We start from the raw sequence: 42,334 nt of genomic DNA, 5'->3' as shown, positions 1-42,334 counted from the left end.
CGATCCCGCGCGCGCCACCAATGCGGCGGCGCCGCCGTACGGCACGCGCGGCGAGACGGCGGTCACCGCGATCGCGGTCGGCGCGCACCAGAAGCACCTGTTCGCGAGCCTCTCGTCGCCGCTCGCCTGCGGCGAGTGCCACGCGGTGCCCACCTCGACCACGCACGCGGACGGCACCGTGCAGCTGCAGTTCGGGGCGCTGTCGCGCACCGGCGGCCGCACGCCGGCCTGGGACCACACCGCCGCCACCTGCGCGTCCACCTACTGCCACGGCTCCATCGCGGGCGCGGCCGCCCCGGCGCCGACCTGGACCTCGACGGCCGGCACCACCTGCGCCTCCTGCCACCTGCCGCAGAGCGGGAGCGGAACGTCCGCTTACTCCGGGCGCCACTTCCTGCACGTCTCCAGCCGCTCGATCTCGTGCGCGACCTGCCACGGGACCGGGTACACTGCGAGCGCCGTCGCGCCGGCCACCCACGTGGACGGCACGCGGCAGCTGCAGCCCATCGTCGGCTGGAACGCGGCCTCCCGGAGCTGTGCGCCGGGGTGCCACGGCGGCGAGACCTGGTAGCGGACCGGCGGTCGCGCTGCCGGCACGCGCCGTGCCCGAGGGCACACGTCACCCGACCCGCGCCTCCTGCGGTCGGGTGACGCGTCCCTTGCGCACGGTCAAGCCACCGGCCCGCCGACGAGGGCATTCTGGCGCCGCGCGCCGGCCCATCCGGGCGCGGCCACGGACCGAGGACCCTCCCGAATGCGCTCCGCTCGAATCACCCCGCTCGTCCTTTCCCTCGCCCTGCTCGCCGCCTGCTCGGCCCGCAAGGTGGAGGAGGCCGCCGAGGCGGGCACCACCTGCACGCGCTGCCACGGCGGCGTGGACAACCTCACCGGCGCGCCCCCGCGCGACGCCCACGGCAGCCTGACCGGCCCGAAGGTCGGTGCGCACACCGCGCACCTCGACGCCGGCGTCGCCTGCGAGACGTGCCACAAGGTGCCGTCCTCGGTGGACGACCCGGACCACATCGGCCCCGGCTCCATCAAGGTCCGGTTCGGCCAGGCCGCGAAGCTGGACGGCGCGAGCCCGACCTACGCCGCCGGCACCGGCACGCTCGGCGGCACCTGCTCGAGCACGTACTGCCACGGCAGCACGCTGTTCGCGGGCGGCACCACGCCGAACCCGTCGTGGAACCAGCCGAAGCCCAGCGCGGCGGAGCGCTGCCAGGCCTGCCACGGCAACCCGCCGCCGAGCCACAGCGCGCTCGCGACGAACTGCTTCCAGTGCCACTCCGACTCGGTGGACGCGAACCAGCAGATCAAGCCCGGCGGCAAGCACGTCGACGGCCACGTGGACATCGTGGCGCTGACCGCGTGCGCCGGCTGCCACGGCGATCCCGGCCGCACGCAGGACTCGCCGCTCGTCCGCGCCGCGCCGCCGGTGGACACGCAGGGCAACGTCACCGGCGCCCGCGTCGGCGCGCACCTCGCGCACCTGCGCGACGGCCCGCTCGCGAAGGCGTTCGCGTGCAGCCAGTGCCATGTGGTCCCGACCGACTCGGCCCACGCCTCGAACGGCGCGCCGGTGGTCACCTTCGGCCCGCTCGCGTCGCTGAACGCGAACCCGAGCTACGCGAGCGGCACCTGCAGCGGCGTCTACTGCCACGGCGGCGGCAACACGCCCATCGGCGGCGGCGGCCTGAACATCGCCCCGACCTGGACGCAGGGGAGCGGCGGCGCGACCTGCGGGAGCTGCCACGCGCTCGTGCCGCCCTCGCCGCACCCGTCGGTGGATCGCAGCGGCGCGCCGCTCGCCTCGCTGCCGCAGTGCTCGCAGTGCCACCCCGGCACCGTGAACCCGGACGGCTCGATGTTCGTCGCGAACGGCCTGCACGTGAACGGCGTGGTGGACCAGAACGTCCACCCGGCCGGCTGGCTCGCACCCGCCGGCACGCAGCAGCCCCACGGGCTGGCGGCGAACTTCCACGACCCGGCGTACCCGCGCGGCCTCGACGACTGCCGGAGCTGCCACGGCGCGGACCTGGACGGCGGGCCCGGCGCCGGCGTGTCGTGCAACGCCTGCCACGCGGCGAACGGCCAGCAGACCTGGCAGACGAGCTGCACCTTCTGCCACGGCGAGCCCAACCGCGCGCAGCTCGCGGCGGCGCCGCCGGTGGACACGCAGGGCCACGTGGCGCCGTCGGAGCGCGGCGTCGGCGCGCACCAGACGCACCTGTTCGGCAAGCAGCCCACCGGCGCCATCAGCAACGGCGTCGCCTGCGGCGCCTGCCACGACGGGCAGCCCTACGCCGACATCGCGCACGTGGACGGCGCGGTCGCGGTGGCGCTCAAGACCCCGGGCGGCGCGGCCGCCGGCACGTTCGACGCCGGCGCCGGGACCTGCGCGTCCACCTACTGCCACGGCGGCTTCCGCGCCGGGAAGGCCGCCACCCCGGCCTGGACCGCCACCTCGGTGGACTGCGCGAGCTGCCACGCGTCGCAGACCGGCACGGACTTCAGCGACGCGCACCTCGTGCACGTCGGCACGTTCAAGCTGTCCTGCGGCGTCTGCCACTCCGCCGCGTACGCGCCGGGCGCCACGCCGCCCACCGCGGACAAGGCGCTGCACGTGAACGGCCAGGTGGACGTGGCCGCCTCGGTCAACTACGACCGGACCACGCACGGCTGCGCCGTCGCCTGCCACGGCCCGGAGCGCGCCTGGTACTGATCCACCAGGACGTACCGTGAAGGTCCCGAGGCCGGGGGGTGCGCCCCCCGGCCTCGCCCTTTCGGCCCTTTTCCTTGCGCCCGCGCCCCGCACCTGTCAGGTTCCGGGCGCTGCGGGCCCCTGCCCGGCCTGCCCGGAGGCCCCTTCCCATGCGCCGCGAGCACAGCGATCAGCGGATCGCGCTCTTCATCGACTTCGAGAACCTCGTCACCCGCACCGGCCTGTCGGCCGAGACGTTCGACCTCCAGCCCGCGCTCGACACGCTGCTCGAGAAGGGCAAGGTGGTGTTCCGCCGGGCCTACGCCGACTGGACGCGCTTCTCGGCCGCCACCCCGCGCCTGCACGACAAGGGCGTCGAGCTGGTGGACGTGCCCCCCTCGACCCGCGCCGGGAAGAACGGCGCCGACATGCGCCTCGTCATCGACGCGCTCGAGCTCGCCTACCTGCGCGAGCACATCGACACGTTCGTGATCGCGTCGGGCGACTCCGACTTCTGCCCGCTCGCCTACAAGCTGCGCGAGAACGACCGCACGGTCATCGGCATGGCGGTGCGGGAGGCGACCAGCCCGCTGTTCGTGAAGGCCTGCGACGAGTTCATCTACCTGCGCCCCGGCTCCCGCCGCCGCGCCGAGGGCGGCGGCAAGGAGAAGCCGGAGAAGCCCAAGGAGAAGATCGCCGCGGTCGTCCCCGAGGTCGCGCGCGAGGCCACCGCCGCCATCCTTGGGCGAGCCGCCGGGCCGGTGAACCCGTCCGCGATCAAGGCCGCCATCGTGCGCCGCCAGCCCGACTTCGACGAGCGCGAGCACGGGTTCTCGTCCTTCAACCGGATGCTGGAGGCCATGGAGGCCGAGGGCCTGCTCCGCCGCGAGCAGGGCGCCAAGGGCCAGTGGTACGTGGTCCCCGCGGCCTAGCGTCCCGCCCGCCGCCGCGCCCCGGCGCGCTCCGCCCTAGCTTCTCGGGCAGGAGGCGCCATGGCGAAGGATCGGAACCCCGACCCGCGGCGGGCCGGCGCGCAGCCGCCCTACCCGAAGCAGCAGCAGCCCACGCCCGGCAGCGAGGCCGGGATGCGCCCGCGGCCGGACTTCGGCGAGCGGAGCTATCGCGGGCACGGCCGCCTGCAGGACCGGGTCGCCATCGTCACCGGCGCCGACAGCGGCATCGGGCGCGCCGTGGCGCTCGCGTTCGCGCGCGAGGGCGCGCACGTGGTGGTGTCGTACCTGTCCGAGCACGAGGACGCCGAGGAGACGCGGCGGGTGGTGGAGGCGGCCGGGCGCACCGCGCTGCTGGTGGCCGGCGACCTCGCCGAGGACGCGCAGTGCGCGCGCGTGGTGGCGGCCGCGATCGAGCGGTTCGGAAGGCTCGACGTGCTCGTGAACAACGCCGCGTTCCAGGGGCGCGCCGTGGAGCGCTTCGAGGACCTCGACGCGGAGCGCGTCGAGCGGACGTTCCGGACCAACGTGGTGGCGATGTTCAACCTGACCCGCCACGCCCTCCCCCACCTGAAGCCCGGCGCCGCGATCGTCAACACGACGTCGATCCAGGCCTACCACCCCAACCCGCAGATCCTCGACTACGCCGCCACCAAGGGCGCCATCCGCACGTTCACGCAGGGGCTCTCGAAGGAGCTGGCCGCGCGCGGCATCCGGGTGAACGGGGTCGCGCCCGGGCCCATCTGGACGCCGCTCATCCCGCAGTCGTTCCCGGACGAGAAGGTGGAGAAGCACGGCGAGAGCGCGCCCATGGAGCGCGCCGGCCAGCCGGCCGAGGTCGCCCCGGTGTTCGTGTTCCTCGCCTCCGACGACGCGCGGTACGTGAGCGGGGAGATCGTGGGGGTGACGGGCGGGTCGCCGCTGGCGTAGGTGCGCGCGCGCCCCGCGAACGCGGGACGGAGGTGGGACCCGCGCGCGCTTGCGGCGCCACCCCCGGCGGCGCGACAGTCGTCCTCAGCGCGATGGCGACCGAACCTCGCAGAGCGTGGACGACCCGCCTCCAGGCTGCGCCGTCGGCGGCGTTCTTCGCCGCGACCTGGGCGCTGCTCGCGATCGCCGGCGCGTCGCGGATGTTCCAGGACCCGGGCACGTTCTGGCACGTGCTCACCGGCGAGCGGATCCTGACCCACGGCCTGCCGCGCGAGGACTGGCTCACCTTCACCTTCCAGGGGAAGCCCTGGATCGCGCACCAGTGGCTGGCGGAGAGCGCGATGGCGCTGCTCCATCGCCTCGGTGGCTTCGACGCGTTGCTCGTGGTGGCGAGCGCCGCGCTGGCGCTCCTGTTCACCTGGCTGTTCGCGCGGCTGGTCGCCGGCGGGGTCCAGATCCGATGGGCGGTGCTGATCTCCTCGCTCGGCATCCTCACCAGCGCCGGGAGCATCCACGTCCGCCCGCTCCTGGTCTCGATGGTGTTCTTCGGGTGGACCTTCGCCGCGATCGCCGACGTGGAGGCCGGGCGCGCCGGCCTTCGCAGGCTGTGGTGGCTCGTCCCGCTGTTCGTGCTGTGGACGAGCTGCCACGGGGCCGTCCTGGGCGGACTGGCGACGCTCGGGCTCGCGGCCGCCCTCTGGATCTCGACCTGGGCGCTCGGGCACGAGTCCCCCGTGACCGGGCCCGCCGACGCGCTCACGCTCTGCGGCGTCCTCGCCGCCGGCATGGCGGGCACGCTCCTGAACCCATACGGCGTGGAGATGATCCGGACGTGGCTGGCGATCGTGAGGTCACCGGTCATCGCCGGGTACATCCTGGAGCATGCGTCGCTGTGGAGGACGGGGTCCTGGTACGTGGTCCCACTCGCGGCCGGGTACGCCGCCGTGGCTGCCTCATGCGGCCGCGCCCGCTGGACGGCGACCTGTCTCCTGCCGCTCGTCTGGCTCGTGCTGATGCTCCAGCGCATCCGGCACGCGCCCCTCTTCGCGATCGCGGCGCTGATCGCGCTCGCCGAGCTCCTCTCGCGCAGCGGGGCCGCCGCGTGGCTGGCACGGCACGGGATCGGGATCGGGGGCGCGCGCCGCCCGGCTCCGGTCCTGGCGCGCGCCGCGTGGCTCGCGCCGGTCGCGGTGCTCGCGCTCGCCGCGCTCAACCATCACGAAGGCGGCCCGCCGCTGGCGGGGCCACAGCGCGCGCGCTGGCCGTACGCGCTCGTCCCGCAGCTCGATGCCGCCGCGCGCGACCTCGGGCCGCGCGTCCCGGTGCTGACCGACATGGTGCTGGGCGCGTTCGTCGCCTACAACGTCCCGGGCGTCCGGATCTTCGGCGACGATCGATGTGAGCTGTACGGGGACTCGTTCCTGCGCGAGTGGTACGAGGGGGACCCGGCCTTCTACGCGCGGCAGGTGGCCGAGCACGACGTGCGCCTCGCGCTGTCCGAGCGCGGCTCCCGGCTCGACGCGTACCTGCGCGGCAGCGGCTCCTGGCGCGAGGTGGCGAGCACGCCGCGCGCCTCCCTCTTCGTCAGGCCCGCCTTCGCCGGACCGGCACGCGCGCCTCGAGCGCAGCTGCCCTGAGACGGCGCGCCCATCCGGCGGGACCCGCCACGCAGCGGGCCCGTCCGGCGGCCTACCGCACGAGCATCGGGCGCAGCGGACCGGTGCCGAACCAGCCGCAGCCGATCACGCCGGCCTCGTCGTCCACCTCGTCGCACAGGAACTCGACGTCGATGTACGAGTTGCTGGCGCCGCCGCAGACCATCCGGACGAACCGGAACGTCGCGAACCCGATCACCTGGTGGGTCTGGTTGAACCGCGGCGGGCACTCGCCGTCCACCACCGGCGCCCGAACCTCGCGCGGCTGCGTGCAGGTGCCCGACCCGTCGGCGCGGCAGTAGTGGTCGAACGTCGGCTGGTTGTTCTCGGGACCGCACAGCGTCGTCGAGCCCTGCTGGCCGTTGCTGATGTTGACCAGGTCGCCCGCCTGCAGGTTCCGGCACAGCGCCCCCGAGATGATGTTGCGGTAGGTCTGCGTGTTGGCGGAGTCGAGCGAGAGCGACGAGAGCCCGGCGGTGTCGGTGCCGTCCGGGCTGAAGTGGATGCGCAGCGTCCGGCCGCAGGCGAGCTGGTAGGTGTCGGGGTCCTCGATGCCGCAGGCGAAGAACGCGAGCGGTGCATCCGGGCACGAGTCCTCGCAGGGGCCGCCGTTCACGGCCACGGCCTCGGCCGCCACGTCCATGCGGTCCGCGCCCACGAACCCGGAGAACGCCACTTCGACCGCGTTCGCGCGAGCGGCCTCGCGCCCGGCGCGCACCAGCACCGCGTTCACCCGCCGCGCGTCCTGTTCCGTGACGATCGGGCTCACCGGCGTGAACGCCGTGGCCGGATCCGCCGAGAAGGGATCCCAGTGCCCCGGGATCACGTCGCTCGTCGGGGCGATCTCCACGGGCATGGAGCGGTCGGTGATGTGCCGCTCCGTGAAGTCGCTCGCCAGGGCCCCCGGCCTCCCCGCCAGCAGCGGGGCGAGCGTCCCGTCCAGCTCGGCCGCGCCCGCCAGCGCCCCCGAGTCCACCGCGCTCTGCAGCTGCCCGCGCACCGCCCGGCTGTGCCCCACGTTCAGCGCGAGCGCGAGGAACGCGCCCAGCACCACCACCACGATGGCGACCAGGACCGCCGTGACGCCGCGCTCGCTCCGCCTCGGGTCCGGACGTGCCATGAGCGCTCCTCAGTTGCCCGGGACCGACGGCGCCGGCCGCGCCGCCGAGCCCGCCTTCTGCGGCGCGACGATCAGCAGCTGCGGCTCCTGATCCGGCTGCGCGCCCTTCGGCGCCAGGCTGTTCCGGTACGAGGCCGCGATGATCGCGGCCTCCTGGGAGTCGAGGCCGGGCGCCGGGTCCACCGGCGCGCGCGCGGGCGCGGCCCGCTGTCCGCCGAACGCGGCGCGGTACGCGACCCCGTGCGTCGGCGTGATGGTCCTGCGCGACCCGCACCCGGCGAACGCGACGGCGAGACAGACCACGGCGATCTTCGCTCCGCTCATGTCACCCTCCTCCCGCGACCGGCCCGGTCGCCACGTCCGGCGGCAGCGCGCGGCCCAGCGTCCGGGCCACGTCCGCCAGGTTCGCCCGCGCCCGCGCCAGGCCGGGGTCCAGCCGCACCGCCGCGAGGTAGGCGTCGTAGGCCGGCGCCAGCAACCCCGCCGCCTCGTACGCCACCCCGAGGTTGTTGCGCGCCTCCGCGGGCGGCTCGGCCAGGTCGAACTGCTGCGCCGCCCGCGTGAAGTCGCCCGCTCGCGCGTAGGCGAAGCCCAGGTTGGTCCGGGCCCGCCGGAGCGTGGGCTCGATCTCCACGGCCTTCCGCAGCGCCTCCAGCGCCTTGTCGTTGCGCCCGCGGGCGAACAGCGCGAACCCGTAGTCGTTCCAGTAGGACGCGTTGCGCGGCGAGAGCTCGAGCGCCCTGCGGTGGTGCCGCTCGCCCTGATCGTACCGGCCGTCCACGTCGTGGAGCACGGCGAGCGCGGCGTGCGCCGGGGCGTGGCGGCCGTCGAGCCGGATCGCCCGCTCGAAGTCTGCGCGCGCCTCCTCGTGCACCCCACGCTCACGCAGCGCCACGCCGCGGAGCGTGAGGCTCTCGGCGGAGGGGGCTGCGCTCGCGTGGTAGCGATCGAGCGCGAGCAGCGCGTCGTTCCAGGCGCGGTGCTCGATCATGGCCCTGGCCACCGCCAGCCGCGCCTCGTCCAGCGGACGGCCCGGGGACCGGGCGCCGGCGCACGCGCAGAGCGCGAGCAGCGCCACCAGGCCGGCGCGGCGGATCATCGCCCACCTCCCAGCAGCGGGAACAGGCGCTCGGCCATGTTCACCACCGCCGGCCCGAGCACCACCGCGAACACGCACGGGAGGATGCAGAGCACCAGCGGGAGCGACATCTTCACCGACACGTACGCGGCCTTCTCCTCCGCGCGGTGCATCCGGCGGATCCGGATCCCCTCGGCCTGGACGCGGAGCGCGGCCCCCACGCTGGTCCCGAACAGCTCGGTCTGCGCCAGGGTGGCCGAGAGCGACCGCAGCTCGGGGGCGCCGGTGCGCTCGGCCATGCGCCGGAACGCGGCGATGCGGGGAATGCCGGCCTTCACCTCCAGGAACACCAGGCGCAGCTCCTTCGAGAGCAGCGGGTGCGCCAGCGCCACCTCGTCCGAGACGCGCTGGAGCGCCGAGTCGAGCCCCAGGCCGGCCTCGACGCAGGTCACCAGGAGGTCGAGCGCGTCCGGCAGCGAGCGGTCGAGCTGCGTCTGCCGCGCCTCGACCCGGGCGCGGAGCCAGAGGTTGGGCAGGAAGAACGCGAGGCCGGTGATCAGCGCGGCCATGGGCAGGCCCGTCCGCACCGGCTCGGTCCGGAGCGCGTTCAGGGCGGCGAAGCCGGTCAGGGCGACCACCGCGAGCGCCACCTTCGCCGCGACGAAGCCCTGGGGCGCGCCGGCGCGGCGGATGCCGGCCCAGACCAGCTCGCGCCGGAGCCGGGAGCCACTGCCGGCCTCCTCCTCCATCGAAGCCAGGCCGGGCTGCAGCTGGAGCGCCGGATCGCCGTCCAGGGCGCCGGCGCCGGTCGCCCGCAGGCGCCGGACCACCGGGTCGGCCTCGCGGCGCATCGCGGTCCACGCGCCGGCCAGCGCGCCGACGATCACCACCGCCAGTCCGCCGATCCCCCACGCCATCAGCGATTCCGCGCCCATGCCGCCGCCCCCTAGAGATCCACCTGCGTGAGGCGATAGAGCCACAAGAGCCCGACCACCCAGCTGACCGACGCGCCCAGGATGATCATCTGCCCCCGGGCCGTCCCCGGGAGCACCATCAGGTACTCGGGGTTCAGGATCGAGAGGGCCACCGCCACGGCGAAGGGCAGCGCGCCGAGGACGACGGCGGAGGCGCGGCCCTCGCCGGTGAGCGCGCGGAGCTTGCCGTAGAAGCGGTACCGCTGCCGGATCGTCTCGCCGATCTGGTCGAGGATCTCGGCCAGGTTGCCGCCGGTCTCGCGCTGGATCACCGCGGACACCGCGAAGATCTTCATGTCCCCGTTCCCGGGGCAGCGCTCGGACATCTGCACCACGGCGCGCTCCAGGGTGAGGCCGAGCCGCTGCTCCTCGTAGGCGCGCGCGAACTCCACGCAGATGGGCTCGGGCATCTCGCTCGCCACCACCTGGAACGCCGAGGTCACCGCGTGCCCGGCGCGGAGCGAGCGCGCCATCATGTCGAGCGCCTCCGGGAGCTGCTCCGACAGCTTCGCGCTGCGCTTGGCCCGCGCCGAGAGCACGCCCAGGATCGGCAGCGCGGCGCCGCCCAGCGTGAGGCCTGCCACGCCGAGGCCGCCCGACCTCAGGCTGACGCCGAGGAGCGCGGCCACCACGGCGCCGGCCAGCGTGAGCGCCCCGAGCCGCGCCACGGTCCAGCTCGAGTCTGCCTGCTCGAGGAGCCGCTCGAGGCCCCGGGCGCCGGGTACGTGCTGGAGCGCCTGCTGCAGGGCGGCGCCCTTCGCGAGCCGGCCGCGTCGCAGGAGATCCGCGTCCAGCGCGCTGCCGCGCCCGATGGCGTGCAGGCGGCGCCGCAGCTCCGCGGAGCGCCGATCCGCGAAGTAGCGCGCGAGGTGGTACGCCGCCTCCAGGCCCGCGAAGATGGCCACGGCGGCCGCGGCGATCATCACCTCACGCATGGGCCGGCCCCTGGAGCCGCTCGATGATGCGGCCCGGATCGACGCCGAACTGGGCGATGCGCGTGAGGGCGCGCGGCCGGATGCCGGTGGGCCTGAAGTCGCCCAGGATCTTCCCGGTCGCGTCCACGCCGTGCTGCTCGAAGCGGAACACGTCCTGCATCGTGATCGCCGCGCCCTCGGTCCCGGTGATCTCCGCGATGCTGGTGATCCGGCGGCGACCGTCGGTGCCGCGGTTGAGCTGGACGATGACGTTCAGGCCGCGCGAGATGGTGGCCCGCGTGGCTCCCTCCGAGAGCGGCACGCCGCTCATGCCGATCATGGCCTCGAGCCGCGCCAGCGCGTCCCGCGGCGTGTTCGCGTGGACGGTGGTCATCGACCCCTCGTGGCCGGTGTTCATGGCCTGGAGCATGTCGAGGACCTCGCCGCCGCGGACCTCGCCCACCACGATGCGGTCGGGGCGCATGCGGAGCGCGTTCTTGACCAGGTCGCGGGCGAGGATCTCGCCCTTCCCCTCGATGTTGGGCGGGCGGGTCTCGAGGCGCACCACGTGGCGCTGCTGGAGCTGGAGCTCGGCCGAGTCCTCGATGGTGACGATGCGCTGGCTGTCCGGGATGAACGCGGAGAGCGCGTTGAGCAGCGTCGTCTTGCCCGCGCCGGTGCCGCCGCTGATGAGGATGTTGAGCTTCGCCTCGACGCACGCCCCCAGGAACCCGGCCGCCTCGACGCTGAGGGCGCCCCCGGCGAGCAGGTCGCGCATCCGGAGCGGCGTCACGCCGAAGCGCCGGATCGACACGATGGGGCCGTCGAGCGCGAGCGGCGGGATGATGGCGTTCACGCGCGAGCCGTCGGGGAGGCGCGCGTCCACCATGGGCGACGTCTCGTCCACCCGCCGGCCGATCCGCGACACGATCCGGTTGATGATCTGCATCAGGTGCTGGTTGTCGGCGAAGCGCACCGGGGTGAGCTCCAGCCGGCCCCCGCGCTCGATGTAGACGGTCGCGTAGGTGTTCACCAGGATGTCGGAGATGGTCGGGTCGGCGAGCAGCGGCTCCAGCGGCCCGAGGCCGGTGAGCTCGTCGAGCAGCTCCTGCACCATCCGCTCGCGCTCGATCTGGTTGAGCGGGAGGTCCCGTCGCGCGATCTCGCCGGCGAGCACGTTGCGCAGCTCGTCGCGCCGCCGCTCCGGGGCGAGCTTCTCGAACGCTTGCAGGTCGAGCGCGTCCACGATCCGGCGGTGCAGCTCGCCCTTCAGATCGTGGAAGTCCTGCGGCGCGGTCTCCGCCACCATCGCGTGGGCGGCGGCCGGCTCGTTCGCGCGCTGCTTGAGGCGGTCGGCGAGGCTCACGGTCACCTCCGCGCGAACATCCGGCGCAGCATGCCCGGACGGCGTCGATCCTGGTCGGCGCCGGAGAGCTTCCGGGCCAGCGTCGAGACGTCCCGCGACAGCGCCGAGCGGGGCGCCTCCTCCAGGATGGTCGAGCCCCGCTGCACGGCCCGGCTCGCCGCGGCGAAGTCGTTGGCCACGGTGGCCGTGACGGGCACCCCCAGCGTCTCGGCGATCACCTCGGGCGTGATGTTCGAGGACCGCAGGCACCGGTTCACCACGATCGCGAGCTTCGCGTCGGGGTAGCCGAGCTTGCGGAAGAGCTCCACGCAGCGCTGGGCGTTGCGCACCGCCGGCACCTCCTGGGTCACGACCAGCACCACCCGGTCGGCGGCGTCGAGCGCGCCCAGCGAGCGCTCGTCGAACCCGCGCAGCCCGTCGAGGACCAGGTGCTGGTAGTGCTGGCGCAGGAACGCGATCAGCTTCTCCACCGCCGCCGCGTCCAGGTGCTCGGCCTCCTCGAGCCGCTCCTCCTGCGCGAGCACGTGCACGCCGGACCGGTGCGCCTGCACCGAGGCGTCCAGCAGCTCGCGGTCGAGCCGCCGCATGTTCGCCACCACGTCGGTGATGGTGTAGCCGCCGTGCACGTCGAGGAACGCGTTCACGTCCCCGAGCTGCAGGTCGAGGTCCACCAGGCAGGTGCGGTCGCCGCCCCGCACCAGGTCGGCGGCCAGGTTCGCCGCCAGCGTGGTCGCGCCCATGCCGCCCTTCGCCGGGAAGACCGCGAGCACCTGGCCGGCGGCGGCGGCGCCGTCGGTCCGCGCCAGGCTGCGCACCGCCTGCTGCAGCCGCGCCGCGTCGCCCACCACCGCGTACTCCCGGGCGCCGGCGCGCATCGCGCGCAGGATCAGGTCGGGGTCCTTCGCCGGCCCGACCACCGCGACGCGCGCCCCGGACGCGGAGAGCCGCGCCACGGTGGCGAACGCGCCGTCGGGGTTCCCGTTCAGGCCCACCACCGCCAGCGGCGTCCGGGTCGAGTCGTCCACCCTCGCCGGCGCCTCGTCCACGCGCGCGAGCCGGAGGTCCCGCAGCGAGGTCAGCAGCTCCGCCTCGGCGGCGGGCGCCAGACCGGTCACGTAGATGCCCTTCGGTTCCATGGCTTCCCCCCTGGACTGCGTCGCTGGACCCGACTACCTGCTGTACCCGCGCTCACCGGCCGCGCCGCGCGCGGCGGTCGGGCCCGCGCCCTTCGCGCCCTTCGGCTGCTTCACCGCCGAGCCGTCGCTCCCGAGCAGGAAGAGCGCCGCGTCGGACGGGTCGTTGTTCTCGAAGTCCGTCGGCAGCGGCGGGAGCTCGTGCGGCGCCACCGGCTTGGCGAGCCGCGCCGTCACCACGACGAGCAGCTCGGTCTCGTCGCGCTGGTAGGCCTGCGAGCGGAAGAGCGCCCCGAGGATCGGGATCGACCCGAGCACCGGGACGCGGGCGCTCTGCGAGCGCACCTTGTCGGAGATGAGCCCGGCCACCGCGAAGCTCTGGCCGTCGCCCAGCCGGATGGTGGTCTCGCTCTGCCGCGACACCAGGCCCGGGATGGTGGTGCCGCCCACGGTCACCGCGGTGGTCGGGTCGAGGTCGCTCACCTCCGCCTTCAGCTTGAGGTGGATGGCGTCGCCGATCACCGTGGGCGTGAAGTGGAGCTGGATGCCGAACTTCTTCCACTCGACCGCGGTCTGGCCGAAGGTGGACGCGAGCGGGATGGGCAGCTCGCCGCCGGCCAGGAACGCCGCCTCCTGGCCGCTCATGGCGACCAGCGTGGGCTCGGCGAGCGTCTTCGCGAGGTTGCTCTGCTCGAGCAGGTTCAGCATCACCGAGAACGGGAACTGGCCGCCCTGCGAGAGGAAGAAGCTGAACGCGTTGTTGAACGCCGGGTTCGGCACGTCCGGCGGGAGGCCCGAGGCCCACAGGCCGCGCGGGCCGGTGCCGGGGATGGACGGGTTGGACTGGGTGTTGAGGAAGTCGCCGGGGTAGGTGCGGTTCCCGGTCATGCCGCCCACGCGCTTGCCGTCGTCGGACTTGTGGAAGAAGTTGACGCCCATCTCGCGGAGCCCGGTGCGCCCGACCTCGGCGAAGCGGACCTCGAGCTGCACCTGCTGCTGCCCCGAGACCTGCACCAGGTTCGCGACCTTGCTCGCGTGCAGGCGGGCCACCTCGGCGACGCGCTCCGGGATCCGGACGTCGCTCACCTGCCCGGCGATCACCACCAGGTCGCCGGCGGAGGAGACCTCGATCTTCTCGCCCGGGAACAGCTCCTTCAGCTGCTTGCGGAGGCCTTCCAGGTTGCGCGTCACCTGCAGCGCGATGACCAGCGGGTGGTTGTCGCGGTCCCAGAGGGTGAGGTCGGTGGAGCCGATCCCCTTGGCGGTGAGCAGCACCTGGTACGGGGTGACGACCTTCAGGTCCGCCACGTCCGGGTTGGCCACCGCGATCCGGCCGATCTGGTCGGAGACGACCAGCAGCCGGTTCTGGCCGGCCTCCAGGCTCATGCTGCGGGCCGCGCCGACCTCGCGGTCGATGCGCATCGTCGGGACGACGTCCTGCGCCGCGGCCGCCCGGCCCGCGACGAGCATCAGCGCCACCACCACCGCGTGCCGGCTCACTTGGCCCCTCCCTTCCCGAAGTCGCGCCGCTCGTAGAGGTCGCCGCGGAGGATCTCCACCACCTGCTTCGGCGCCTCCGGCGCCCGGGCCACGCGGCGCACCGGCGGCGCCGGCTTCACGTTGATCGGCGGCTCGACGTGCGCGTTGACGAGGCCGGCCGGGTTCACGCCGGCCGTGTCCACCAGCTCGCGGTCGATGCCGCTGCGCAGCGTGAGCAGGATGTTGCCCTTGGTCTGCGCCAGGGCGAGCTTCTCGGACTGCTCGCTGTCCACCATGAGCGTGGCGACCGTGGCCGGCAGCGACTTCTCCAGGCTGCGCTCGTTCCGCTCCAGCTCCTTGCCCACCGCCAGGACCGGTACGTTCTGGAGGATGATCTTCGAGAAGTATGCCGGGTTGGAGTTGCCGTTCGTCTCCGGCCGCATCACCACGATGACGTCCACCGAGTCGCCGGGGTGGATGAAGCCGGCGACGCCGACCACGTCGTTCACCCGGACCGCGGCGGCCCGCATGCCCGGCGGGAGGATGGCCGCGAGCCCGTGCCCGGCGTCCGCGGCGGCGAGGCGCGACTCGACCACCGGCTCGCCCTTGATGACGCGCGCGCGGACCACGCGATCCACCAGCCTGGCCGGGTCGGAGGCCGCGCCCTCGGGGACGTTCGCGCTGGGCCACTGCACCACCGCGAGGACGTCGGCGCGCAGCGTGGTGGCCTCCGGCAGGTCGATGGTCGCCACCACCACCGGCGTGGTCGACACGCGCGCGGCCGCCGTGCGGGTGTCGACGTAGCGGGTGACCAGCAGCACCGCGAGCGCCGCGGCGCCGGCCGCGATCAGCAGGAACAAAACGACGCGCAGCCCGGTGCGTCGCGGACCCCGCTCCGCGGCGCGCTTCAGCACGCCCATCCCGTCCGAACCGTTCGACATCTCTCCCCCCCCCTTGCACCTCAGCGACGCATCTCGGCCCGCGCCCACACCGTGTCCGGCACCGGGATCCCGAACCCCGTCAGCGGGACGAACGGGAACGACACCGTCACCACCACCGAGTCCACCGTCTCGCCGGTGACCGGATCGACCGTGCTGCGCGAGGTCGCCGCCACCGTGGCGCCCACCGCGCCGGGATCCACCGAGCCCGCGATCAGCGCTGCGCGCGCGGCGCCCTCGGCCGCGGCGAGCGGCGCCACCGCGGCGACGCTGCCCGCCCGCGCCCCCTCGCGCGCCGCGTTCACCACCACCTGCTCGCGGAAGAAGTAGAAGCCCCACTCGAGCCCGCCGAGCACGATGGCGAGCAGGAACGGGAGGACCAGCGCGAACTCCACCGCCGCGACGCCACGCTCGGTTTGCCGCCCGGAGCGCATCTCATCCCCCCATCACCACGGCCGCGAGCGCACCCGCCGCGAACGCCGCGCCCGCCGGCACGCTCACGCGATCGCCGGCCGCGCGCGCCGGGATCGACACCGGACGTCCCGCCGCGGCCGCGCGCAGGTTCGACCCGATGTCGCGCCGGGCCGCGCCGCCGCTCGCCAGCCACGCCACCGCCGCCAGCCCGCCGGCCGCCACCGCGGAGGTCGTGAGGTAGCTCGCGAGCGAGCCCAGCCCCACCCACGGCGCCGCCGCCACCGCCAGCTTCCAGTCCCCGCCGCCCAGCCAGCCGCGCGACCAGGGCACCCAGAGCAGCGCGCCCACCGCGCCGACCGCCACCAGCGCGCTCGCCGCGCCCACGAGCCCGCCAGCCGCCTGCACCGCGATGCCGCCCACCGCGAGCGGCACGGTGATGCGGTTCGAGATCCGGCGCCCGGCGGCGTCCGAGGCCGCGGCGACGGCGAGCAGGAACCCGAAGGTCCCGAAGGCGAACGGAGAGGTGGTCATGGCGTGGGCCGGGTACGACGGTGCTGGCCCGGACCCGCTGGTGCGGGCCAGCACCGCTCGCGTGCCGTGCTACGGAGCCGCCGCCCCGCCGGGAACGCGGTTCGCGGCGTTGCCGAACGTCGTGTTGACGTTCGTGCCGAGCAGCTGCGCGCCGACGATGATCACGAGCCCGATCACCGCGACCATGATCGCGTACTCCACCGCCGTCGGCGCTTCCTCGTCCTTCCACAGCCTCTTCAGCGTCTGCAGCATCTCGTCCCCCTGGTCGCACGAGGGCCGCCATGGCCCCGTCGTTCGTTCCTGACGCGGGGAAGGATTCCCGGTTTCACCAGCGGCATGTCCCACAATGCCTCGTCGCCGGCTCGCCAGACGCGCGGGGGAGGGATGGCGCATGCGCACAGCCGGTGAACTCGCGCCGCGACACTCGCGAATCGCCTGCTCGTCGCGAGGTACGAGCCGCACCCAGCCGCCTTCGGGCTACGGGATCTGCCGTCCCGCGCTGGCGGGAACCACGGGGCGGACGGCCGCACGCCCGGCTGCCGTCCGCCCGCAGCCGCTCGCCGGCGCCTCCGGGGGCGCCCCGTACCTTTCGCGCGAGCCCGCCCGCATGTTCCTGGGGTGCCGTCCGCTCGCGACGACCGCCTGGCGCCGCTCACCGGCATCCGCTTCGCGGCCGCGCTCGGGATCCTGCTCTTCCACTACGGCGGCCCGCTCGTGGCGGGCGCCCCGGCGTGGGCGCGCGCGCTCCAGACCGGCGGCTACGCCTGGGTGAGCCTCTTCTACGTGCTGTCCGGGTTCGTCCTCGCCTGGGCCAACCCGCACCCCATGGACCGCGCCGAGCGGCGCGCGTTCATGACGGCGCGGCTCGCCCGGCTCTACCCGGCGTACCTGCTCGCGTTCGCGCTCTCCGCGCCGTTCGCGCTGGCGCGCTGGTCCGGCGACGGCGCGGCCGGGCTCGCGAAGGCAGCCGTGGTGGCGGGCGCCTCCCTGCTGCTCGTCCACGCGTGGCTCCCGCCCATCTCGCGGCTGTGGAGCGCGCCGGGCTGGTCCACCTCGGCCATCGCGACGTTCTACGCGGTCTTCCCGTTCGCGACGGCGCGGCTCTCGCGCCTGTCCCGGCGCGGCCTCGCGCTCGCGCTCTGCGCGGCGTGGGCGGCCTCGCTCGCGCTCCCGCTCGCGTACCTCGCGCTCCGCCCGGACGGCCCTGGCGCCGAGCTGCTGCGGCACGAGCCGCGCTGGCTCGAGGCGCTCAAGTTCCACCCGGTCGCGCGCCTCGGGGAGTTCCTGGCCGGCGTGGCGCTGGGGCTGCTGCTCCGCCGCGGCGCCGCGCTCCCGCGCCGCCTGGCCGGCCCCGCGGCCGCGCTCGCGCTGGCGGCGGCGGTGGCCGCGCTCGCCTGGAGCGGCTTCCCGTACGTGCTCGTGCACAACGGGCTGTTCGTCCCGCTCTGGGCGCTGCTCGTGGCGGGGCTCGCGGGCGTGGCGTCGGCGGGCGGCGCGCTCGGCCGCGCGCTGTCGGCGCGCCCGCTCCAGGCGCTCGGCGAGGCGAGCTTCGCGCTCTACGCGCTGCAGGACCCGCTGTGGCGCTGGGCGGAGCTGCTGGTGCGCACCCCGGGATCAGCGGCGTCGCCCGGCTTCGTGCTGGGGTTCTCGGCGTTTGCGGTCGCGGTCTCGCTGGCGGTGTCGCGGTGGCTCGAGCGGCCCGCACGCCGCGCGCTGCGGGCGGCCCTGGGCCAGGCGCCACTCGCGGCCGCGCGCCCGCCCGCGCCCTAGCGCCGCGCGCGTTTCCGGGGCGCGGTTCCCCGGCTCAGGAGGCCCGCTGCTCCGGCTCCCCGCCCGGCTTCCGCGGCCCGGGCAGCCCGACGATCGCGCCGGTGAAGCCGAAGAACCCCGCGGCGGTCCACACGTTGCCGGTCAGCGGGCAGGTGCCGGTCCGGCAGCCGATGAAGTGCGCGTAGGCCGCGCCGAGGGCGGCGCCCACCGCCGCGCCGGCGAGGGTGCGCCAGTGCGCGCGGAGGCTGGGGGGAACGTTCACGTTGGATTCCTCGGGGTGCTGCGGGTTCCGGGGCCGCCGCGCGGTCCCCTGGGGGGTGAGAGCCCGCGCGGACGCAGAGGATTCCGCAGGTCATGGCCGCCCCGCGTCCACGGGTCGGGAGGACCCGCGCGCCCGCGCGCCGGCGCCCGCGCCCGCGCTCCTGCCCCCGGGTGATTTACGTGCCGGCGGGCTCCCTGCTTTGCTGCCGCTCCGGGGGAGCACGCGTGCGCATCGTGGTGGGCTGCCTGCTGGTCGCGCTCGCGCTCGCGGCGCGCGGCGCGCAGGCGCAGGTGCCGGCGCAGGAGCAGGGCGCCGACGCGGCGTCCGCGGCGACGCCGCTCGAGCTCGAGCTGTCGTTCGAGGCACGGGAAGCGCAACCCGGCGACGAGGTGCTGCTCGTCGCCCGCCTGCGCGATGCCGACGGCCGGGCCCGCGACGCAGCGCTCACGGTCGAGGTGGACGCCGGGACCGTGAAGGGCCTCCTCCGCGTCTCGCAGGGCGTCTACACCTGCCGCATCACCGCCCCGACCACGCTCGGCGCGCGCACGTCCATGGTGGCCTTCGCCACCGCGGAGAGCGCCGCCGCATCTGCCTCCCTTGCCCTCCGGCCCGGCCCGGCGCGCGTCATCGTGGTGGACGTGCCCGAGGGCCTCGCCGCCGCCGGCGAGCGCCACCCGCTCTGGATCTCGGTGACGGACGCGAACGGGAACCCGGTCGCCGAGGAGCCGCGGCTCACCGCCGGACGCGGGTCGGTGTCCGAGCCGGTGCCGCTCGGCGCCGGCCGCTGGCTGGCCGAGTACCGCGCCCCGCGCAGCGCCTGGGCCGGCGAGGACGTGGTGCGCGCCTCGGCCGGCGCGGCGTCCGCCTCGCGCGCGCTGCCGCTGCGCGCGGTCCCGGCCGTGCTCACGGTCTCCCCGCGGGCGGGTGTGATCCTGGGCGGGGGCGGTCCGGCGCTGGCCCTCGGGGCGGACGCGGCGGCGTGGCTGGTGGGCGCGCCGGTGCCGCTCGCCCTGGTGGCCGCGGTGGCGTGGTGGGGCGTCCGCGAGGACGGGCTCGCGTGGGCGCCGCGCGCCGGGCTGGACCTGCGCGCGGAGCGGAGCGCGCTCCCGCTCACCCTGTCGCTGGCGGCGCGGGCAGCGCTGGGCGCGCGCGGCACGGCCACGCTGTCGCTGGGCGGCGGCGCGGCGCGGGTGGCGAGCAGCGCGCGTCTCGCCGGGCAGCCCGAGCTCACCGAGTCGGCCTGGGCCCCCGCGGCGACGGCCGGCCTGGAGCTCGCGTTCCGCACGCGGTTCGGCGCGCCGTTCGCCGAGGTGCGCGGGTACTGGCTCGGCGATCCGCGGCTCGACACGGTGCGCGGCGCCGGCTGGCCGCTGCTGCTGTCGGCGGGGGTGCGGTTCGATGCGTTCTAGGCTCGGCAGCCTCGCCGCGCTCGCCGCGCTCGCCGCGCTCGCCGCGCTCTCGTGCTCGAGCGGATCGGACGGCGAGGCGCCGCGGCCCGCGTCGGTCGATCCCGCCGCCGGCCCGTCGGCCCAGGCCACGCGGGTCACCATCCACGGCGACGGCTTCCTGACCCGCCCCTCCACGAAGCTGTCCGGCGGCGGCGCCGAGGTGGACGTGCGGCACCGCGCCTGGCTCGGCGATACGGAGCTGGAGCAGGTCACCTGGGTGGACGTCCGCACGCTGCAGGCCACGGTGCCCGCCGGCCTCGCGCCGGGCTCGAAGCGCCTCGTGGTGGAGAACGCGCTCGGCCGGCAGGGCGCGCTGGACGACGCGTTCGAGGTCACCGGCGCGGCGCCGGCGGCGCTCGCGGCCTCGATCGCGGCCGACCGCGACACCGCGAACGTCGGCCAGGCCGTCTCGGTGACGCTGACGGTGCTGAACGGCGGCCACGCCACCGCCAACCTGACCTCCGTCGTCCTGGATCACGGGGGCACGGCGGCGGCCACCTGTGGCTCCGTCACCCCGGCGCCGGGAGCGCTCGGCACCGGCGCGTCCGCCACCTTCCACTGGACCTGCACCGCCAGCGCGCCCGGCACGCTGTCCCTGAGCGGCACCGCCGGCGGCACGGACGCCACCTCGGGCGATCCGGTGTCCGCCTCCTCCGCGTCGCCCGCCTCCGTGCTGATCCAGACCCCCGCCGCGCTCGACGTCGCGCTCGCCGTGGAGGGCAACCCCGCCGAGGCGCTCATCGGCCAGACGCTCGCGATCTCGCTCACGGTGCAGGACACCGGGCAGGCCGGCGCCACGGTGACGCGCGTCGAGCCGACCGCCACGCCGGCTGACGCCGTCGCGTGCGGAGCTCCCACGCCCTCCCCGCCGCAACCCGTCGCCGGGGCCGGCGCGCGCGCGTTCGCCTGGACCTGCACGCCGCTCGCCGCCGTGGACGTCGCGCTCGGCGCCAGCGTCGGCGGCACCGACGCGAACACCGGCGCCACGCTGCAAGCCTCCGCGCCCACCGCGAGCCTGCACGTGCTCCGGCCCGCGGAGCTGACCGCCGCGCTGGCGGTGGACCGCACCACCGCGGACGTGGACCAGCCGGTGCACGTCACGTTCACGCTCTTCAACGGCGGCACCGCCGCCGCCGAGGTCGCGTCGATCGTGGCCACGCGGGACCCGGCGGCGACCTCGACCTGCACCGCGCCTGCGCCGGGCCCGGGCCGCCTCGCGGCCGGTGCGTCCGCCACCTTCACGTGGACCTGCAGCGCGAGCGCCGCCGGCCTGCTCGTCCTGGGCGGCACGGCGAGCGGCACCGACGCGGTGTCGGGCGGGGTCCTCGGCGCGACCGCCTCGCCCGCCGAGGTGCTGATCCAGGCGCCGGCCGCGCTCACCGGCGCCATCACCGCCCAGCCGACCACCACGATCGCCGGCCAGCCGGTGGCGCTCACGCTCGAGGTCTCGAACCCCGGCGGCGCCGCGGCCGAGGTGACCTCGGTCGCGCCGACCGGTCCGGCCTCGGCGGTCTGCGGCGCGGTCACCCCGGCGACCCCGGTGATCGTCCCGGGCGGCGGCCGCGCAACCTTCCAGTGGCCCTGCACGCCGACCGACCCGGGATCCGCCCTCCTCGGCGCCACGGCCGACGCGACCGACGTGAACACCGGCGCCCGGCTCCGCGCCACCGCCAGCACGACCGTGGCGGTGGACTCCGGCGGCGTGCCCGCGGTCGCCGAGTTCACCGCCTCGCCGCTGGTGGCGAGCCCCGGGCAGCCCTTCGGCGTCACGCTCACGATCGCGAACGTGTCGGCGGTCACGACCCAGGTCACCGGGATCGTGCCCTCGATGACCGGCGCGACCGCGGGGAGCTGCAGCGCGCCCGCACCGGGCTTGCCGCGGCCGATCCCTGCCGGCGCCAACCAGACGTTCACCTGGAGCTGCACCGCCGGAGAGGTCGGCAGCTACGCGCTCGAGGCCGCGGTGACCTCCGCGCCCGCGCTCGCCGCGCAGCCCACCCCGGTCCCGGTCACGGTCCAGGCGCCAGGCCACCTTGCGCCGGCGACGGTGCAGGCGAGCCGCTCGACGATCAGCGTGGGCCAGGCGATCCCGGTGAGCCTGCTCCTCGTCAACGACGGCCAGGGCACCGCCGGCGTCACCGCGTTCCAGACGGGCGCGTCGCGCACCTCCGGCACCGGTGCGGCCACCTGCACGGCCGCCGCGCCCGCCCCGCCGCAGGCGATCGCCGGCGGCGGCAGCCTGACGTTCGGGTGGACCTGCACGGGCACCGGGGCGGGGTCGGTCGCGCTCGGGGCGGCGGTGACGGCCCGGGACGCCGGGAGCGGAGCCGACGCGAGCCCCACCGTCACGCCCGCCGCCGTGGCGGTGCAGGCTGCCCCACAGCTCACCGGCACGCTGACGCCGTCCGCGACCAGCGTCCCCGTGAACACGCCCGCGGGCCTCACGCTCGTGATCGCGAACGGTGGCGAGGCGGGTGCGCGGATCACCGCGGTGACGCCGACCGCCACGCCAGCCGGCCTCGCGACCTGCATGCCCGTCGCGCCTCCGGTCCCGGTGGACGTGCCCGGCGGCGGCGGCAGCGCGACCTTCACCTGGAGCTGCACGCCGTCGCAGGCGCGGAGCTACACGCTCGGCGCGACCGTCACGGCCGCGGACGTGAACGGGGGCCCGGCGCCGACGGTCACCGTGCACGCGGTGACCGTGAGCGCGACGGCCCCCTGAGCGCCGCTACTCCAGGTGCTCCGACGGCACCTCGGGCGGCTCGCGCTCCTCGCGGTCGGCCACCACCGAGATCGCCGGCGGACGCTCCTCGAGGCGCTTCGCGATCCGCTCCAGGCCGCGCGCCAGGTTCCGCACCGGCACGCGGCTGCCGGTGGCGAGCCGGCTCACGGCCTCGCCCGGCATCTCCGCCACGCGCCGCAGCGCCGCCGCCCGCAGGTTCTCCGCGCGCGCCCGGAGCTCGTCCAGGTGCCGCCGCATTCCGCGGGTGGACCAGTCCTCGCGCGAGACCCGCTCCAGCGCGAGGTCGAGGTCGTGCAGCGCCTCCTCGCCCGCCCCGAGCACGCGCAGCAGCCGTCCGCGCGCCTCGCCCTCGAGCGCGTCGATCCGACCCTGGACCGCGGCGATCGGGTTGCGCCGACCCTCTGCCCCGCCGTTCACCTTCCGTGCAGTGGACGCCTTCATGACCGCACCTCCTCCGCGGGCCGGGCCGCCCGCCCCGCGCCGGCGTGAAAGGGGTTTCCGTGCCATCCCGAGGGTAGCGCCGGCGTTCCCTGACGCGGCGCGTCCAGGAGGGGCCGCCGCCGAGGGGGGAAGCCCCCTGCCCGGCACCACCCAGGGTGGCATGCGCGCACTGTCAGACCCGGCTGCGACAGTCGTCCCGTGCGGCGCTTCGTGACCCTGGATCTCGAGACCGTGCCCGACGAGGCGCTGGTCTCGGCCGTGGACGGGGAGCCCTCCCGCCCCTACTCGGAGCAGCTCCGCCGGGTGCTCGCCGAGCGGCGCGCCCGGACGGGCGGCCGCAGCGACTTCCTCCCCTTGCCGTACCACCGCCCGGTGGCGGCCTGCCTGCTCGAGGCGGAGGAGGACGGCGGCATCGTCCGCGTCACCGACGCGGTCGCCTGGACCGACCGGCGCGGGCCGGAGGCCGCCTTCCTCGAGACGATGTGGCAGCGGCTGGAGGGCGCCTCGCTGGTGACCTTCCACGGCAAGGGCTTCGACCTGCCGGTGCTGGAGCTGCGCTCGCTGAAGCACGCCATCCCCACCCCGGCCTGGTTCGGGGCGGCCCGTCGCACCGGCGGGACCGAGCACCTCGACGTGAAGGAGCTGCTCGCCGGCCAGGCCACCGCGGCGCCGCTCGACCTGTACGCGAAGCTGGTGGGGCTGCCGGGCAAGGAGGACGTGGCCGGCGCCGACGTGCAGGCGCTGTACGCCGAGGGCGCGCTGGACCGGATCGCCGGGTACTGCATGACCGACGTGGTGCAGACGTTCCTGCTGTTCCTGCGCGTCCGCCTGGTGGAGGGGTCGCTCACGCCGGACGGCTACGCCGAGAGCGCGGCGCTCGCGCGCGACGCGCTGCCGCGGCTGTTCGCGCGGCGGCTCCGCCCGGGCGAGCGGAGCGCGCTGGACGGGTTCCTGGATCGCTGCGCGCCGTTCTTCGACGGCCGCGAGCCGGCGCTGCGGGCGCAGGCGCTGTAGCGCACCTGTCCCCGGAACGGCGCGGCCCGGCCGCTCGCGCAGCCGGGCCGTCGAAGGCCTCGCAGCATGGAGGGCGCGCGGGATTACCGCGGCGAGCGCTTCGCGCGGCGCTTGCGCTTGACGCTGAGCACGCGCTTGCGCGTCGCCTGGGCGCGCTTGGTCTTCGAGCGGTTCGAGATCTTCCGCTTGGAGCGGTTCCCGAGCTTGGCGGGCATGTGGTTCTCCTTGGTGTCCGTCGTGAAAGGCGGCGGAGTCTCGCCGCTCCGGGGGTGATCGGTCAAGCCCGGCCCCCGGCCCCGGGCCGGGCGGCGCGTGCGCCGGCGCTACTCCAGCCAGTCCCGGTCGCGGAGCTTCCTCGGCAGGTACTCCTCGGTGATGAAGCTGATCCCGCGGCGCGAGAGCGCCTCCAGCTCGTACTTCTCGCCGGAGCGGACCATCTCCTGGATCTCGCGCTGCCACTTCGGGTCCTTGAACCAGGGATAGGCGAGCATCTGCTTCGCGCGCGCGTCGTCCTGGTCGTTCATGCGGATCGACACGTTGCCGGGCAGCTTGAACTTGGCCTTGTCGAAGGAGGAGAGGCCGATGAAGCGCGCCTTCGGCACCGCCATCCGCATCGACTCGTAGGCCAGGTTGATCGAGCCCTGCTTCAGCACCGAGTAGATGTAGAAGCCCCAGGGATCGTTGTCCACGAGCACGTACACCGGCAGTCCCAGCTCGGAGTGGAGCCGCTGCACGATGCGGCGCACCCCGCGCGGCGGCTGGCCCAGGCCGGTGACGATGATGCACTTCTCGCGGGCCCAGAACTTGTCCTCGTTGAAGCGCTTCCAGACGGCGTCCTTCTCGATGAGCAGGACGTACTTCGCCTCGCTCTTGCCGAACTGGACCACGTGCTCCTCGACGATGGACGGCACCGACCAGCCGCCCGAGCCCATGCGGCGGAGGTCGATGGCGTCGCCCGCGTCGCGGATGGAGAGCGGGCCGACCATCGAGCCGCGGCCGCTCGCGAACAGGTGCAGCTCCTCGCGGAGCGCGTCGATCGCGACCTCCAGGTCCTCGATGATGGGGTCGGACTCCTCCTGCTCCTCGAAGGTGTTCTGCCGCGTCTCCCCGAGGGCGTGCTTCGTCATGTAGTAGAGGTCGCGGATGCTCGTCGTCTTGCCGGCGTCGATGAGCTCCTTGCACGCCTCCGAGACCAGGAACGTCTGCATGAACTTCTTCGCCATGGAGACGTTGAAGAAGTAGCGCCTCTGCTTCTGGTCCTTCAGCTCGATGAGCCGCTTGCGCGGGTTGAACTGGACGTTCGCGAGCGAGCGGACCGGGATCTCGACGAACGGGTTCTTGCCGCCCTTCACCGAGCGCAGCACCGACTCGGCGAGCGTCTCGATCTTCTGGACCGTCTTCTTGTCGATGGCGTCGAGCCTGGCCATGGCCTACTCCTGCTCCTCTTCCTCGGCCCTGCGCGGCCGCCGCGTGATCTTCCTCGACTGCTCCTCCAGCGCGGCGTCGTCGAGCCCCTCGCCGGCGCCCTCCTGCTCCGTCACCTGGTCGGCGAGCCGCAGGAACTCGCGCTTGATGGGGTCGGGGCTGCGCTTCACGATCTTGCCGATCGCCTGCGCCACCTCCTGGATGTACAGCTCGAAAAGGCTGCGCCGCTGCGCCTGGTAGTCGGCGTGCTTGCGCTTGCGGATGTGCGCCGCGAGCTTGCGGCCGCACTCCTGGGCCGCGAGCTGGATCTCCCGGGTGATCTCCGGGTAGTGCGCCACCGCCTCCTTCGCCTCGCTGGTGAACGGCACCCAGACCGAGGCGATGTGCACGAGCAGCGCCATGGGCCCGACCGGCAGCGAGCCGCGCGGCTGGCTGAGCAGGTAGTTGCGCCAGTCGGTCTTGACGATGGCCTCGGTCATGCCGCACGCGCCGCGCTGGAACAGCAGCGGCACGCGGTTCGCGAAGCGGAACAGCTCGATGGGCTTGTCGGCCGGCCAGCTCCCGCCGTACGCGAGGCCGACCTCCACCTGGAACGGGTTGCCGCGGTACACCTTGGGCGGCCGGGTCACCGTCGCGATGAAGTAGTTGTGGCCCTTGATCTTCTCGACGCCCTCCTCCGGCGGCGCGTCCGGCACCTCGGGCGCCTCGGCCTTCGCGGCCTTGCCCTTCTTGGTGGCCTTCTTCTTCCGGGCCGCGTCGAGGTCGAGCTGCTCCTCCTCCTCGGGCCCCTCGGTCTCGATCACGTTCAGGAAGGACACCAGGCCCTTGCGCATGAGCGTGTCGCCGATGGGCGAGAGGATCTGCGTCGGCGGCGCCATGATCCTGGTGGCGCCGATGGCCTGGTGGAGCTTGCGCGCCAGCTCGCGGTCGCCGGCCACGTCGCGCGGGCGGACCTTCGCCTTGAAGCCGGCCTTCTTCACGATCTCGTCGGCGACCGTGGAGGAGACGCGCGAGAACGCGGACTGCAGGAACCCGCGCACGTCGTGGCTCTTCGAGTCGGCGGCCATCCGCATCAGCGCGCCCAGCTCCACGCCGTGCGGGTGCGGCTTGATCTCCTGCGCCTCCTTGGGCAGCTCGTCGGTGGCGCGCGGGAACGAGAGCGGCGCCTGCCGCGGGCGCAGGTAGTGGAAGGTGGCGTGCGGGTTGGACAGCGCGGTGTGCTCCACGTAGCGGTTCACGAACCGCTGCCCCTGCTGCCAGTTCGCGACGATCTCCAGCTCCACCCGCGTGCCGTGCTCGTGCCAGTCGTCGAGCTGCCGCTCGGCGGTGACCACCGGGTTGTTCTTGCGGGTGTCGATCTGGATCTCGAGCCCGAAGGCCGGCTTGCCCTTGCCGGTGCGGGAGATCATCCGGATCGGCTGGCCGGTGGTGAGCTGGCCGTACATGGCGGCGGCGCTGATGCCGATGCCCTGCTGGCCGCGGCTCTGCTTCAGGCGGTGGAACTTCGAGCCGTAGAGCAGCTTGCCGAAGATCTTCGGCGCCTGCGCCTTCACGATGCCGGGGCCGTTGTCCTCCACCACCACCACGAAGCGGCCCTCGCCCTTCGTCAGGTCGCCCTCGCCCTTCTCGTCCAGCCCGAGGTCGCGGACCTCGATGGTGATCTCGGGGAGGATGCCGGCCTCCTCGCAGGCGTCGAGCGAGTTGTCCACCGCCTCCTTGATGGTGGTGAGCAGCGCCTTCGAGGCGTTGTCGAAGCCGAGCAGGTGCCGGTTCTTGGTGAAGAACTCGGAGATGGAGATCTCGCGCTGCTGCTGCGCCATCTGCTCCGCGGTGGCGCGGCGCCTCGGCGAGCGCGCCGCCGGGGCCGGCTCCGGCTCGGCCTCGGGCGCGGGCGGCAGGAGCTCCGGCTCCTCGACCGGCGCGGGGCGGGCCCGCCCGGCGGCCTTGCGCGCCGGCGCCCGGGCGGGCGGCGTCGCGGCGGGCTTCGAGCGGCGCGCGGCCGCTCCCCCGACCACCGCCAGCTCGAGCTGGTCGCGCTCCCGGTCCCGACCCCCCGCCTTCCCCTTCGCCCTCACCGCCGCCGCCTTCCGAGCCGCCATATGGACGCGCTGACCTCGCAACCCCGCGATATCGCCTGCCTGGCCCCAATAGCACGGCGGGGGATCCCGCGCGAGATCGCGGCGCCCCGTGCGCGCCAGCGCGCGGGCGGGCGGGCGTCCGGCGGATTGACGCGGCCCCTCCGATGGTTACTCAAGCACCATGTCCTGGAGCGAGGCGGCGCAGCCGCGCGGCATGTCCCCGAAGGCCGGCGTGGGCCGGAACTACGCCAAGACCGCGATGCTGATGGCGCTGCTCATCGCGCTGCTCGCGATCGGCGGCAACGCGATCGGCGGCGCGCAGGGGATGCTGCTGTTCGGCGGGCTCGGCCTCGTCTTCAACTTCCTCTCCTACTGGTTCTCCGACCGGCTCGCGCTCATGGCGCACCGCGCGCGGCCGGTGACGCGCGAGGAGCTGCCGCAGGTCTACGAGATCGTCGAGCGGCTCACCCGGCGCGCGGGCATGCCCATGCCCCGGGTCTACGTCATTCCCTCCGAGACGCCGAACGCCTTCGCCACGGGCAGGAACCCGTCGCACGCGGCGGTCGCCGTCACCGAGGGGATCCTCCGCATCCTCGACCGCCGCCAGCTCGAGGGCGTGCTCGCGCACGAGCTCGCCCACGTGCGCAACCGCGACATCCTCATCTCCACCGTCGCCGCGGCGGTGGCCGGGCTCATCTCGACGCTCGGCTACGTGGTCCGCTGGGGCGCGCTGCTCGGCGGCATGCGCCGCGAGGACGACCGCGGCGGCTCGGCGCTCGAGCTGCTCGCCTGGGCCATCCTGGCGCCGCTCGTGGCGCTCGTGATCCAGCTCGCGGTCTCCCGCTCGCGGGAGTACGGCGCGGACGCGTCCGGCGCCGAGCTGGTGGGCGACCCCGAGCCGCTCGCCGAGGCGCTGCTCGCGCTGGAGCGCGGCAACGAGGCCATCCCGTACCAGTACGGCGGCCCCGCCACCGCGCACCTGTTCATCGTGAACCCGTTCCACGGGGCGGGCGCGAAGATGATGAGCCTGTTCTCGACCCACCCGCCCATCGAGGAGCGCGTGCGCCGGCTCCGCGAGATGCGGCGCGGCGTGCGGTACGCGTAGCGGTCAGCGCGCCAGCCACTCAGTAGGTGCAGGCGTACGGCCCGCTGGCCTCCGCGACGTCGAGCTGACCCTGCAGCGTCCCGCCCGTGCCGTTCGAGACGATGAGCGTGTACGTGCCCGGGGTGGACGGCGCGGTCACGTTGCAGACCACGTCGTTGGTGGCGCAGCCGGGCGGGCAGCTCGTGGAGCTGTCGCACGCCTCCGCCAGCGGATCGAGCTGGATGTAGCCGCCCTGCACGTCCACCTCGCAGCGGGTGATGTTCTGGTTGCAGGTGGGGCACGCCTTGAGCCGCACCGGCACCGTCGCCCCGGGCGTCGCCGTGCAGCTCTGGATAAGGTCGATCTTGGGCGTCTCCGTCGGGCAGGTGTCGGTGCCGCAGCCGGCCGCGAGGAGCGCGGCGGCGGCGAGGGCGGCGGCGGAGAGGGCGTTGCGCGTCTTCATGATGGGCTCCTGCGTCAGGGCGTGAGGACGATCTTCCCGAACTGCGCGCGATCGGCAAGCATGGCCTGCGCCTCGCGCGCGCTGGCGAGCGGGAGCACGCGGTCGACCACCGGCCGCAGCCGCCCCTCGCCCACGAAGCGGAGCACCTCGAGCAGCTCGCCGGAGGTGCCCATGGTCGAGCCGAGGATGGAGAGCTGGCGGTAGAACACGTGTCGCAGGTCGGTCGGGGGATCGTACCCGGTGGTCGCGCCCACCGTGACGATGCGGCCGCCCGGCGCGCAGGAGAGGATCGACCCCTCCCACGTCTTCCTGCCCACGTGCTCGAACACCACCTCCACGCCGCGGCGCTGCGTGAGCCGCTTCACCTCCTGGACGAAGTCCTTCGCCTCGTAATTCACGACCTCGTCGGCGCCGAGCGCCCGCGCCCGCTCCAGCTTGGCGTCCGAGCCGGCGGTGGCGATGACCCGCGCCCCGTGCAGCTTCGCGATCTGCACCGCCGCCACCCCGACGCCCGAGCCGGCCGCGTGCACCAGCACCGTCTCGCCGGGCCGCACCCGCGCGCGCGCCACCAGCGCGTGCCAGGCGGTGAGGAACGTGAGCGGCACCGCCGCCGCCTCCTCGAAGGAGAGGTTCGGCGGGCGCGGCAGCGCGTTGCGGGCCGGGACCACCACCGCCTCGGCCTGGCCGCCCGCGACGTGCTCACCGAGGATGGCGTAGCCGCGGCACAGGTTCTCCTCGCCGGAGCGGCAGCGCACGCAGCGGCCGCAGGAGAGCCCGGGCGCGAGCACCACCTCCGCGCCGACCTTCGGCTCGTCCACCCCCGGCCCCGCCGCGTCCACCACGCCCGACACGTCCGAGCCGAGCACGTGCGGGAACGACAGCATCAGGCCGCTCCAGCCCTTGCGGACCCAGAGGTCGAGGTGGTTCAGCGCCGCCGCGCGCACCCGCACCCGGACCTCGCCCGGGCCGGGCTCGGGCAGCGGCAGCTCGCCGACCTCGACGCGCTCGGGGCCGCCGTGGCCGCGGATCAGGACCGCCTTCATGTGCGCTCCCGTTCGCTAGAACGACTGGTACGTCGGGTTCTCCTCGAACCAGCGGGCCGCGCAGATCACGGCGGCGGTGCCGCTCGCCTGGAAGTCCGACTCCCTCACCCGGACCTCGCACCCCAGCCAGCAGCCGGTCGGGCCGCAGATGTTGGAGTCGTTCGGGTAGTACGACCAGTCCATGATGCAGAGGACGTTGGTGTCCGAGGCCGCGCCGCACACGTCCCCGGCGCCGGTCGAGGTGAGGGGCAGGCCGCACTGCATGCCGGTGAAGATGTCCCGGTACCGGAACAGCATCTCGGCATCGTCGAGCGTCGCCCCGCTCCCGGCCAGCGCGTTGCACTGCCGCCCCAGCTCGTCCAGCGCCTTCTCCTCCTTGCTCTTGCCGCAGGCGGCGACGGCGAGGACGGCGGCGAGGACGGCGAGCGTTCGGGCAGCGGTCACGAGGGCACGTTATCGCCGGGTGCGGCCCCTTGCCAGGGGCTCACTGGGGCGGGATAAGACCAGCTCCCGGCCGGGGCGGGTCGCGCCGCCCGGGCCTCGATACACGTGGGGTGAACGGATGATCGTCCGCGTGGATGTGCTCCCGCTCGCGCTCGAGCTGCGGCGGATCGTCATCGCCGAGGTCATCGGCGGGTTCCATGGCCAGGCCCAGCTCGGCCGGTGGTGGCTGCCCTCCGGCGTGCTCGCCGACGGCGAGCAGCCCGGCGAGCGCGCCGCGGCCATCGCGCGCGCGCAGCTCGGGCTCGAGCTGGAGGGGCTCGTGGTGGTGGGCTGCCGCGCCGAGCAGGTGGGCGGGGTGCCGCACCTCGCGCTGGTCTTCGCGGGGGCCGTGGCCGGCGGCGAGCCCGCGCCCGGCGCGCCGGTGACCGGGTTCGCGGCGCGCACGCTCGCGGAGCTGCCCGATCAGGTCGGCTTCTACCACCGCGACGTCATCGAGGTGCTGGCCGCCCGCTACGAGCGCCTGCGCGCGTGAGCGGCGCCCCGGCGGCCCGCTTGCCCGCGCCGGTCGGGCTGGATAGGACCCCGCCATGACCCTCCCGTTGATCGCGATGCTGCTCGGCGCCGCCCCCCTGAAGGTGGGCGACAAGGCGCCGGACTTCACGCTCCCCGACAGCGACGGCAAGCCGGTGTCGCTGTCGAGCCTGCTCGAGTCCGGTCCGGTGATCCTGGCCTTCTACACCAAGGCCTTCACCCCTGGTTGAACGCGCGAGCTCTCAGCGTACCGGGACCGGTATGCCGACGTGGCGAACAAGGGCGCGCAGGTGGTGGGCATCAGCACCGACTCGGTCGAGACCCAGCGGAAGTTCAAGGACGAGCTGAAGGTTCCGTACCGGCTCCTCTCCGACGAGGGCGGCAAGGTCGCGAAGCTGTACGGCGGCACCATCCCGGTGGTGGGGCTCGCGAACCGGGCCACCTACGTGCTCGAGCAGGACGGCACCATCAAGGAGATCGTGACCGGCAGCGCCGCGATCGATCCGGCGGGCGCGATCACCTCCTGCCCGTTGCACAAGGGGAAGAAGGGCTAGCCATGCGCGTGGTGGACGGGTTCGTGGCCGGGCTCCGGCGGCGGCTCCTCGGCATCTCGGCGGAGGAGATCCGCTACACGTTCGAGGACGTGCGCGGCGAGATCCGCGCGCTCCGCGCCGAGCTGAAGGAGGAGATCGCCGCCGTGCGCCGCGAGCTGGACACGCTCCCCTCGCGGCAGGACCGCCCGAAGGGGCCGGAGATCCCGGTCGCGGAGGCCTGAGCCCGCAGCTCGTGGTTCGACGGGCTCACCACGACCCTTCGACTCCGGCGGGCCTGCGGCCCGCCTACGCTCAGGGTGAGCGGATCAGGTGAGGTCCGCTCATCCCGAGCGTAGCGCGGCCGCAAGGCCGCGCGAAGTCGAGGGACGAAGGGCCGCTACGCGACGACGCCGTCCTCGACGATCACCGCCCGCACGACCGCCTCGCCCTCGCCCGCCCGCACCCGCTCGCCCGGCTTCCAGTGGGCGCGCCGCAGGTAGCCGAGGCCGAGGCGGCCCTCCGGCGTCTCGGCGACGCTGGTCACCGCGCCGACCTCCTGGCCGTTCGCGACGAGCGGCGTGCCCGGTGCGGCGCCGGGCGGCAGCTCGAGCTGCACCAGGCCGCGCTGCAGGTGGCCGCGCGCGGTGGCCCGGAGCACCACCTCCTGCCCGATGTAGCAGCCCTTGCTGAAGGAGATGGCGGCGCGGGTGAGCCCTGCCTCCATCGGCAGCCGGCTCGCGTCCATGTCGGCGCCGAACCGCGCCACGCCCGCGAGGATGCGCAGCGACTCCAGCTCGGCGAGGTCGAGCGGCGCCGCCTCGTCGGCCACCAGCGCGGCCCGCAGCGCCTCCGCCTCGCCCGCCGGCGCCCACACGTCCACGCAGGGCGCGCCGCGGCGCGCGCTCGGGACCACCGGCGCGGCCCCCGCGCGCCCCGCCAGCCGCGCGGGCCCCTCCGGCCCGAGCACCGGCAGCGCGCGGAGCGTCGCCGACAGGTCCTCGAACGTCACGTCGTCCATGATGACGAGCTTCTCCAGCAGCGCGCGCGTCTCCGGCGCGGCGGCCGGGTCGAGCTCCACCAGGATCTCGCCCTCGCGCACCAGCACGTGCCCCTCGCCGAGCAGGTGCCCCTTCGCGTTCAGGAACGCGGCGTAGGCGGACTCGCCGGGCTTCAGGCGGGCGAGGTCCTGCGTGGACATGCGGTGCAGGTAGTCCTGGGCGTCCTTGCCGGTGACGCGCAGGAAGGCGCGCTCGAGCACCGGGCCGACGGCCCAGCCCTCGCGCGCGGCGCGGAGTCGTTCGTGGAGGCTCACGCCCCCGTGGATAACGCGGGCGCGGCGCCGGCTCAAGGCGCGCGGCGCCGCGGCTACCCGCGCTCGGTCAGGATGACACCCGCGATCACCATGGCCCCGCCCGCCACGAACGGCGCGGTGAGCCGCTCGCCCGCGATGGCCCAGGCGAGGAGCGCGGTCAGCACCGGCTGGAGGTTGGACCAGATGGCCACGCGGCTCGCCTCGGTCCGGGAGAGCGCCCAGTAGTACAGGATGTAGGCGACCACGCTGGTGAGCAGCACCAGGTAGCCGAGGCTGGCCCAGCCGGTGGCCGAGAGCGCGCCGAGCAGCGACCAGTCGGTCGCGACCAGCCCGAACGGCAGGTACGCCAGCGTCCCGAGCACGAGCGCCACGCCGGTCGAGCCGACCGCGCCGTAGCGCTGCGCGTACGGCTTGCCCGCGACCGCGAAGACCGACCACGCCACCACCGCGAGCAGGATGAGCAGGTCGCCGGCGAGCTGGCGCGAGGAGCCGTGCAGCCCCACGGCGCCGCGGCCGAGCAGCACCACCACCACCCCGGCGAACGCGAGCGCGATGCCGGCGAGCTTCGCCGGGCCGGCCCGCTCGCCCAGGCGCACGCGCGCGATGAGGAACACGAACACCGGGGTGAGCGCGTAGAGCAGCGCCGCGTGGCCGGGCGTGGTCCAGGCCATGCCGGCGAGGAAGAGCCCCTGGTTCACCGGGATGGCGATGATGCCGAGCCCCGCCAGCGCGAGCAGGTCGCGCCGCGCCACCCGCACCGGCCGCCGCCACAGCAGCAGCCCGAACGCGAGCGAGGACAGGGCGAAGCGCACCAGCGCCACCTCGAACGGCGACAGCTCGCCCAGGGCGCGCTTCGCGGCGAGGTAGGTCCCGGCCGAGATGGCCGAGTGCAGGAACATCACCAGGTGGACCATGTGGCGCCGGAATGTAGCCGCCGCCGGGCGGGGCGCAAGCCGGCGCGCGGCTCAGGACGCGAGCCAGAGCACCAGGAAGCCGCCGGCGAGCGTGAGCGGCACGCTGCGCGTCACCGCGGCGAGGGCGGCGGCGGCCGCCCCGGCGGCCAGCCGCGCGGGGACGCCCGCGGCATCCCCGCCCGCCGCCGGCCGCGCCAGCGCGGGCACCACGATGGCGGTGAGCGTCGCGACCGGCACGAACGGCAGGAGCTCGCGGAACCAGCCCGGCGCGGCGCGCCGCCCCTCCAGCGCGACGAACGAGAGGCGCGTCGCGAACGTGACGGCGCCGCAGGCGAGGATCACCAGCCACAGGCTCATCGCGCCCTCCGCGGCGCGGCGAGCGCGCCGGCCAGGATCCCGGCGAGGCTGGCCGCGAGCAGGCCGAGCTGCCACGGCCACCCCGCCGCGGCGAGCGCGACGATCCCCGCCGCGATCGCGGCCGCGAGCATGGCCCGGGAGCGGATCATCGGCACCGCGATGGCGATGAAGGTGAGCGGCAGCGCGACGTCGAGCGGCAGCCGCGCCGGGACGCGCGCGCCGAGCACCACGCCCGCGGCGGTGGCGAGCTGCCACCCGGACCAGAGCGCGACGCCCGCGCCGAGCAGGTGCCAGTGGCGCGATGGCGACCGGTCGCCGTCCCCGAGCCGCCGCATGGCCACGGCGTACGACTCGTCGGTGAGCAGGTACGAGAGCGCGAGCTTCCAGCGCAGCGGCAGGTGCGCGAGGTGCGGCGCCACCGAGGCGCTGTAGAGCGCGTGCCGCAGGTTCACCAGCGCCACCGCGGCCACCATCACCGCGCCGAGGGCGCCGGCCGCGACGAGCTGGGCGAGCAGGAACTGCGCCGCGCCCGCGAACAGGATCGCCGACGCGGCCAGGGCGGCGGCGGCGTCGATGCCGCTCGCGCGCGCGAGCACGCCGTACACGAAGCCGTACGGGACGACGCCGAGCAGCAGCGGCGCGAGGTCCCGGACGCCGGACCAGAACTCGTGCGCGGCGCTCCGGCCGGGGTGCGCCAGGGCCGGGCCCGCGAGTGCCGGGGTGGTCATGCCCGCAGGGAAGCACCTCCCGGCCGGATGGAACAGACACAGCGTCGCGCGTCGAGGGCTATAACAGCTGCATGGGCACCCGCTTCAAGTACCGGCAGATCGCGGACCACCTGGCCCGCGGCATCCGGGCGGGCGTCACCGGGCCGGGCGAGCGGCTCCCCTCGCTCCGGGAGGCCTGCCGCACCTACGGCGCGAGCCTGATGACCGCGCTCGCGGCCTACCGGCACCTCGAGGCCACGGGGCTCGTCGAGGCCCTGCCCCGCTCCGGCTTCCGCGTCCGGCCGCGGCTCCCGGCGCCGCTCGAGCAGCCGCCGACTCGCCGGCCGCGCCTCCACGCCTTCAGCGACGCGCGCGCCGAGCTGACCGCGGAGCTGCTCGCGACCATGGCCGACCCGGCGCTCGTGCCGCTCGGGAGCGGGTGGCCGTCGGCCGATCACTTCCCGGCGCCGGCGTTCCGCCGGCTCACCTCGCGGCTGCTGCGCGGCCCCGGGGCGGGCCCCTGGACCCGCTGCTCGCCGCCGCGCGGCGACCCGGAGCTCCGTCGCCTCGTCGCCCGGCGCTACCGGGCGCGCGGCATGGACGTCGGGCCGGACGACGTGCTCGTCACCACCGGCGCGATGGAGGCGCTGGCGCTGTCGCTGCGGCTGCTGGTGAAGCCGGGCGACGTGGTCGCGGTCGAGTGCCCGACGTTCTTCGGCGTCCTCGACGCGGCGCGGAGCGCCGGGGCGCGCGTGGTGGAGCTCCCGGCCGACCCGGCGGGCGGCCCGGATCCGGCGGGGCTCGCGGCGGCCTGCCGCCGCCACGCCGTCCGCGCCGCGGTGCTCGCACCCACCTTCGCGAACCCGGCCGGCAGCCTGATGGACGACGCGCGCAAGGCGGCGTGGCGCGAGGCCCTGCGGGCCGAGGGCGTCGCGCTCGTCGAGGACGACGTGTACGGCGAGCTCGCCTGGGACGGCCGGCGCCACGCGCCGCTCTGCGCGCCGCGCGGGCGCGACGAGCCGCCGGGGATCCTGGTGGGCTCCTTCTCGAAGACGCTGCTCCCGGGCGGCCGGGTCGGCTACGCCATCGCGCCGGGCCCCTGGATCGACGCGCTCGCCGATCTGAAGAACATCACCACGCTCGCCGCCGCGCCGCTCGCGCAGGCGCTCGTGGCGAGGTTCGTGGGGGACGGCGCGTACGACCGCCACCTGCGGCGGCTGCGGCCGCGCCTCCAGGCGGAGGTCGAGGCCATGCGCGCCCTGGTGGCCCGGCACTTCCCGGCGGGCACGCGCGTGAGCGACCCGCGCGGCGGCTACTTCCTGTGGGTCGAGCTGCCGCCGGGCGCGGCGGACGGCCTGGCGCTGTTCCACGCGGCGGCGCGCCACGGCATCGGCGTCGCCCCGGGGTGCCTGTTCTCGCTCGGCGGCGGCCTGGACCGCTTCGTGCGCCTGAACGCCGCGCTCGCGGGGGACGTCGAGCCGGCGGTGCGCACGCTGGGACGCCTCGCGTCGGATCCGGCGGCGCGCGCGGCCGGGGCCTAGGGCGCCTCGCCGAGCCGCTCCAGCGCCCAACGCGCCGCGGCGCGGACGCCGTCGCCGAGCGGGCTCGCGAGGTGCGCGCGGATCGCGGGCAGGTGGCGCCGGTCGCCCGACGTGCCGGCGAGGAGCAGCGCGTTCCGCACCAGGCCGTCGTGGCGCGCCCGCGCCAGGGAGGTGCCGTGGAAGCGCCGCCCGTACCCGTCGGCGTCGAGCGCGAGCAGCTCGTCCAGCCACAGCGAGAGCTGGCCCGGGCGCGGCACCAGCTCGAGGTCGGCGTCGGCCGGGACGCCGCGGTTCCACGGGCACACCGTCTGGCAGTCGTCGCAGCCGAAGGCCCACCCGTTCAGCCGCCCGGCCAGCGCGTCGGGGATGGGGCCGCGCCGCTCGATGGTCCAGAACGAGATGCAGCGGCGCGCGTCCACCACGCCCGGCGCCGGGATGGCGCCCGTGGGGCACGCCGGCAGGCACGCCTCGCAGGTGCCGCAGCGGTCCGGGTGCGGCGCGTCCGGCGCCAGCGCGCGGTCGAGCAGCAGCGTCGCGAGCACGACCCAGCTCCCGTGCTCCGGCGTGATCAGGCAGCCGTTCTTCCCCACCCAGCCCACGCCGGCCCGCTCCGCCCACGCCTTCTCCATCACCGGCGCGATGTCGCACGACGCGTACGCGCCCAGCCCCGGGTCGGCCTCGCGCAGGTCCGCGAGCATCGCGGCGAGCTTCCGCTTCACCACGGTGTGGTAGTCGCGGCCGCGCGCGTAGCGCGCCACCGCCGCGGCGCCCGGCGGGGGCGGCGCCGGCTCCCCGGCGTGGTACGAGAGCGCGAGCGCCACCACGCTCCGGACGCCCGGCAGGAGCCTCGCCGGATCGAGCCGCTCCTCCCGCTGCGTGCGCAGCCAGGCCATGTCCGCCTCGAGGCCGCCCGCGAGCACGCGGTCGAGCGGCCCCGGGTCGAGCGGCTCCGCCCGGGCGATCCCGCACTTCGAGAAGCCGGCCCGCGCGGCGGCCGCCTTCACCCGGTCGGCGTCGAGCCCCGCCACGCGCCCGCCCTCAGCCGCGCCGCCCCGCGCGCCCGGCCACCTCGGGCGGCGCCGGCACGAGCCGCCTCGCGATGGCGGCGGCCAGCCCGCCCGCGGCGGCGCCGGCGAACCCACCCAGCAGGATCGCCCCCACCGCCACGCCGGCCGCCGACGCCGGGGTGGCGTTCTCGGCCACCAGGATCCCGTACCCGAGCGCCATGCCCACCACCGCGGCCACGTTGCCGCGCCGCAGGCGCGCCTCGGCCGCGGCCGCGAGCGCCAGCACCGCGACCGCGAGCCCGGCCTGCAGCGCGGTCGGCGTGAGGTCGCGGAACACCGTCACGCGGAGCGGGCCGGTGGCGTCGCCGCCCAGGCGGTCCAGGGTGAGCGCGTGCCCGTCGCCGAGGTCGCCCTCCAGCCACACCTCGGTGCGGTCGTGCGCGACCGGCGCGCGCCCGCCCCGGCCCACGCGCGCGTAGGTGTACGTCCGCTCCAGGTGCCCCTCCACCGGCGGCCGGAGACCACCGATGGTGAACCGCACCGCCGGCGAGCCCGAGGACGGCAGCGGCGCGGCCACCAGCAGCCGGACGTGGTGCGGGACGTCCTCGGGCACCGGCATCACGTCGCCGCGCGCGGCCAGCGCGCCCTGCGCGAGCGGCCGCCCGGGCACCACCGCGGCCACGGCCGGCACCACCGAGAGGAACAGCGCGCCCGCCGCGGCGGCCACGGCGAGCCCGCGCCCGGCCCGGTCCGCCGAGGGCGACAGCGCCGGACGCAGCGTGAACGTCACCGCGAGCAGGCCGACCCCCGCCGACACCGCCGCCGCGGCGGCGCCCTCGGGCAGCCAGCCGGCGGCGTACAGCCCTCCCGCCGCGGCCAGGACGGCGAGGCCGGCCACCGGCAGGATCCAGCCGGTGAGCGCCTCCTCCAGCCAGAGGGTGAGGGACGACGGCGGTCGGGGGTCGGTCATCGGGGTCTCCGCGGGGCTCCGGCCGCTGGTCTTAGCACCGGGCGCGTCCCGCCGCCGGGTGGACCTGACGTTGCCTGGCAGTGCGGCCGAAAACTGGCGATATCGATCGGCCCCTCTACGATGCGGCGATATGGCGACACGGCTCGACCTTCACGAGTGGAACGACCTGCCCGGCGTGGCCGAGCGAGGGCGCGGCTGGGCGCTCGTCCAGGGCGACTGCGTCGAGGCGCTGGAGCGCCTCCCCCCGCACTCGGTGGACGTCGCGTTCGCCGACCCCCCCTACATGCTCTCGAACGGCGGCAGCACCTGCCAGGGCGGGCGCCGCACCTCGGTGAACAAGGGGAGCTGGGACGCCTCCGGCGGCTTCGCGGCCGACCACGCGTTCCAGGCGCGCTGGCTCCAGGCGGTCCGCAAGGTGCTGAAGCCGTCCGGCACGCTCTGGGTCTCCGGCACGCAGCACGTCATCTTCACCATCGGCTACGCGATGCAGGAGCTGGGCTTCCACCTGCTCAACACCGTCACCTGGTACAAGCCGAACGCCTCGCCCAACCTGGCCTGCCGCTTCTTCACGCACTCGACCGAGATCCTGCTCTGGGCGAGCCCGATGAAGGCGCGCCCGCTCGCGCACCGGTTCAACTACCGCGCGATGAAGACCGCCAACGGCGGCAAGCAGATGCGCGACCTGTGGGAGATCGCCGACCGCCCCGCGCCGGGCGGCGACCAGGTGGTGTGGTCGGTGCCCACGCCCGGGCCGCGCGAGAAGGTGCACGGCCGGCACCCCACGCAGAAGCCGCTGGCGCTGCTCGAGCGCGTGCTCGCCGCGAGCGCCGCGCCGGGCGACCTGGTGCTGGATCCGTTCTCCGGCTCCGGCACGACCGGCGTCGCCGCCCTCCGGACGGGCTGCCGCTTCCTCGGGCTGGAGCGCGATCCGGGGTACGTGGACCTCGCCGCCCGCCGCCTCCGCGCCACCACGATCGATCCGGAGTGACGCACCCGGTGTGAGCAGCCCGGACGGCGCGCGAGCAGCCGCGCACGCGTGCGCCCGTCCGGCGACTGCCTTGTTCCGGGAGAGGTGCGTACATTCGTCGGCGTGACCCCTCGCGCGCTCGCGGCGCTGCTCCCCCTGGTCGGCCTCGTCGCCTTCCTCCTCGGGACGCTGCTCGCGTTCGCGGCGCGCGCCGCGCTGTTCGGCCGGCCGCACACGCCGGACATCGAGAAGCGCCAGCACACCATCCTCGCGAAGTTCTTCCAGGAGTGGTGGATCTGGCTGTGGGGCCCGGTGGAGCGCCTCTGCGTGCGGCTGGGGATCTCGCCGGACGCCATCACGCTCGCGAGCACGCTGGTGGCCGCCGGCGCGGCGGTGCTGCTCGGGTTCGGGTGGCTGTCGCTGGGCGGCTGGGTGTTCCTGTTCGGCGCGAGCTTCGACTTCATCGACGGGCGCGTGGCGCGCGCCACCGGCCGCGTCACCCGCGCCGGCGCCTTCCTGGACTCCACGCTCGACCGGGTGGGCGAGCTGCTGGTCTTCGGCGGGCTGGCCGTGACCTTCCGCGGCTCGGCGGTGCTGTTCGCGGCGCTCGCCGCCGCGGGGGCGTCGCTGCTCGTCTCCTACGCGCGGGCGCGCGGCGAGTCGCTCGGCGCCGACGAGGCCGCGCGGGTGGGCGGGATGCAGCGGCCCGAGCGGATCGTGGTCACCGGGGTGGCGTGCGCGCTGTCGCCGCTCGCCGACGCGGCCTGGGGCGCCGGCGCCGGCCGCGCGGTCGTGGGCAGCGCGCTCGCCGCGCTGGCGGCCCTGGCGACGGCCACCGCGGCGCGGCGGACGTTCGTGATCTATCGTGCCCTGCGGCGCGCCGATCCGGCCGTGGCCGCCCGGCCGCCGTTCCGCCTGGCCGACGTGTTCCGCCTCGACGCCACGCGGCGGCGCAAGGCGGCCCGCTGAGGCGCAGGGTGACCGCGCTCATCCCGAGCGTGGCCCCGTCGCAGGCGGGCCGGAGCCGAGGGACGGCGGGGCGGGGTCGAGGGACGATTGCCGCCCCCCTGGACGCATGGTAGGAGGGGGAGCCGTGAGAGGTCCGCCCGCCCGCCACCCGAACGACGACGCCCGCGAGCAGCTGCCCGCGCCGGAAGGCATCATCGGCGCCGCCGACGAGCTGAAGCCCGGCGACCGCGTGGTCTACCCGAACCAGGGTGTCTGCGCCGTGGTCGGCTGGGAGGTGAAGGACATCGCCGGCCAGAAGCTCGAGCTGGTCCGGATGACGCGCGAGGAGGACGGCGCGGCGGTGATGGTGCCGAAGGGCAAGGTGCCGTCCATCGGCCTGCGCCGCGTCGCCACCGGCGCGCAGATGGAGGGCGTCTTCCACTACCTCGGCGCGGTCTACGACGACCCCGAGCTCGACTGGAAGATCCGCCACCGCGACAACGCCGACCGGCTCATCGCCGGGGGCGTGCTGGGCGTCGCCGAGGTCGTGAAGGGGCTGCACTCGCTCTCGCGCCTGCGCCCGCTGCCCACCAAGGAGCGCGAGCAGTACGACAACGCGCGCCACCTGCTCGTGCACGAGGTGTCGGTCTCGCTGGGCGTGCCGCCCGGGCTGGCCGAGGACTACATCGACTACGCGCTGATGCCGCCGGCGGGCGTGAAGTTCGACCTGAAGCCGCCCCCCGCCCCGGTCCCCCTGCCCTCGCGCCCGAAGAAGCGGCGCGTGGTCGAGGAGGCGGAGGAGGGCGATCTCGGGCTCGGCGATCTGGGCCTGGGCGACCTGGGCATCGACCTCGAGGGCGCGCTCGAGGGCGCGGAGGTGCCCGGGGCCGAGGCCGAGGGCGCCGAAGGTGCCGAAGGTGCCGATGCCGGCGAGGGCGAGGCCGCCGGCGCCGAGGGCGTCGAGCCGGTCCCCGGCGTCGAGGAGGCCGCGCCCGAGGAGCTCCCGGAGGCCGAGGAGCCCGTCGCGGAGGAGGAGCCCGAGGAGCTGCCCGTGCGCGCGACCCGCGCCGCGAAGCCCGCCCGGGCCGCCGAGAAGCCGGCCAAGGTCGAGAAGCCCGAGAAGCCGGAGAAGGCCGCCGAGAAGAAGGCCGCCCGCCCCGCCAAGGCGAAGAAGGCGGAGCCGGAGAAGCCGGCCCGGGCCGAGAAGCACGCCGAGAAGCCGGCCGCGCGGAAGGCCGCGACCGAGAAGCCGGCGCCGGCGAAGAAGGCGGCCGCGAAGAAGCCTCCGGCGCCGAAGAAGGCTCCCGCGAAGAAGCCCGCCGCCGAGAAGCCGGCCGCGAAGCGCGGAGGGAAGAAGAAGTGATCCGCGTCGTGACGCTCGACCCGGTCGACCCGACCGACATGGCGGCCCTCATCCGGACGCTGTACCAGGCGTTCGGCCTCGGGACCGAGTACGCCGGCGAGAAGCCGGTGCCGGCCGAGGCGGAGGGCAAGGACGGGCGGCTCGACGCCATCACGCTGCTGCGCGAGGTGGAGCCGGTCCGCACCTTCGCGGACGACAAGGTCCTGTACATCGCGGGCTCGCCGCTCTCGCTCCCGCCCGGACCGCTCGGCGAGCCGCCCTGCTGGGGCTTCGCCGACTACGGCAAGGAGCGCGCGGTGATCACCACCGCGAAGCTGCCGGCGCGCGGCGTCACCGAGGCGTCGATCGAGACCTACCGGCGCCGGCTGGCGCGCGAGGCGATCCACGCCATCGGGCACCTGTGGGACCTGCACCACTGCGTGGACGCGCGCTGCGCGATGCACCCGTCGTGGTCGCCGTCGCTCGCCGCGAACCCGGACTCGGACCTCTGCACCTTCTGCCGCGAGAAGAGCGAGCGGAAGATCCGGCTCGCCAAGACGTAGTCGCCCCGTGAGCGCCGACTCCCCCACGCCCGGCCCGGACCCCGCGCCGAAGGCGGCCGTCGGCATCGCCCGCCGGCTGCTCCGGCGCGCCCGGGACGCCGCCGCCGAGGACCTGCGCACCCGCGCCGCCGCCGCCCGCGACGCCGCCCGGCGCGCCTGGGAGGCGCGCCCCTCGCCGCGCCGCGGGATCGCGATCGCGTTCGCCGCCGCGCTCGCCGCCGCCGGCGCGGGCGGCATCCTGTGC

Annotated in this window: 44 protein-coding genes and 1 pseudogene; 19 read left to right on the top strand and 26 right to left on the bottom strand. The window is 75.3% G+C overall.

The annotated features are described in order from the left end of the window. The 5 genes from PSR1_RS05815 to PSR1_RS05795 form a co-directional block, all read left to right on the top strand. The coding region (locus PSR1_RS05815; RefSeq protein WP_152643313.1) for a CxxxxCH/CxxCH domain-containing protein at positions 1-571 on the top strand (571 nt) is incomplete at its 5' end. A gap of 183 nt (positions 572-754) precedes the next feature. Continuing rightward, complete coding sequence (locus tag PSR1_RS05810) at positions 755-2,722, top strand: CxxxxCH/CxxCH domain-containing protein (RefSeq protein ID WP_059436681.1); 1,968 nt, start codon at positions 755-757, stop codon at positions 2,720-2,722. A 149-nt stretch (positions 2,723-2,871) separates the two neighbouring features. Beyond that, a complete protein-coding gene (locus tag PSR1_RS05805) occupies positions 2,872-3,633 on the top strand; it encodes an NYN domain-containing protein (RefSeq protein WP_059436680.1) in 762 nt (253 codons plus the stop codon). 60 nt (positions 3,634-3,693) lie between these two features. Further along, complete coding sequence (locus PSR1_RS05800; RefSeq protein ID WP_059436679.1) at positions 3,694-4,581, top strand: glucose 1-dehydrogenase; 888 nt, start codon at positions 3,694-3,696, stop codon at positions 4,579-4,581. Positions 4,582-4,673: 92 nt separating this feature from the next. Further along, positions 4,674-6,218 (top strand): hypothetical protein, encoded by a 1,545-nt coding sequence (locus tag PSR1_RS05795; RefSeq protein ID WP_059436678.1) that lies wholly within the window; start codon positions 4,674-4,676, stop codon positions 6,216-6,218. A gap of 52 nt (positions 6,219-6,270) precedes the next feature. Here the strand turns inward: PSR1_RS05795 and PSR1_RS05790 are convergent, their stop codons facing one another. The 12 genes from PSR1_RS05790 to PSR1_RS05735 all read right to left on the bottom strand — a co-directional run bounded on the left by PSR1_RS05790 (position 6,271) and on the right by PSR1_RS05735 (position 16,435). Then, the gene (locus PSR1_RS05790) at positions 6,271-7,356 is read right to left on the bottom strand and encodes a Tad domain-containing protein (RefSeq protein ID WP_059436677.1); all 1,086 of its coding nucleotides are present in this window, start codon (positions 7,354-7,356) and stop codon (positions 6,271-6,273) included. A gap of 9 nt (positions 7,357-7,365) precedes the next feature. Then, positions 7,366-7,680, bottom strand: a complete 315-nt coding sequence (locus PSR1_RS05785; protein WP_059436676.1) for a hypothetical protein — start codon at positions 7,678-7,680, stop codon at positions 7,366-7,368. Between the two features lies 1 nt (position 7,681). Beyond that, the gene (locus PSR1_RS05780; protein ID WP_059436675.1) at positions 7,682-8,455 is read right to left on the bottom strand and encodes a tetratricopeptide repeat protein; all 774 of its coding nucleotides are present in this window, start codon (positions 8,453-8,455) and stop codon (positions 7,682-7,684) included. Then, the gene (locus PSR1_RS05775; RefSeq protein ID WP_059436674.1) at positions 8,452-9,369 is read right to left on the bottom strand and encodes a type II secretion system F family protein; all 918 of its coding nucleotides are present in this window, start codon (positions 9,367-9,369) and stop codon (positions 8,452-8,454) included. Before PSR1_RS05775 ends, PSR1_RS05780 begins: the two co-directional genes overlap by 4 nt. 11 nt (positions 9,370-9,380) lie before the next feature. Next, positions 9,381-10,343, bottom strand: coding sequence for a type II secretion system F family protein (locus PSR1_RS05770; protein ID WP_059436673.1), 963 nt, complete (start codon positions 10,341-10,343; stop codon positions 9,381-9,383). Next, on the bottom strand, positions 10,336-11,688 hold the full coding sequence (locus PSR1_RS05765; RefSeq protein WP_059436683.1) for a CpaF family protein: 1,353 nt from the start codon (positions 11,686-11,688) through the stop codon (positions 10,336-10,338). The genes PSR1_RS05770 and PSR1_RS05765 overlap by 8 nt, the downstream gene beginning before the upstream one ends. 2 nt (positions 11,689-11,690) lie before the next feature. Continuing rightward, positions 11,691-12,824 carry an AAA family ATPase gene (locus PSR1_RS05760; protein WP_059436672.1) on the bottom strand — a complete coding sequence of 378 codons (1,134 nt, stop codon included), beginning with the start codon at positions 12,822-12,824 and terminating at the stop codon, positions 11,691-11,693. Between the two features lie 33 nt (positions 12,825-12,857). Next, positions 12,858-14,321 carry a type II and III secretion system protein family protein gene (locus tag PSR1_RS05755; RefSeq protein ID WP_059436671.1) on the bottom strand — a complete coding sequence of 488 codons (1,464 nt, stop codon included), beginning with the start codon at positions 14,319-14,321 and terminating at the stop codon, positions 12,858-12,860. Continuing rightward, the gene (gene cpaB / locus PSR1_RS05750; protein ID WP_059436670.1) at positions 14,318-15,241 is read right to left on the bottom strand and encodes a Flp pilus assembly protein CpaB; all 924 of its coding nucleotides are present in this window, start codon (positions 15,239-15,241) and stop codon (positions 14,318-14,320) included. The genes PSR1_RS05755 and cpaB overlap by 4 nt, the downstream gene beginning before the upstream one ends. A 20-nt stretch (positions 15,242-15,261) precedes the next feature. Then, complete coding sequence (locus tag PSR1_RS05745) at positions 15,262-15,672, bottom strand: TadE/TadG family type IV pilus assembly protein (RefSeq protein WP_059436669.1); 411 nt, start codon at positions 15,670-15,672, stop codon at positions 15,262-15,264. 1 nt (position 15,673) lies between these two features. Next, the gene (locus PSR1_RS05740) at positions 15,674-16,183 is read right to left on the bottom strand and encodes a prepilin peptidase (protein ID WP_059436668.1); all 510 of its coding nucleotides are present in this window, start codon (positions 16,181-16,183) and stop codon (positions 15,674-15,676) included. Positions 16,184-16,252: 69 nt separating this feature from the next. Next, positions 16,253-16,435: a Flp family type IVb pilin gene (locus PSR1_RS05735; RefSeq protein WP_059436667.1), complete on the bottom strand. Its 183-nt coding sequence runs from the start codon at positions 16,433-16,435 to the stop codon at positions 16,253-16,255. A 366-nt stretch (positions 16,436-16,801) separates the two neighbouring features. Between PSR1_RS05735 and PSR1_RS05730 the strand changes: the two genes are divergently transcribed. Then, a complete protein-coding gene (locus tag PSR1_RS05730; RefSeq protein WP_059436666.1) occupies positions 16,802-17,953 on the top strand; it encodes an acyltransferase in 1,152 nt (383 codons plus the stop codon). 34 nt (positions 17,954-17,987) lie between these two features. Here PSR1_RS05730 and PSR1_RS05725 read toward each other — a convergent pair whose 3' ends face one another. After that, a complete protein-coding gene (locus PSR1_RS05725; protein WP_059436665.1) occupies positions 17,988-18,215 on the bottom strand; it encodes a DUF6132 family protein in 228 nt (75 codons plus the stop codon). Positions 18,216-18,439: 224 nt separating this feature from the next. On the opposite strand from PSR1_RS05725, the gene PSR1_RS05720 reads away from it, so the two are divergent. Both PSR1_RS05720 and PSR1_RS05715 read left to right on the top strand, forming a co-directional pair. Next, positions 18,440-19,624, top strand: a complete 1,185-nt coding sequence (locus tag PSR1_RS05720; RefSeq protein ID WP_059436664.1) for a hypothetical protein — start codon at positions 18,440-18,442, stop codon at positions 19,622-19,624. After that, positions 19,614-22,385 carry an IPT/TIG domain-containing protein gene (locus tag PSR1_RS05715; RefSeq protein ID WP_059436663.1) on the top strand — a complete coding sequence of 924 codons (2,772 nt, stop codon included), beginning with the start codon at positions 19,614-19,616 and terminating at the stop codon, positions 22,383-22,385. Before PSR1_RS05720 ends, PSR1_RS05715 begins: the two co-directional genes overlap by 11 nt. A 6-nt stretch (positions 22,386-22,391) precedes the next feature. Here the strand turns inward: PSR1_RS05715 and PSR1_RS05710 are convergent, their stop codons facing one another. Then, complete coding sequence (locus tag PSR1_RS05710; protein ID WP_059436662.1) at positions 22,392-22,847, bottom strand: hypothetical protein; 456 nt, start codon at positions 22,845-22,847, stop codon at positions 22,392-22,394. Between the two features lie 198 nt (positions 22,848-23,045). On the opposite strand from PSR1_RS05710, the gene PSR1_RS05705 reads away from it, so the two are divergent. After that, entirely contained in the window at positions 23,046-23,861 is an 816-nt protein-coding gene (locus tag PSR1_RS05705; RefSeq protein ID WP_059436661.1) for a 3'-5' exonuclease, read from the top strand. Positions 23,862-23,944: 83 nt separating this feature from the next. Here the strand turns inward: PSR1_RS05705 and PSR1_RS24805 are convergent, their stop codons facing one another. From PSR1_RS24805 to PSR1_RS05690, 3 genes are all read right to left on the bottom strand, one after another. Next, on the bottom strand, positions 23,945-24,076 hold the full coding sequence (locus tag PSR1_RS24805) for a hypothetical protein (protein ID WP_012634086.1): 132 nt from the start codon (positions 24,074-24,076) through the stop codon (positions 23,945-23,947). Positions 24,077-24,184: 108 nt separating this feature from the next. Beyond that, a complete protein-coding gene (locus PSR1_RS05695) occupies positions 24,185-25,288 on the bottom strand; it encodes a DNA topoisomerase IV subunit A (protein WP_059436660.1) in 1,104 nt (367 codons plus the stop codon). Between the two features lie 3 nt (positions 25,289-25,291). Further along, positions 25,292-27,361, bottom strand: a complete 2,070-nt coding sequence (locus tag PSR1_RS05690; RefSeq protein WP_237757832.1) for a DNA topoisomerase VI subunit B — start codon at positions 27,359-27,361, stop codon at positions 25,292-25,294. Between the two features lie 184 nt (positions 27,362-27,545). Between PSR1_RS05690 and PSR1_RS05685 the strand changes: the two genes are divergently transcribed. Then, on the top strand, positions 27,546-28,469 hold the full coding sequence (locus PSR1_RS05685) for a zinc metalloprotease HtpX (protein ID WP_059436658.1): 924 nt from the start codon (positions 27,546-27,548) through the stop codon (positions 28,467-28,469). A 19-nt stretch (positions 28,470-28,488) separates the two neighbouring features. Here the strand turns inward: PSR1_RS05685 and PSR1_RS05680 are convergent, their stop codons facing one another. The 3 genes from PSR1_RS05680 to PSR1_RS05670 are packed head-to-tail and all read right to left on the bottom strand — an operon-like array spanning position 28,489 to position 30,398. Then, positions 28,489-28,911 (bottom strand): hypothetical protein, encoded by a 423-nt coding sequence (locus PSR1_RS05680; protein ID WP_059436657.1) that lies wholly within the window; start codon positions 28,909-28,911, stop codon positions 28,489-28,491. 14 nt (positions 28,912-28,925) lie between these two features. After that, positions 28,926-29,954: a zinc-binding dehydrogenase gene (locus PSR1_RS05675; protein WP_059436656.1), complete on the bottom strand. Its 1,029-nt coding sequence runs from the start codon at positions 29,952-29,954 to the stop codon at positions 28,926-28,928. Positions 29,955-29,969: 15 nt separating this feature from the next. Then, positions 29,970-30,398, bottom strand: coding sequence for a hypothetical protein (locus PSR1_RS05670; protein ID WP_059436655.1), 429 nt, complete (start codon positions 30,396-30,398; stop codon positions 29,970-29,972). 118 nt (positions 30,399-30,516) lie between these two features. On the opposite strand from PSR1_RS05670, the gene PSR1_RS05665 reads away from it, so the two are divergent. The 3 genes from PSR1_RS05665 to PSR1_RS05655 are packed head-to-tail and all read left to right on the top strand — an operon-like array spanning position 30,517 to position 31,704. Further along, positions 30,517-30,930, top strand: a complete 414-nt coding sequence (locus PSR1_RS05665; protein WP_059436654.1) for a hypothetical protein — start codon at positions 30,517-30,519, stop codon at positions 30,928-30,930. A gap of 55 nt (positions 30,931-30,985) precedes the next feature. Further along, positions 30,986-31,483: a peroxiredoxin gene (locus tag PSR1_RS05660; protein WP_082100157.1), complete on the top strand. Its 498-nt coding sequence runs from the start codon at positions 30,986-30,988 to the stop codon at positions 31,481-31,483. A 2-nt stretch (positions 31,484-31,485) separates the two neighbouring features. After that, a complete protein-coding gene (locus PSR1_RS05655; protein WP_059436653.1) occupies positions 31,486-31,704 on the top strand; it encodes a hypothetical protein in 219 nt (72 codons plus the stop codon). 155 nt (positions 31,705-31,859) lie between these two features. Here PSR1_RS05655 and PSR1_RS05650 read toward each other — a convergent pair whose 3' ends face one another. The 4 genes from PSR1_RS05650 to PSR1_RS05635 are packed head-to-tail and all read right to left on the bottom strand — an operon-like array spanning position 31,860 to position 34,773. Next, positions 31,860-32,774 carry a folate-binding protein YgfZ gene (locus PSR1_RS05650; RefSeq protein ID WP_059436652.1) on the bottom strand — a complete coding sequence of 305 codons (915 nt, stop codon included), beginning with the start codon at positions 32,772-32,774 and terminating at the stop codon, positions 31,860-31,862. Positions 32,775-32,827: 53 nt separating this feature from the next. Then, positions 32,828-33,688, bottom strand: coding sequence for a DMT family transporter (locus tag PSR1_RS05645; protein ID WP_059436651.1), 861 nt, complete (start codon positions 33,686-33,688; stop codon positions 32,828-32,830). A 51-nt stretch (positions 33,689-33,739) separates the two neighbouring features. Continuing rightward, positions 33,740-34,045, bottom strand: a complete 306-nt coding sequence (locus tag PSR1_RS05640) for an AzlD domain-containing protein (RefSeq protein ID WP_059436650.1) — start codon at positions 34,043-34,045, stop codon at positions 33,740-33,742. Then, entirely contained in the window at positions 34,042-34,773 is a 732-nt protein-coding gene (locus PSR1_RS05635; protein WP_059436649.1) for an AzlC family ABC transporter permease, read from the bottom strand. Before PSR1_RS05635 ends, PSR1_RS05640 begins: the two co-directional genes overlap by 4 nt. A gap of 71 nt (positions 34,774-34,844) precedes the next feature. Between PSR1_RS05635 and PSR1_RS05630 the strand changes: the two genes are divergently transcribed. Continuing rightward, positions 34,845-36,293 carry a PLP-dependent aminotransferase family protein gene (locus PSR1_RS05630; protein WP_059436648.1) on the top strand — a complete coding sequence of 483 codons (1,449 nt, stop codon included), beginning with the start codon at positions 34,845-34,847 and terminating at the stop codon, positions 36,291-36,293. Here the strand turns inward: PSR1_RS05630 and queG are convergent. Both queG and PSR1_RS05620 read right to left on the bottom strand, forming a co-directional pair. Further along, positions 36,290-37,321: a tRNA epoxyqueuosine(34) reductase QueG gene (queG, locus tag PSR1_RS05625; protein WP_059436682.1), complete on the bottom strand. Its 1,032-nt coding sequence runs from the start codon at positions 37,319-37,321 to the stop codon at positions 36,290-36,292. The two genes, PSR1_RS05630 and queG, sit on opposite strands and share 4 nt — an antisense overlap. A gap of 10 nt (positions 37,322-37,331) precedes the next feature. Next, a complete protein-coding gene (locus tag PSR1_RS05620; protein ID WP_059436647.1) occupies positions 37,332-38,270 on the bottom strand; it encodes a hypothetical protein in 939 nt (312 codons plus the stop codon). A gap of 130 nt (positions 38,271-38,400) precedes the next feature. On the opposite strand from PSR1_RS05620, the gene PSR1_RS05615 reads away from it, so the two are divergent. From PSR1_RS05615 to PSR1_RS05595, 5 genes and pseudogenes are all read left to right on the top strand, one after another. Next, positions 38,401-39,258: a site-specific DNA-methyltransferase gene (locus PSR1_RS05615; RefSeq protein WP_059436646.1), complete on the top strand. Its 858-nt coding sequence runs from the start codon at positions 38,401-38,403 to the stop codon at positions 39,256-39,258. A gap of 102 nt (positions 39,259-39,360) precedes the next feature. Next, a complete protein-coding gene (locus tag PSR1_RS05610; protein ID WP_237757831.1) occupies positions 39,361-40,206 on the top strand; it encodes a CDP-alcohol phosphatidyltransferase family protein in 846 nt (281 codons plus the stop codon). Between the two features lie 124 nt (positions 40,207-40,330). Further along, positions 40,331-41,548: a CarD family transcriptional regulator gene (locus tag PSR1_RS05605; RefSeq protein ID WP_059436644.1), complete on the top strand. Its 1,218-nt coding sequence runs from the start codon at positions 40,331-40,333 to the stop codon at positions 41,546-41,548. Then, a complete protein-coding gene (locus PSR1_RS05600; protein ID WP_059436643.1) occupies positions 41,545-42,090 on the top strand; it encodes an archaemetzincin in 546 nt (181 codons plus the stop codon). Before PSR1_RS05605 ends, PSR1_RS05600 begins: the two co-directional genes overlap by 4 nt. A 7-nt stretch (positions 42,091-42,097) precedes the next feature. Next, a pseudogene (locus tag PSR1_RS05595) lies at positions 42,098-42,334 on the top strand (hypothetical protein); the annotation flags it as partial.

The organism is Anaeromyxobacter sp. PSR-1 (genome assembly GCF_000964525.1).
Taxonomy (GTDB): Bacteria; Myxococcota; Myxococcia; order Myxococcales; family Anaeromyxobacteraceae; genus Anaeromyxobacter.
Note: the sequence above shows the minus strand (reverse complement) of the source record. Positions and strands in the feature narration are given on the sequence as shown.

Bases quoted from the DNA above. Each gene is read 5' to 3' on its own strand.
- PSR1_RS05810 (WP_059436681.1), top strand. From the start codon at position 755: ATGCGCTCCGCTCGAATCACCCCGCTCGTCCTTTCCCTCGCCCTGCTC.
- PSR1_RS05805 (WP_059436680.1), top strand. From the start codon at position 2,872: ATGCGCCGCGAGCACAGCGATCAGCGGATCGCGCTCTTCATCGACTTC.
- PSR1_RS05800 (WP_059436679.1), top strand. From the start codon at position 3,694: ATGGCGAAGGATCGGAACCCCGACCCGCGGCGGGCCGGCGCGCAGCCG.
- PSR1_RS05795 (WP_059436678.1), top strand. From the start codon at position 4,674: ATGGCGACCGAACCTCGCAGAGCGTGGACGACCCGCCTCCAGGCTGCG.
- PSR1_RS05790 (WP_059436677.1), bottom strand. From the start codon at position 7,356: ATGGCACGTCCGGACCCGAGGCGGAGCGAGCGCGGCGTCACGGCGGTC.
- PSR1_RS05785 (WP_059436676.1), bottom strand. From the start codon at position 7,680: ATGAGCGGAGCGAAGATCGCCGTGGTCTGTCTCGCCGTCGCGTTCGCC.
- PSR1_RS05780 (WP_059436675.1), bottom strand. From the start codon at position 8,455: ATGATCCGCCGCGCCGGCCTGGTGGCGCTGCTCGCGCTCTGCGCGTGC.
- PSR1_RS05775 (WP_059436674.1), bottom strand. From the start codon at position 9,369: ATGGGCGCGGAATCGCTGATGGCGTGGGGGATCGGCGGACTGGCGGTG.
- PSR1_RS05770 (WP_059436673.1), bottom strand. From the start codon at position 10,343: ATGCGTGAGGTGATGATCGCCGCGGCCGCCGTGGCCATCTTCGCGGGC.
- PSR1_RS05760 (WP_059436672.1), bottom strand. From the start codon at position 12,824: ATGGAACCGAAGGGCATCTACGTGACCGGTCTGGCGCCCGCCGCCGAG.
- cpaB (WP_059436670.1), bottom strand. From the start codon at position 15,241: ATGTCGAACGGTTCGGACGGGATGGGCGTGCTGAAGCGCGCCGCGGAG.
- PSR1_RS05745 (WP_059436669.1), bottom strand. From the start codon at position 15,672: ATGCGCTCCGGGCGGCAAACCGAGCGTGGCGTCGCGGCGGTGGAGTTC.
- PSR1_RS05740 (WP_059436668.1), bottom strand. From the start codon at position 16,183: ATGACCACCTCTCCGTTCGCCTTCGGGACCTTCGGGTTCCTGCTCGCC.
- PSR1_RS05735 (WP_059436667.1), bottom strand. From the start codon at position 16,435: ATGCTGCAGACGCTGAAGAGGCTGTGGAAGGACGAGGAAGCGCCGACG.
- PSR1_RS05715 (WP_059436663.1), top strand. From the start codon at position 19,614: ATGCGTTCTAGGCTCGGCAGCCTCGCCGCGCTCGCCGCGCTCGCCGCG.
- PSR1_RS05710 (WP_059436662.1), bottom strand. From the start codon at position 22,847: ATGAAGGCGTCCACTGCACGGAAGGTGAACGGCGGGGCAGAGGGTCGG.
- PSR1_RS24805 (WP_012634086.1), bottom strand. From the start codon at position 24,076: ATGCCCGCCAAGCTCGGGAACCGCTCCAAGCGGAAGATCTCGAACCGC.
- PSR1_RS05695 (WP_059436660.1), bottom strand. From the start codon at position 25,288: ATGGCCAGGCTCGACGCCATCGACAAGAAGACGGTCCAGAAGATCGAG.
- PSR1_RS05685 (WP_059436658.1), top strand. From the start codon at position 27,546: ATGTCCTGGAGCGAGGCGGCGCAGCCGCGCGGCATGTCCCCGAAGGCC.
- PSR1_RS05680 (WP_059436657.1), bottom strand. From the start codon at position 28,911: ATGAAGACGCGCAACGCCCTCTCCGCCGCCGCCCTCGCCGCCGCCGCG.
- PSR1_RS05675 (WP_059436656.1), bottom strand. From the start codon at position 29,954: ATGAAGGCGGTCCTGATCCGCGGCCACGGCGGCCCCGAGCGCGTCGAG.
- PSR1_RS05665 (WP_059436654.1), top strand. From the start codon at position 30,517: ATGATCGTCCGCGTGGATGTGCTCCCGCTCGCGCTCGAGCTGCGGCGG.
- PSR1_RS05655 (WP_059436653.1), top strand. From the start codon at position 31,486: ATGCGCGTGGTGGACGGGTTCGTGGCCGGGCTCCGGCGGCGGCTCCTC.
- PSR1_RS05645 (WP_059436651.1), bottom strand. From the start codon at position 33,688: ATGGTCCACCTGGTGATGTTCCTGCACTCGGCCATCTCGGCCGGGACC.
- PSR1_RS05640 (WP_059436650.1), bottom strand. From the start codon at position 34,045: ATGAGCCTGTGGCTGGTGATCCTCGCCTGCGGCGCCGTCACGTTCGCG.
- PSR1_RS05635 (WP_059436649.1), bottom strand. From the start codon at position 34,773: ATGACCACCCCGGCACTCGCGGGCCCGGCCCTGGCGCACCCCGGCCGG.
- PSR1_RS05630 (WP_059436648.1), top strand. From the start codon at position 34,845: ATGGGCACCCGCTTCAAGTACCGGCAGATCGCGGACCACCTGGCCCGC.
- PSR1_RS05620 (WP_059436647.1), bottom strand. From the start codon at position 38,270: ATGACCGACCCCCGACCGCCGTCGTCCCTCACCCTCTGGCTGGAGGAG.
- PSR1_RS05615 (WP_059436646.1), top strand. From the start codon at position 38,401: ATGGCGACACGGCTCGACCTTCACGAGTGGAACGACCTGCCCGGCGTG.